The organism is Nocardia beijingensis NBRC 16342 (genome assembly GCF_001612785.1).
Taxonomy (GTDB): Bacteria; Actinomycetota; Actinomycetes; order Mycobacteriales; family Mycobacteriaceae; genus Nocardia; species Nocardia beijingensis.
Window position 1 is genome coordinate 115344 of record NZ_BDBC01000017.1, and the last position, 57292, is coordinate 172635.

Here is a 57292-nt window from a genome sequence, read left to right on the forward strand (position 1 = left end):
GGCGGCAATGGCGGACCTGGTCAGCACCTGGTCGCGGCCACAGCGGCGGCAATCGCGCACCTGATCAGCGCCTGGTCGCGGCCACAGCGGCGGCAATCGCGCACCTGATCAGCGCCTGGTCGCGACCACAGCGGCGGCAATCGCGCACCTGATCAGCGCCTGGTCGCGACCACAGCGGCGGCAATCGCGCACCTGATCAGCGCCTGGTCGCGACCACAGCGGCGGCAATCGCGCACCTGATCAGCGCCTGGTCGCGACCACAGCGGCGGCAATCGCGCACCTGATCAGCGCCTGGTCGCGACCACAGCGGCGGCAATCGCGCACCTGGTTGCGGCCACAGCGGCGGCGAGCAGGGTGGCGGTGAGCTGCACGGCCTCGCTAAGACGGACGGCGCGGCGCAGGTCGTGCACGGTCGGAGCCGGACCGTCACCGAGGATCGGGCGCAACTCCACGCCGTGCGGGTACTCGGTGCGGCCACCCAACCGGACGCCCAGGGCCCCGGCCATCGACGCTTCGGCCACACCCGCGTTGGGGCTGGGATGTCCGGCGGCGTCCCGGCGCCACGCGGCGACGGCGGCGGCGGGGCGTCCACCGACCGTGGGGGCGAGCAGGGCGGTGAGCACCCCCGTGACGCGCGCCGGGACCAGATTGGCCGCGTCGTCGACGCGCGCGGCGGCCCAGCCGAAACGCCGGTAACGCTCGTTGCGGTAGCCGATCATCGCGTCGAGCGTGTTGACCGCGCGATACCCGAGCAAACCCGGAATGCCCGCCACCGCTCCCCACAGCACCGGGGCGACGGCCGCGTCGGAGGTGTTCTCGGCGATGGACTCCAAGGCCGCGCGAGCCAGACCGTCGCCATCGAGCGCCTGCGGATCACGACCGCACAGCGAGGGCAGTAGCGCGCGGGCGCCGTCCAGATCGCGCTCCGCCAAGTGGTCGGCCATCCGGCGACCGGTCCGGGCCAGACTTCGGCCCCCCAGCACGGTCCAGGTCGCGGCGGCGGTCGCGGCCACACCGCCACGGCGAAAGGCCACGCCGAGCCCCACCACCGCGCCGACGGCCATGGCCTCGTGCACCAGCCCCGCGGCGCGCCGGTCGGCATAGGTCACCGACTCCAGCGCCGCGACCGCGGAACCGAATCCGGCCACCGGATGCCACCGCCGCGGATCGCCGAACGCTCGATCGAGCGCGAAACCGAGCAGCAACCCGAGCGCGGTGGAGGTCCCCTTCTGCACCCGGCGACACTATCGGGCGGTCCCCGACCGGCCCGCACGGCCCAGCCGTGTCACACTCCGCGTCCCCGCGTCGTCGACCCGGTGACGCATCCATAGACTCGCCCCGGCGGGGGCCCGAACGACGAACGGCGAACAGAAGTGACTTCCGAGCAGCCTTCCCCCGAGCATCTCGACCAGGCCGAGCTGGCTCGGCGGTTCGAGGAACACCGCCCGTATCTGCGCAGGCTCGCCTACAGCACCTTGGGCAGCCTGAGCGACGCCGACGACGTCGTGCAGGAGGCCTGGCTGCGGTTGCAGCGCCAGTACGAGACCGGCGCCGCCGATGCGATCGACAACCTGCGGGCCTGGCTGTCCACCGTCACCGGCCGGCTCGCCCTCGACCACCTCGGCTCCGCCCGCGTCCGCCGCGAACAGTACGTGGGCGAATGGCTGCCGGAGCCGGAGGTGACCACCTGGGAGGACCCCGCCGACCGGATCACCCAGGACGAGCGGGTCACCACCGCGCTGCTGGTCGTGCTCGAGTCGCTGTCGCCCGCCGAGCGCACCGCGTTCGTACTCCAGGACGTCTTCGGCATGAGCGGCCCCGAGGTGGCCGAAGTGGTCGGCCGCACCCCGGCGGCCGTCCGCCAACTCGCCTCCCGGGCACGCAAACACGTCGAGCAGGGCACTCCGCGCTTCCCCGCCTCTCCCGACGAGCAGAAGAAGGTGGTGTCGGCGTTCGCGCTGGCCTGGCGTTCCGGCGACCTCAGCGCCCTGCTCGGCGTGCTCGACACGAACGTGAGTCTCACCGCCGACGGCGGCGGCAAGGTGCCCGCGATCCGCCAGCCCGTTCGCGGCGCCGAACTCGTGGCCAAGCTGCTGCTCGGCTGGTACCAGGTGGCGGGCGGCTGGGGCCGCGCGGTGCTGGTCAACGGCCAGCCGGGGCTGGTGGTGTTCGACGGCACGCACACCGGCGTCTTCTCCTTCACCGTCGACGACGGCCGCATCGTCGCGATCGACGTGGTCCGCAACCCCGACAAGCTGCACGACCTGCCCACCACCGGTGAGCCCGACTGGTACATCGGCGGCAGCCGCGCCGCACGGGAGTAGTCAGCCCGCGACGCCGAGCGGCCGCGAATACCCGTGCGCGGCCGCGACTTCCGCCGACAGCAGCCGCCCGGCGTCCGCGGTCAGCCCGTGCGCGAGATCAGGCCGCCGAGCGCACGCCTCCTGCCAGCCGAGTTCGGCGATCGCCCGCACGTAGGGCAGAGTCGCGTTGGTGAGCGCGATCGTCGAGGTGTGCGGCACCGCGCCCGGCATGTTGGCGACGCAGTAGAACAACGAATCCGCCACCTTGAACGTCGGATTCGCGTGCGTCGTCGGACGCGCCGAGGCGAAACAGCCGCCCTGGTCGATGGAGATGTCCACCAGCACCGCGCCGGGGCGCATATCGCCGACGAGTTCGTCGGAGACCAGTTCCGGCGCGCGTGCGCCGGGAACCAGCACCGCGCCGATCACCAGATCGGCCGACAGCACCGCGCGCCGCACCTCGGCGGCGTTCGAGGCGACGGTGACGATCCGTCCGTCGAAACGGGCGTCGAGTTCGCGCAACCGGTTCAGGTTGGTGTCCAGCACGCTGACGCGCGCGCCCATGCCGACGGCGACCGCGGCCGCGTTCGACCCGGCGACGCCGCCGCCGAGCACCACCACCTCCGCCGGGCGCACGCCGGGGACGCCGCCCGGCAGCAGTCCGGCGCCGCCGAGCGGTGCCATCAGGTGATACGCGCCGACCTGCGCGCCGAGCTTGCCCGCGATCTCGCTCATCGGAGCGAGCAGCGGCAACGACCCGTCGGCGGCGCGCACCATCTCGTAGGCGATGGCCGTGATGCCCGAGCGCAGCACGGCGTCGGTGCAGTCGCGGGACGCGGCCAAGTGCAGGAAGGTGAACAGCACCTGCCCACGGCGCATCCGCGGATACTCCTGCGCGATCGGCTCTTTCACCTTCAACACCAGTTCGGCTTCCCGCCACACCTGGTCGGCGTCGGGAACCAGGCGGGCGCCCACCGCGGCGTAGGCGGCGTCGGGAAATCCCGATCCGACCCCGGCGCCCGCCTGCACCAGCACATCGTGTCCGTGCCCGGTCAGTTCCCCCGCGCCCGCAGGCGTCAGGGCTACCCGGAACTCTTGCTCCTTGACCTCCCGTGGAACTCCGATCCTCATACCGTCATCGTCGCCCCGGCCCGGGTTCCGCGCCACGACCGACGCGCCGGGCGCGCACGGCGACCATCCCGGCCCGGCGCGGCGGGCGAGTTTCTCGGCACGTTGCCCAGCTGAGCGCGGATGGGCCGGCTCACACGGTGGTGGTGCGACCCAACGGCGGGATGCGCAACTGCTCGGCGCGGCCGCCGTAGCGGAAGACGTGACCCAGATAGTCCAGCGTCTCGCTGAAGTGCGCCCAGCCTTCGGCGTGCACCGGCACGATCAGCGCGTCGCCGAGCGCTTCTGCCGCTTGCAACGCGGTGCGCGCGTTCAGGGTGACGTCGGTGTCGCCGAAACGGCCGATGTTCGCGGCGCCCACGTTGAGCACGGCGATGTCGATGCGGCCGATCCGCTCGGCGATCCGGCGCACCAGCTCGACCGAGGCGTTGTCACCCGAGACGTACACCGTCGGCTCGCCTTCGGCGCGCAGCACGAACCCGGTGACGAAGCCGCTGAACGGTTCGCAGCCTTCCGGACCGTGCAGGGCGGGCACGGCGGTCACCCGCACGCCGTGCACCGTCACCGTCTCCCATTCGGCCAGCCCGCGCACGCCGTCGATGCGGGTCGCCGCACCGGGTGTTGACAGCACGGTCGGCACCGTGGTCAGCAACTTCCGGCCGGAGTCGTCGAGGTTGTCGGCGTGTTCGTCGTGCGAGAGCAGCACCACGTCCACGGGGCCGATGTCCTCCTGCGATACCGCGGGCCCGGTGAGTTTGTGCAGTGTGACGGGGCCGGGGTAGTCGCCCGGTTCGTCGAAGGTGGGGTCGGTCAGCCAGGTGCGGCCCGCGTAGCGGAACCACACCGTGGGGCCGCCGACGTGCAGGAGTTCCAGGCCGGTGCGTTCGATCGTCTCGCTCATGCCGTTGATCTTGTCCCGCCCGCACGCCCGAAGACAGTGGCCCGTGAGCCGCTTACCGTTAAGATCGGGCCATGCGTACGGTCGCCGTCCTCGCTTTCGACGGGATAAGTCCCTTCCATCTATCCGTGCCCAGCCTCGTCTTCGGCCGGGTCGGCGTCGAAGGGCCCGCGCCTTACCGCGTCGACGTGTGCGCCGAGCGTCCGGGAAGACTGCGCACCCCGGCCGGATTCGACATCCACATCCAGCACGACCTCGAGACGCTGACCAGCGCCGGCACCGTCGTGATCCCGAGCTGGCGCCTCGGCGAACCGCTGCCCGCCGACGTGCGCGCCGCCGTGCGCACCGCCCACGCGCGCGGCGCCAGGATCGTGGGGCTGTGCCTCGGTTCCTGGGCGGTGGCCGCCACCGGACTGGCCGACGGCCGGGAAGTCACCACCCACTGGGCCTCCGCGGCGGAGCTGGCCCGCGCGTTCCCCTCGGTCCGGGTCCGCGCCGACACACTGTGGTCGGATCTGGGCGACGTCGTGACCTCGGCGGGGGTGGCCGCGGCGCTGGACTGCTGCCTGCATCTGGTCCGCGGCGATCTCGGCAGCAAAGCGGCCACCGAGCTGGCCAGATCGCTGGTCACCGCCCCGCACCGCAGCGGCTCCCAGGCGCAGTACATTCCCGTGGCTGTGCCCGACGCCGCCGACGACGACCCGATCGAGCGCGCCATGGTCTGGGCTCGCGCGCATCTCGGCGACCCGGTCGACCTGGACGGCTGGGCCCGCGTCGCGCTCATGTCGCGGCGTACCTTCACCCGCCGCTTCCGCGACCGCACCGGCACCAGCCCGCAGCAGTGGCTGCTGCTGCAGCGCACCGACCGCGCGCGACTGCTGCTCGAGTCCACCACCGACACCGTGGAACGCATCGCCGCCGACACCGGCTTCGGCACGGCGGTGAGCCTGCGCCATCACTTCCACCGCATTCTCGGCACCAGCCCCGCCGCCCACCGCGCCAGCTTCCAGGGGCAGCACCGACCGGCCGCCGCGCGGGCCATGGGCGACCCGGACAGCCGGGCCAGCTAAGTTCGTGGCCATGCGGATTCAGCTGGGCGAGCATGCGCCGGAGATCGATGAGAGCGCGTGGATCGCGCCGAACGCCACCGTGATCGGCCGCGTGCGGCTCGGCGCCGAAGTCAGCGTCTGGTACAGCGCGGTGCTGCGCGGCGACCTGGAGACCATCGAGGTCGGCGCGCGCAGCAATATCCAGGACGGCTGCGTGCTGCACGCCGACCCGGGCTTCCCGCTGACCGTCGGGACGGGTGTCTCGGTCGGACACAACGCGATCCTGCACGGGTGCACGATCGGCGACGACGTGCTGGTCGGCATGGGCGCCACCATCCTCAACGGCGCCGTGGTCGGACCGGGCAGCCTGATCGCGGCCAACGCGCTGATCCCGGAAGGCGCGCGGATTCCGTCCGGCTCGCTCGTGGCGGGCGTGCCAGGGAAGGTGCGGCGGGAGCTCGGCGCCGAGGAGCAAGATCGCATTCGCCTGAATGCGACTGTCTACCTAGCAAATACAGCTCAACATCGCACGGCGAATGAGGTGTGAAACAGGACACACTGATCAAGTGTCCATGAAAGATCGCTGATAGCATTCAGCCAGCGTGCCCGGCGACCCGGGCTCTCCTGTCGACACGGTTGTCGTGCGACTTGTAGCGCAGTGGGGAACCCACCCGGGTCGGTGGGTGGGTGAGCGTGCAGGCAGGAGGTATCACGGTGTCGTACGTGCAGTCGGGTGTGCACGGGCCGAAGGGCCGGATCAGCGTCGCCGACATCGCGGCCCAACCCGGCGGAGTCGAGGCGCTCCAGCGCCGGGTTCATGAATTACGTTCGCGCGGTGTGGATTTCGCCGCGAACGCGATCGAGAAGGAAATGGCCGAGCTGGATCTGCCGCGCCAATGACTTCGACGCCACGCTCACCGCGGATCACGATGCCGCGGTGAGCGTGGCGAGTCCGGCCGTGGTGTGCTGATCCAGCGCCATCAACGCGGCCCGTATTCGTACCGGTTGCCAGCCACCGTCCACCCGGCGCACACGCACCGTTCCCTCGGTGCGCCGCCGCGCCAGCTCCCGCGACATGGTCCTCGCGGTCGCCAGATCGTCCGGATGAATCTGCGGTCTCGGCTGTCCCGGCAGATCCGCCCATGCGACGTCCGGCATGGGCGGCCCGATCCACCGGATCAGCCGCAACGAGCGCAGATCGACGATCGCGCGGTACTCGCCGGGTTCGGTGGCGGCCTCCAGCACCGTGTACTCCAGGATGGTCGGCGGCGGCGCGGCGGAGACGGCGGTGGCCGCGCCGATGTCCTGGGTCACGCCGCGCAGCAGCACGTGGCGCTCGCCCGCCTCGTCCCGCTCGGCGACGATGCGGCAGGCGAAATGCCCGGCGCGCAGGGCGTCGTCGTCGCGCCGGATGGTCCAGACCGCCTGGTGCTCGGTGCCCGGCGCCGAGTTGACGATCTTGGCCAGCGCCTCGCCCTCGTCACGGTTGGTGACCAACCGGGTGAACGCGCCCGCGATGGCCAGTTCGGCGGCGCGGTTCTCCGGCGCGACGCCGTACAGGTCCAGCAGGTCGATGCTGCGCACCGACCGGTTGTTCGTGAGGTCGAAGTACCACGCCCCCATCGGGTCGGGCGCCGCGACGGGCTCCTGCCGGGGACCCACCCACAGTCGTACGGCATGCGCCCGCCCCGGCGCGATGAGCAACGGCTCGGCCCGCACCGTGCGCCGCCCGTCGCCGGAGACGTGCGCCACCGGCGCACCGGTGGCGCACACCCGCCGCAGCGCCGACTCCGCGTCGGCCCGCGACAGCGGATTGCGCACGATGTTGCTCAACGGCACGAACGACTTCGGCGTGGACCCCACGGCGATCACGCATCCCGGCTCACCCGAAAAACACTCCAGCAGAAGCCATTTCGTCACCACAGCCGCTCCCGAACGCCGTCATGGGAACTTCGCCATAACTTGAAATATGCTCGGCCGGTTGTCATTTCGCCCTCCCCGTCGCCGACCGCACACACCGCGTGCGGTCAGGAACGGAATACCATGTCCAGCACCTTCTCGTGGTACGACCCGGCGATTCGTGTGACCAGGTCCACAGCGACGGCATCGATTCCGACCAGCACCTTGGCCTCGCCGCGCGCGACGCCGCGCAGTATGGTCCGCGCCGCGGCGGCCGGGCTGGTCCGTGCCACGCGTCCCTCGAATCGGCGCACCACTTCGCCCGCGTCGACGCCCGGCGCGACGCTCGCCGACCGGGCGATGCCGGTGAGCACGCCGCCGGGATACACCCCGGTCACCCGCACCGAGCCACCCGCCGCCCGCATGTCCTGCCGCAGCGACTCCGTGAAGCCGCGCACGGCGAACTTCGCCGCGTTGTACGGCGCGTGCCGTGCGACCGCCACCAGCCCGAAGGCCGAGGACATATTGACGACGTGGGCGCGATCGGCGGCCAGCAGATGGGGCAGGAACGCCTTGGTCCCGTTGACCACACCCCAGAAGTCGACGGCCATCACCTGTTCGAAGTCACCGAACGGCGACTCCAGCACGCTGCCGACGTGCAGGATGCCCGCGTTGTTGAACAGCGCGTCGACCCGCCCGAATCGCGCGACGGTTCGTTCCGCGTAGGCGAGCACCGCCGCGCGATCGGTGACGTCCACCGTGCTCACCGACGGCTCGCGGCCGACCGCTGCGCACAACGCTCCCGTCTCGGCCACGGCCTGCGCCGACTTGTCCGACAGCGCCAGCGCGGCCCCCGCACCCGCCAGCGCCACCGCCAACGCCCGGCCGATTCCAGCGCCCGCGCCGGTGACCGCGACCACCCGATCCGCGAAATACCCCATGGCTCAACCCCTTTCCGCACCGGCCGTAGACGCGGCCGTACGCCGACCACAGGCTAGCCCCCGAATTCTGGACACGCGACCCACTCCGTATCACCGCGCCGTCGGCCGATGCCGGGTCACGCCGCGCCCGCCCAATGAAATAATGGACCTCCCGTCCGTTACCCGTCGCGATGCCGCGCCCACCGGCCACCGCCCGGCGACCGCGCCGAACCCACTGGAGATCCGATGCCAACCATCTCGCCCATGTTGCAGCGCATCCTCGAGAAGCCGGTCGCCGACGGCGAGAAGCTCCTGGAAAGCGCGCTGTCGGCCTTCCTGGACTTCGGCATCAAGCGGACCAGCATGGGCGAGATCGCCCGCCGCGCCGGCATCAGCCCCGCCACGCTGTACCGGCGCTACGAATCCAAGAACGACCTGGTCGAGGCGGTCAGCGTCCGGGAGGCGCAGCGCTTCGTCGCGGCGATCGAGAAGCAGGTGCACACCGTCTCGGGCAACGACGATCAACTGGTCGAGATCTTCGTCGCGTTCATCAGCGCCATCGCGGGCAACGAACTGCTGCGCAGGCTGCTGCGCACCGAGCCGGACCTGATCCTGCCCCGGCTGACCACCGAGGCGGGACCGATCCTCGCCGTCGGCCGCGACTACCTGGCCGAGAAGCTGCGCGAGCTACGGGATGCCGGTGGCACGCACGACTTCGACGCCGATCTGGTCGCCGAGATCATGGCCCGGCTCGCGCTGTCGCTGGCCCTCACCCCCGACGGCCTGATCCCGGTCAGCGATCGGGACGCGGCGCGCGAGTTCGCCCGCCGCACGCTGTTGCCTATGGTCGGCGTCCAGGTCAGCGCCTGATCCGACGCCGAACGCCGCGGCCACCCGCTCGTCCAGCTCGGCCCGCGCCACCGGGTCCGCCGTCCGGCCTTCCACGAACTCGCGTACCAGATCGATCACCCGCGCCGACGGGGCTGCCGCCGGATCGGGCACCGGCAGCCGGGACACGTACTGGGTGATCCACCGCCGCCTGCCCGAGTACAGCCGATTGCCGCAGACCACGTCGTAGAACCGCAATCCCAGCGCCGAATTCGCCACGCCCATCAGCAGATACGCCAAGCGCGTCGCCTCGGCGGGCGCACCGGCCAGATCGGGCAGCGAGATCCAGTAGCAGTCGCCGTTGACCACCGCGCCCGAACCGTCCAGCGCGAAACGCGGCCGATCGCTGATGTCCGGGAAGACCAGCTTCGGCTGCCGCCACAGGTGCGGGCGCTGCGGAACCCAGATCTCGTACCAGGCGCGGCCACTGTCGACGACATAGCGGCGCCCGGCCAGCGTCGCGCGATGCGACCGCAGATACGCGGCGGCGCCGGGGTATCGGCCGAGATCGATCGGCGTGCGGCGGGCGCGGGCCAGGTCGTAGGGATACAGCACGCGAACGTCGCGGACGCGGGTGGCTCGCCACGGCGCCAGATCGTGGTGGGTGATCAGGTCGAGCAGCAGTTCGGGCTCGGGGCACGGGTCGGCCTGTGCCCAGCGGTCGGAGATGAACACGTGGTCGGCGGTCGTCTTGATGCCGACCCGGATGCGCGCCAGGTCACCGAAACTGCGCCAGGTCGCCTCCGCTATCCGCGCCAGCCAGGCATCGATCGCGTCGTGCGACATCCGCCACGCGGCCTCCGGCTCCCGCGCCGCGCCCCGGCGCAGCCTTCGATCCACCGTGCGCTCCGGCGCGGCGTCACCGGCCGAGCTCTCCTGGCGACCGACGGTGGCCGCGGGCGGCCCGCACTCCGTCACCAACCTGCCGACCTCGACGGCGAAAGTACGGCCGTTGTACTCGACGATCGAACCGCCCGGGTCGAGCAGCGCCTCGAACAGCGTCTTCGCGCCGGGCGTCGCGCCGGTGACCTCGTAGGCGGAGGCATAGCGGCAGCCATCGCCGTGGCTCGCGCGGCGCGCGATGGTGATCGCGGGCAGCACAGCGGCGGTGAACAGTTTGGTGTCGCCCAGGTCGTACAACTCGACCGGAGCCAGATCGGTCAGCAACAGCCGCCGGATGTTCGCGCCCGCCTTGGTGGTCAGGAACCGGTTGGCGCACAGCAGGCCGAGCACACCTCCCGCGGTCAGCAGCCGGGGCAGCGTCGCGACGAACGGATGGGTCAGGTCGATCCGCCCGCGCAATCCGAACCGCTTGCTCAGCAACTGCGCGGTCGGCCCGCCCAACTGCTGGGTGCGCACGTACGGCGGATTGGTGATCACCGCGTCGAACGAGCTGTCGGCGAGCCGCGCCTCGACCGCGAGGAAGTCCGCCTCGCGCCAGTGCACCGCGATCCCCGCCGCGCGGGCGCGCGTGCGGGCGATCGCGAGCGCGCGGGCGTCGAGGTCGTAGCCGGTCAACACCAGACGGATGCCCGGAAACCGGGCCGCCGCCTCATGGTGCACGGCGAACAGCAATTCGCCGTCGCCGCAGGCCGGATCGAGCACACGCAGGACACCGGCGGCCGCCGGCTCGGCATGACGCAGCAGCCGTCGCGCGAGGAACCGGGCCAGCACGGGCGGCGTGTAATGCCTGCCGTGCCGTTTGCGGTCCCGCGCGGCGGGAGCTTCGGACGCCATATCGGGATTCTGCCTCGCCGAACCGCGCCCGTTGCCGCAACGCGGGCAACACCTTTGCGCCACCGCGCGCGTCGCGTTCGACTCGCCCTGCCCCGGTGACGGCTGGTCCGCCCCGCTTTCGCGCCGGAGCGTTCGATGCTAGCGTTCGGTCTCAAAATAAGACTGCCAAAGGAGGCGGGGGAATGACCGTGACGACCGACGACTTCACGACGCTGACCCGAGTGCTCGACGAACGCTGGACCTGTAGGCAATTCCGCTCGCAACCCGTCGAGCGCGACACCATTCGGGCCCTGTTGCGGCTGGCCCAGCGGACGCCGTCGTGGTGCAACACCCAGCCCTGGCAGGTCGTGGTGACGGAGGGCGCCGGAACCGATCGCTTCCGGAAGGAACTGCTCGAACACATCGCGACGGCAACCCCTGCGCCGGATTTCGAGTTTCCCGCGCAGTACACCGGCGTCTACCGGGACCGCAGGCGCGAATGCGGAAAGCAGCTGTACGACAGCGTCGGCATCGCGAAAGGCGATCACGAGAAGACCATGCGGCAGGCTGTCCGGAATTTCGAACTGTTCGACGCGCCGCATGTGGCGATCGTGACCAGCGAAGCCGACCTGGGCGTCTACGGGGCGGTGGACTGCGGCCTGTACATCGGCAGTTTCCTGCTGGGCGCGCAGAGCCTCGGCCTCGGCGCGGCGCCACAGGCGGCGCTGGCCTCCTACTCCCCCTTCCTCCGGGAGTACTTCGGCATCCCGGAGCAGCGCAAGGTCGTCGCCGGAATCTCGTTCGGATACCCCGACCTCGATCATCCGGTCAACGGCTTCCGCACCGCCAGGGCCGACGCCGACGAAGTCACCACCTGGCTCGCCGACTGACACCCGAGCGGCGCGCCCGTCGCTAGCGCGCGCTGCCCGCGGTCGCCTCGGCGCCGGTGACGCCCAGCAAGCCGGGGCCCGGCGCCGGGGTGACATCACGTGCGGTGAGTTCGCTTCCGCACGAATCGCATTCGAGCCGGACGTGGGCCTCGCCCGTGCAATCGTGATGGCCGTAACGCACCGGAGGGCCTTCCGGCGCCATGTAGGTGTCGCCCCAATCGCGGATGGCCAGCAGAATCGGGTAGATGTCGTGGCCTTTGGGGGTGAGGCGGTATTCCTCGTGCGCGCCGACCGCGGCCTTCTGCTTGACGAGGATGCCGTGCTCGATCAGCCGGTCCAGACGATCCTGCAATCGGCTGCGCGAGATGCCGAGCGCGCTCTGGAAAGCGTTGAACCGACGGATGCCGGAGAAGCACGACTTGAGAATCAGCAGCGTCCAGCGGTCACCGAAGATCACGAGCGGGCGCGTGATCGAGCACGGCACATCGGCCAGTTCTTCGTAGCGCACCTCCCGATGCTACCGACCATCGAGCCGCTCCCGCCCCGTGAAACCTCACGATTTCCCCGCTCCGACTGGGGTGCGACACCCCAAAACATCGAGTCCGCCGGGACGAAGAAACGCGACGCGGGCCCCGGCAGTGCCGGGGCCCGCGTCGGTGCGTAGTTCAGAGCGGAATGTTCTTGTGGTGGCTGGCGCGAGCCGGGGCCGCGGCCAGCGCGGCGGCGATGACGCTGCGGGTCTTCGCCGGGTCGATGACCTGGTCGACGACGCCGATGGCAATGGCGCGCTCCACACCGCCCGCGATGCGCTCGTGCTCGGCGGTGAGCCGCTCGTGCAGCGCTTCGCGCTCCTCCTCCGGCGCGGCCGCGAGTGCCTTCTTGTGCAGGATGCCGACCGCGGCCTTGGCGCCCATGACGGCCACCTCCGAACCCGGCCAGGCGTAGACCGCCGTCGCCCCGAGCGAGCGGGCGTTCATCGCGATGTAGGCGCCGCCGTAGATCTTCCTGGTGACCAGCGTGACCCGAGGAACACGCGCCTCGGCGAACGCGTGCAGCAGCTTCGCGCCGCGCCGCACGACGCCTTCCCACTCCTGGCCGACGCCGGGCAGGTAACCGGGAACGTCGGTGACCACGATCAGCGGAATGCCGAACGCGTCGCACAGCCGCACGAAACGCGCCGCCTTCTCCGCGCTCTCGGAATTCAGGCAGCCGCCGAGCCGGATCGGGTTGTTCGCCAGCACGCCGACGGTGCGGCCGCCGAGGCGACCCAGACCGGTGACGATGCTGCGGGCGTACCCGCCCTGCAATTCCTCGAACGACGACTCGCCGTCGACGTTGTCGAGCAGCTCGTTGATGATCGGCTTCACGTCGTAGGCGCGCTTGGCCGACTCCGGCAGCATGGCCTTCAGATCCACGTCGCCGTGCTCGGCCGCGACCAGATCGAATTCGCCCTGCTCGGCGAACATCGACACCAGCCTGCGCGCGCGGTGCAGCGCGTCGGACTCGTCGTCGGCGACGATGTGGGTGACGCCGGACTTCTTGCCGTGCGTCTCCGGCCCGCCGAGGGTGGCCATGTCGACCTGCTCGCCGGTCACGCTGCGCACCACGTCCGGGCCGGTCACGAAGACGCGGCCTTCCGGAGCCATGATCACGATGTCGGTCAGCGCCGGGCCGTAGGCGGCGCCGCCCGCCGCGAAGCCGAGCACCACGGAGATCTGCGGGACCAGGCCGGACGCGCGCACCATGGCCTCGAAGACCTGGCCGACCGCGTGCAGCGCCTCGACGCCCTCGGCCAGGCGAGCGCCGCCGGAGTGCCACAGGCCGACCACGGGAACACCGGAGTCGATCGCGGTGTCGATCGCGTCCACGATGTGCTTGCAGCCCTCAACGCCCATCGCGCCGCCCATGACGGTGGCGTCGGAGCAGTAGGCCACGGTGCGGACGCCGTCCACCTCGCCGATGGCGGCGAGCACGCCGGACTTGTCACGGGGGTGGAGCGGAAGAATGGTGCCCGGATCGAAGAAGCGCTGGAGCCGGCCGAGCGGATCGCGCGGGTCGGTCGCCGTCTCCTGGTGCAACGCGGGAGCGATGATTGTCATCGCGTTGTCTCCTCATTTCAAAGAGCGTGCCGCTGCCGCGGCTGCGTATGGCGAAACGCGGCGGGGCCGAGCCACTACAGATGGCCGGCCCCGCCGGAATCGTTGTGCAGTCGATCGCGCGGCTATGCCCGACCGAAGGCGAGCGCCACGTTGTGCCCACCGAACCCGAAGGAGTTGTTGATCGCGTACTCGATCTCCTGGCGGCGGGCTTCGCCCTTCACCACATCGAGATCGATCTCCGGATCCTGGTTCTCCAAGTTCAGCGTCGGCGGAACGATGCCGTCGCGGATGGAGAGCACGGTCAGCACGGACTCCAGGGCGCCGACGGCGCCGATCGAGTGGCCGAGCGCCGACTTGGGCGCGTATACCGACGCGTGATTGCCCACGGCCTTGTTGATCGCGTTCGCCTCGGCGGTGTCGCCGATCGGCGTCGCGGTCGCGTGCGCGTTGATGTGCGTGATGTCCTTCTTGGTCAGACCCGCGGACTGCATCGCCCTGGTCATCGCCCGCGCGGCGCCGTCACCCGTCGGATCGGGGGCGACGAGGTGGAAGCCGTCGGAGGTGATGCCGGCGCCGAGCAGACGCGCGTGGATGGTCGCGCCGCGAGCCTTCGCGTGCTCCTCGGTCTCGATGACCATCAGCGCGCCCGCCTCGCCGAAGACGAAGCCGTCGCGGTCCTTGTCGAACGGACGCGAGGCGCCCTTCGGGTCGTCGTTGCGGGTGCTCATGGCGCGCATCATGGTGAACGCCGCGATCGGCACCGCGTCGATGAAGCCCTCGACGCCACCGGTGACGACGATGTCCGCGTCACCCATGACGATCATCCGCCAGGCGTTGGCGATGGCCTCGGAGCCGGACGAGCATGCCGAGACCGGAGTGACCACTCCTGCCCTGGCCTTCAATTCGAGGCCGACAACGGCCGAAGGGCCGTTCGGCATGACCATCTGCACAGCCAACGGCGAGATCTTGCGATAGCCGCCGTTCTTCAGCTTGTCCACGGAATCGATGAGGGCGTCGCCGCCTCCCAATCCGGTGCCGATGGCCACACCCAGCCGCTCCGGGTCGACTTCCGGGCTGCCCGCGTTGCGCCAGACCTCACGACCGAGCACGGTCGCGAGCTGCTCGACGTAGGCCATGCGCCGACATTCGACACGAGAAAGCAGGGTGTCGGGCCGGACCTTCAGGTGACCGCCGATGCGGACCGGAAGATCGTATTCCTCGACGAAGGAATCCTCGAGAACGTCGATGCCGCTCTCGCCGTTGAGGAGTCCCTTCCACGTCGCATCGACGTCACCCGCGATCGACGTGGTCGCCGCAAGGCTGGTTACGACGACGTTGGGGAAGTTCCCGTTCAAGGTGGAAGGAGTGGTCACAGTTTCGGCCCTACTCGGCGTTGTCGAACTTGGCCTTGAGCTCGGCCGCCGCCTCAGCGTTCTCGGCCTCGAGCTTCTGGATGTAGTTGACGGCGTCGCCGACCGTCTTCAGGCTGGCCAGATCCTCGTCGGGGATCTTCACGCCGTACTTGTCCTCGGTCTGAACCGCGATCTCGACCATGGACAGCGAGTCGATGTCCAGGTCATCGACGAAGGACTTCTCGATCGTCACCTCGGAGGGCTCGATGCCGGTCACCTCTTCGATGATCTTGCCGAGTTCCTCGACGATTTGTTCCTGGGTCAGAGCGGCCACTTCGTGGCTCCCTTCTTGATACTTTGTAGGGCTCTACTGGTTTTTTTCGGATCGAGCGCGGTAATAGTTACCGCCTCTCGGTCACGACCTCGCATCGTGTGATGCATGGTCGCGGAGGAAAGCTAGCCGGACACGGTCAGCTCAGCCAACGCGGGGAGGTCTTGCGGGGTCTTCAGGGCCAGCGTCGGCGTGCCCTTCAGTTCCCGTTTGGCGATGCCGACGAGGGTGCCCGCCGGCGGAAGCTCCGCCACCGCCGAGACGCCGGCCTGCCGGACGGTCTCGGTGCACAGATCCCAGCGCACGGGCCGGGTGACCTGCGCGGCGAGCTTGTCGATCGCGTCCTGCCCGGACGCGACCGGCTTGCCGTCGAAGTTCGAGAGCAAGGTTCTGGTCGGCTCGTTCGGCGTGATCTTCGTTATGGCATCGGTCACAGCATCCTGCGCCGGAGCCATGAACGCCGTGTGGAAGGCTCCCGCGACGGGCAGCGCCCGAACCCTGGCCTTCTCCGGCGGGTTCGCGGCGAGCTCGGCGAGGGCGTCCAACCGGCCAGCGGCCACGATCTGACCCACCGCGTTGCGGTTGGCCGGAACGAGGTCGAGTTCGGTGAGCCGTTCGAGCACGGCGGCCTCGTCGCCGCCGAGCACCGCGGACATACCGGTCGGCTCCAGTGCGCACGCCTTGGCCATCTCCGCTCCGCGGATCGCGGCCAGCCGGACCGCGTCGTCGGCGGAGATGACTCCGGCGACCGCGGCTGCGGCGAGTTCACCGACCGAGTGCCCGGCGACGATGGTAGCGGCGGGAAGCTCCTCGGGCGAGATCTCCGCGAACGCGAGCAGCGCTGCGGCGACCACCAACGGCTGGGTCACGGCGGTGTCGGTGATCTCCTCGGCCGTCGCGGTGGTGCCGAGACGGACCAGGTCCAGGCCCGAAGCCTTGGACCACAGCGTGAGGCGCTCGTTCGCGCCGGGAAGGTCGAGCCAGGGCGCGAGCATGCCGGGTGTCTGAGAGCCCTGTCCAGGGGCGAACAACGCGATCACGCCTCTAAGAAAACACTGTGAGGCGGGCCGCAGGAGATGTCGACGCGGATGAAGGTTCGGAAGCGCTTTTGTGGGGGTTCCACAAAAGACCAAGTGGGCTGTCCGAATCGACCGATTCCCCCGGCGCGTTACAGACCCTCGGGACCCGAGGCGATCGAAGTGACCTCTGGGGCAGGAGTTGACGATTCGTTACGGGTTCGTGTCAAACGACCCACTGTGGCGGCGATCCGGAGCACATACGCGTCCCGCGGATTCATCGGATCACGGCCGGTGATCTCGGCGATTCGCTTGAGGCGATACCGGACCGTATTTGGATGGACGTACAGCTGACGCGCACACGTCTCGACCGCTCCACCGCAATCCAGATAGGCATCGAGGGTGTCCGCCAGCGACGACCCCGCCGCGGCCAACGGTAGGACAAGGTACTCGTTCAGCGCGTCGATCGCAGCCCGATCACCCAACAAAGCGCGTTCCGGCAGCAATTCCGCCGCGTGCACCGGTCGCGGCGCCCCGCGCCAGCCCACCACGGCCTCCATCCCGGCCAGCGCTTCCACCGCGCTGGCGTGGGCCGCGCCCAGCGTGCGGGTGGTCGGGCCGATCACCACCGGGCCGTCGGAGAACACCTCGGCGAGCAGGTCGGCCAGGAACGGGGAGATATGCGCGGTCTCGCCCAGATGCCCGGAGACCACCATCACCAGTCTGGTGCCCTGCACCACCGCGAGCGCGGCCCGCCCGTGCCGCGCCGCGATGGAATGCACCGCCCCCACCGAAGAGACGCCTTGTTCGCCGGGCGGAGTGCCCACCAGCACCGTCGCCGGCGCGGTGGCGTCCCAGTTCAGCGTCGCGGCCCTGGAGAGCATGTCCGGGCCGGTGTCGCCGCGCACCACGGCGTCGACGACCAGCGCCTCCAACCGGGTGTCCCACGCGCCGCGCGACTCGGCGGCGCTGGCGTACACCGAGGCGGCGGCGAAGCCGAGCTCACGCCCGTATCGCAGCACCGCCTCGGTCAGCGCGACCAGCTGCCGGTCGTTGCGCGCGAGCGCGGGCAGCCACTGTTCGAAGAACTCCATGGCGACGCGGACCATGTCCACGGTCTGGCGCAGCGTCAGCCGCCGCGCCAGATCCTGCGGGATCACCTGGAAGGCGTCCAGGCTGAACCGGATGTCGCTGTCCGGGTCCTGGAGCCATTCCAGGAAGTTCACCACCGCGGTCTGCACCAGCATCTGCACGCCTGCCCGCTGCGCGGCGTCCAGATCGGCGAAGAACGGCAACCGATCCTGCATCGACCCCACCGCCTCGGTGGAGAGGCGGCCGGAGAACTGCTTCACGCGTTTGAGCAGCGTGTCCGGAAGAGGGTCGCGAGTCTGCCGGTTCGGGGAGAGCGCGCCCGTCGGCAGATACACCTCATGCTCGGAAGAGCCCTCGGAGATCCGTCGCGGCCGCGGCGGTTTACGGTCCACCATCCAATATTCCGCTATGCGAGGTCTTCGTCCGAACTCACCGCCGCCTTCGGCGCGGCGTCCACGTCGGCGATGCCGTACTTCGCCGCCGCCTCCGCGGCCTTCGCCGGGTCGAGCTTGCCGGTGCGGCCGAGCCCGGCCAGCGCGGCCACCACGATGGACTGCGCGTCGACGTTGAACACCCGCCGCGCGGCCGGGCGGGTGTCGGAGAAGCCGAAACCGTCGGTGCCGAGCGTGGTGAAGTCACCGGGCACCCACTTGCGGACCTGGTCGGGCACCGCCCGCATCCAGTCGGTCGCGGCCACGTACGGGCCCTCGACCCGCGACAGCGCCTCCGTGACATACGGAACCCCCGGCTCGGCGCCCGGATCGCGCAGCGCGGCGATCTCCTTGTCGAGCGCCTCCTTGCGGAGCTCGCCCCACGAGGTCACCGACCACACGTCCGCCTGCACGCCCCACTCCTGCGCGAGCAGCGCCTGCGCGCGCAGGCCGTCCGGCACGGTGACGCCGGAGACCAGGATCTGGGCGCGCACGTCGCCCTCACCCCCGCGCTGGTACAGGTAGATGCCCTTGAGCAGACCGGCGACGTCGAGGCCCTCCGGCTCCGCCGGCTGCGGGTACGGCTCGTTGTACAGGGTGATGTAGTAGAAGACGTCCTCGCCGCCGAACTCGGTGGGGCTGCCGTGCGGATGGGTGCCAGGCAGCGGCGCGGAGCCCCGTGGCGGGGTGCCGCCGCCGTACATGCGGCGCAGGCCGTCGCGCACGATGTGGGCGATCTCGAACGCGAACGCCGGGTCGTAGGTCACCACAGCCGGGTTGGTCGAGGCCAGCAGCAGCGAGTGCCCGTCGTTGTGCTGGAGGCCCTCACCGGTCAGCGTGGTGCGTCCCGCGGTCGCGCCGAGCACGAAGCCGCGGGCGAGCTGATCGGCGGCCGCCCACAGTCCGTCGCCGGTGCGCTGGAAACCGAACATCGAGTAGAAGATGTACAGCGGGATCATCGGCTCGCCGTGCGTGGCGTACGAGGTGCCCGCCGCCGTGAACGACGCCGTCGAGCCTGCCTCGTTGATGCCCTCGTGCAGGATCTGCCCGACGGCGCTCTCTTTGTAGGCGAGCATCAATTCCGCGTCGACGGAGGTGTACAACTGCCCATTGCGGTTGTAGATCTTCAACGAAGGGAACCACGAGTCCATACCGAAGGTGCGGGCCTCGTCGGGGATGATCGGGACGATCCGCTTGCCGATCTCCTTGTCCCGCAGCAGCTCCTTCATCAGCCGCACCAGCGCCATCGTGGTGGCGACGTTCTGCTTGCCGGACCCCTTGCGCACCGAGCGGTAGGCCTCGTCGCCGGGGAGCTTCAGCGGCTTGGCCGCGGCGCGCCGCTCGGGCAGGAACCCGCCGAGCGCCTTGCGGCGGTCGAGCATGTACTGGATCTCGCGGGCCTCCATACCGGGGTGGTAGTACGGGGGCAGGTACGGGTCCTTCTCCAGCTCGGCGTCGCTGATCGGGATGCGCTGCAGGTCGCGGAAGTCCTTGAGGTCTTGCAGGGTCAGCTTCTTCATCTGGTGCGTGGCGTTGCGGCCCTCGAAGTGCTTGCCGAGGGTGTAGCCCTTGATGGTCTTGGCCAGGATCACCGTCGGCTGGCCCTTGTGCGCCATCGCCGCCGCATAGGCGGCGTACACCTTGCGGTAGTCGTGGCCGCCGCGCTTGAGGTTCCAGATCTCCTGGTCGGACAGGTCCTGCACCAGCGCCTTGGTGCGCGGGTCGCGGCCGAAGAAGTGATCGCGGACGTACGCGCCGTCGTTGGCCTTGTAGGTCTGGTAGTCACCATCCGGGGTGCTGTTCATCAGGTTCACCAGCGCGCCGTCGCGGTCGGCGCCCAGCAGCGCGTCCCACTCCCTGCCCCAGATCACCTTGATGACGTTCCAGCCCGCGCCGCGGAAGAACGACTCGAGCTCCTGAATGATCTTGCCGTTGCCGCGCACCGGGCCGTCCAGGCGCTGCAGGTTGCAGTTCACCACGAAGGTCAGGTTGTCCAGACCCTCCATGGCCGCGACGTGCGCGAGACCGCGCGACTCCGGCTCGTCCATCTCGCCGTCGCCGAGGAACGCCCAGACGTGCTGGTCGGAGGTGTCCTTGATGCCGCGATCGTGCAGGTAGTGATTGAACCGCGCCTGGTAGATGGCGTTCATCGGGCCGAGGCCCATGGACACCGTGGGGAACTCCCAGAAGTTGTTCAGCAACCGCGGATGCGGGTAGGACGGCAGGCCGTGGCCTGGGCCGCCGTTGCTGTACTCCTGGCGGAAACCGTCGAGCTGATCGGTCGACAGCCTGCCCTCCAGGAACGCGCGGGCGTAGATGCCCGGCGAGGCGTGGCCCTGGATGAAGATCGAGTCGCCGCCGCCGGAATGATCCTTGCCGCGGAAGAAGTGGTTGAAGCCGACCTCGTACAGCGCCGCCGAGGACGCGTAGGTCGAGATGTGGCCGCCGACGCCGATGCCGGGGCGCTGGGCGCGATGCACCATGATCGCGGCGTTCCAGCGGATCCAGGCGCGGAAGCGGCGCTCCACCTCCTCGTCGCCGGGGAACCACGGCTCGTTCTCGGTGGGAATGGTGTTGACGTAGTCGGTTGAGGTCAGCGACGGGATGGCGACCCGACGTTCACCGGCCCGCTCCAGCAGACGGAGCATGAGGTAACGCGCACGACCGGGGCCTTCCCGGTCGAGCATCTCGTCGAACGACTCGAGCCATTCGCTGGTTTCCTCCGGGTCGATGTCCGGTAGGTAGGACGCCACCCCTTCGCGGATCACCCGCACCCGTCCGGCCGGCTGCGGCGCCTGCGACCCATTCGGATCGTGGCTCGCGGCGGGCGCGGGAGCGGAGCTGGAACCGGCGGATTTCGCCGGTGCGGAAGAGTGGATCAGGTCGGTCAAATCTGCTCCTCGTACAGGGGTGGACATGCTGATGGCGTCGGTATCCCCGGGCGGGTGCGCTGGTTGGCGGCCCGCCCGTAAACGAAAGGTTCTGGCGCACCATCCATCCTTGCCGATGGCGCGTCCCAAATCATCATGTCAGCCGGAAATCCAGTACCGTTCGACAGGCAAGGTGAGCATGTCGAGCGTGGCAGCCCTGAGGAGCGGGAGGACGATGAAGCTGCTGAACCCACGCGGGTTCGGAATGGTGTGCGCCACCGGCGCGGTCGCCGTCGGATTGGTCGTCGCGGGGTGCGCCAACCGGGTGGAAGGCGTCGCGGGTCCGAACGCGAGCGATCTGGCGGCCTACAAGACCGAGGCGGCGTCATCGTCGGCGGCGGCGACCTCTTCCCGCCGCGCGGCGGCGCAGGCCAAGGCCATCTCCGACAATTGCGGTCAGTTCCCCACCATCACCGGAGCGGGCGTCGGCAAATACAACGAGTTCGTCGACGCGCACGATTCGAACGCGCCGGACTACGTCGCCAAACGCGACTCGGCGGTGCAGACCCTCGAGGACGCCGCCACCAAGGTGGAAAGCGGCGTGAACTCGGCGAAGGACGCGCTACCCCCGGATCTGGCGGCTCTGTTCACCGAATACGTCAACGCCGCCCGCGCGCTGGCCGCCGAGACGCGCAAGATGACCTACACCGCCCCGGTCGCGGCGCTCAACGACGCCAGCAAGCGGGTCAACGACGCGCGCAACGCCGTCCGCGACTCGTGCCCGAAGCGCTGATAAGGCCCTTGACACACCATCGCAACACGACATTCGGTACCTATTTCGCCGGATCGGCTTGCGCTGAAGCCCATAACCATGTTCGCTTGCAACTATCTACTGTCGGGAGTTGAGGAGGACACCACCGTGGTCGCCGCGGCGGACGCGCAGAACTACGCTCAGAAGCTTGGCATTTCACACGGCTTGGTTGTCCAGGAATTGGGCTGGGACGAGGACGTCGACGACGACCTGAGGGCCGATGTCGAGGACGCGATCGGCGGTGAACTCGTCGACGAGGACTCCGACGAGGTGATCGACGTCGTGCTGCTGTGGTGGCGCGACGGGGACGGGGACCTGGTCGACGCTCTGATGGACGCCATCGCCCCGCTCGCCGACGACGGTTTCGTCTGGGTGCTCACCCCCAAGACCGGACAACCAGGCCATGTCGAGCCCAGCGAAATCGCCGAATCCGCACCGACCGCCGGTCTCACGCAGACCTCGGCGATCAGCCTCGGCTCGTGGACCGGCAGCCGACTCGTGCAGCCCAAGGCGCCCTCGAAGCAGCGCTGAGCCACCGCGCTATGGTTTCCACCAGGGCGGTGCCGCACGCCCGCCCGGTGGAGACCCGACACGATGGAGGATTCGCTATGCCGCTCGAGGTTGGCACTGTCGCGCCGGACTTCACGCTGAAGGACCAGAACAACCAGGAAGTCAGCCTGTCGGACTACCGGGGCAAGAAGAACGTCCTGATCGTGTTCTACCCGCTCGCCTTCACCGGCATCTGCCAGGGCGAGCTGTGCAAAGTCCGCGACGAGCTGCCCAAGTTCCAGAACGACAACGCGGAGATCCTCGCGATCTCGGTCGGCCCGCCGCCCACCCACAAGATCTGGGCCGCCGAGCAGGGCTACACCTTCCCGCTGCTGTCGGACTTCTGGCCGCACGGCGCGGTGGCCCAAGCCTACGGCGTCTTCAACGAGAAGTCGGGCTACCCCAACCGCGGCACCTTCGTCGTCGACCGCGAGGGCTACATCCGCTTCGCCGAGATGAACGGCCCCGGAGAACCCCGTGACCAGGCGGCTTGGGAGAAAGCGCTCGCCGCGCTAGATTCATAAGCCGCCGGTAACGGCACGGGCGTATAGCTCAGCGGTAGAGCTCTGGTTTTACACACCAGCGGTCGGGGGTTCGATCCCCTCTGCGCCCACCACAGGAAGGCTCGTCTTCTGCCCTGATCGGGCCGGGCCGATCGGTATCGTCGCGATATGCCCGCGTTGATCGCTCCGACGACACGTCTGCATGCGGCCTGGCTGGAGGCGCATCGGGAGTGGGGACCTGGTCCGCATGAGGACGGTTTCGGATTGCGGTCGTACGACGAGGTGAATTTGCCGGCCGGTTTCGCGGCCTGGGTGGCTCGGTTGGCGGACGAATCGAGTGGGGCGTGGGCCGAGACCGGCCGGGCGCGGTGCACCTATCGGTGGATAGTCGAGGGCGATCAGGTGCTCGGCGGGATCGCGCTGCGGCACGGGTTCGACGACTTCGTGCGGTGGGCCGGCCACATCGGATACGGCATTCGACCGTCGGCGCGCAGGCGCGGGCTGGCGAGCTGGGCTCTGGGCCGGATGCTCGACGAGGCGGGGGAACTCGGCATGGATCGGGTGCTGATCGTCTGTGCTACCGACAACATCGCCTCGGCGAAGACCATCGAGCGCCAAGGCGGCGTGCTCGAGCGGATCGTGGACACCCAGCTCGGTCCGGCACGACGTTACTGGGTCGACACCGGCGTCCATGGCCGACGGTCCGGCCGCAGCGCCGAACAGGCCACGCCGCGACCATGAAGCCACTTGCGCAGGGGCTTGCTGTTGCGCCCACGGAGTCGCGCCTGTCCCTCTCTGCGGACGTAAAATATTCGGCACGAAACCACTCCTCGAGGAGGTCGGTGATGACCGACAGTCCACGATCGATCGCCGCGATAGACAAAACGCTCCCCCCGGGTGCGGATGAGGAGCGATTCTCCGGCTACGGAGTGATGGGAATGCCTTTCGCCAGTGGTCACTATTTGGCCCTGCGGCATTTCCCGGCCAGTTCGGTCGGCGCGGGATACGACGCGGTGTGGCATCGAGACGCCGGCGGCAAATGGGTGATCTACAGCAGTGTTTCCCCGGCGACCAGCTGCGCCCGCTATTTCGGATCGGCGCTCGAGGACGCGCGAGTCGAAGACATCTCGGTGGACTGGACGGGGCCCGCCGCGTTCACCGTGCGAGTGGGCGACCGGATCGTGTGGAATCTGGAGCTGGGACGATCGCTGGCGACGGCCGCGATGACCGGTCTCGGTCGCATGATGCCCGCCGCTTTGTGGCGGCGTCCCGCCGTCTTGTCGCTCATGTCGCGGATGGCGGGTCCGGCGCTCGGCCTCGGGCGGGTCCGGCTCAGCGGCACTTCGCCGAATGGTCAGTGGTTCCTTGCCAATCCCCGGATGCTGTGGACCGTGGAAAACAGTACGGCCCGGATCGACGGAATAGATATCGGCCCGCCGGGACCTCTGGCCGAACAGGCCAGATTGGGCGACTTCTGGCTACCGCAACGCGGCATGTTCGCCGTGGGCGAGTCGTATTTCGAGCAGTACGATCCGGCGCGCCACCGCCCCGCCCGCCCGGTTTCTTGAATCGCCGCGCTCGATGATCTCCGCAGGCTCTGCTTCTAGGCAGAGTCAGGTTCTCCCCCGCTGTGCCCGGTCGGCGAGTCGAAAAATTCCGGCCCAAGGGTTGATATCCGCCCGAGCCTCCCCTGAGCAAAGTAGGTGGTGTCCACGTGCGGGGAAGCCCCGAGGAAGGGAGGATGAAATGAAGTACGTGGTTTCGTGGACTTACCGTTGGACCGGCTCCGCACCGGAGAACGAGGCGAGTATCCGGCGCGCATTGGATGTCTTCGCGAATTGGAAACCGCTCACCACCACGACGTACCACCAACTCGTCGGCAGACTCGACGGCAGCGGCGGGTTCGCGGTGGTGGAGACCGACAATCCGGCGGACTTGGCGGACGCTCCGAACAAATTCGCCTTCTTCGCGGACTACCAGATCTACCCTGTCGTCGATATCGCCGAAGCCGCGCAGGGAGTTCAGGAAGGCGCGGAGTTCAGGGCGTCGATCGCCTGATCCCATATCGCCCGAGGCGTCCGCAGTAGAGCGGTCGGCAAGGACCGCTCAGGCCGAGCGACGTCCGGTGACCAGGAGGTATTCCCACTCCATCCGCCCGCTGCCCGCGTCGTGCCGGGCGGCGAGATCGAGGAGTGCCCGATCCAACTGCGCGACACGATCGGGCTCCGCACCGATGGCCTTGTACACCGCGACCGTCGGGCCGTAGTAGGACTTGAAGAAATCACGGAACTCGGCCGCATCGGCGAAGCGGTCGATGACGGCCTTCTCACGTCGCAGCTCCAGGTCGGTGACACGATCGCCCAACAGCGACCGCACGTGCGCCTCGTCGCCCCACAGCGGCGGTGGCTGTGCGCCGGGCGGAGGCGGCGGAGCGAACGGCTTCATGGTGGCGAACATCTGCCCGATGAATCCGTCGGGCGTCCAGTTGATCAACCCGATGGTGCCGCCGGGCTTGGTCACGCGCACCAGTTCGTCCGCCGCCGCCTGATGGAACGGCGCGAACATGATGCCGACGCACGAGACCACGGCGTCGAACTCCGCGTCGGCGTAGGGCAACGCCTCGGCATCGGCCTCCTGCCACCGCAGCTCGACGCCCCGCGCGGCGGCGATACGCCGCCCGGCCTCGAACAGCTCCGGCGTGAGGTCGCTCGCCACGACGTCCGCACCGGCCTCCGCCGCGGGGATGGCGGCATTCCCGGATCCGGCCGCGATGTCCAGCACCCGCTGCCCCGGACCGATCCCGCAGACCTCGACCAGACGCCGACCCAGTCCGGGGATGACTTCGGTGGCGATGGACGAATAATCGCCCAGCGCCCACATCGCGCGATGCCGCCGCTTGAGATCCGTGGGGCCGGATTCGGCCATCTGAAGCTCCCTAGGTGCTCTTGGTGGCCACACCCAGGATCAGCGGTCGAATGATCGGCGGCTCGCCCCGCCACTCCGCTTCCTGTACGTCGTCGAGCTTCAGACCGGACGCCCGGATGAGCTCGAGAGTGGCGCGGTTGCAGTGGCAGCCCTCCGCGAATCGGCGCCACGGGCCGGCGAGGCGGTCTTGCCAACGGGCCAGGCGCGGGGACTCCGAACGCACGTGCTCGATGAACAGCAGCTGACCGCCGGGACGCAACACCCGCGTGATCTCGCGCAGTACCGGATCGGGATCATCGACAGTGCACAGCACGAGCGTCGAGACGACCGTGTCCACGGTTTCGTTCTCGAACGGCAGTTGTTCCGCCGATGCGTCGAGCACGCGTGCACGACCTGGACTGCGATGCATCCTACGCGCCAACCGCGTACGCATCGCGGGCTCCGGTTCGGTCAAGATCAGCTCTTCGAGGCCGTCCGGGTAGTACCCCACGTTGAGACCGGTACCGCTGCCCAGCTCGACAGTCCGCCCCCTCGCACGGCCGAGCAGTTCCCGTCGGCGAGCGGCCATACCCGCCCGCTCGCCCATCCACAGCAGAGGGTCGTACAGCGCCGCGAAAACCCGGGCCCACGGATCCGAGCCCTTCACCGCTGCCCCTGGCACGGCGCCACTGCTCACAAACTAGACGGTACGCCGGGCGGGCAGCATCGCCAATGTCCAGCGGTGAACTCCGCCGAAGAGGCTCCACACCGACCCGCGAGCACCGGCTAGATCCACGACAGACGGCGATCAGCCCGGCGTCCGCCACCGCCATCGACCACGATGCAACGGCTACGCGCGCGAGACGCTGTACGCGCTGCTGAAACAACCACCATGGGAATGCGCGACGAGGTTCGAGCTCTGTGCGACCGAGTCGGCGTCACGGCGTACCGAACTGAGTGGAAGCGCCTCGGCGCAGCGGGACGCGGCGGCTACTGTCGGGGGGCATGACGACCGAACACGCGACGCCCGATCCCGCACCGTCGTTCCATACGAGCGCTATTCCCGCCGATCGCTCCGCACCGGCCCATGACGCCGCCGACGATCCGATGGCCGTGCTGATAGGCATCCTGGATCTGCAAGCGGCGCTGCCGGGGATCCGCCGGATGCGGCAATGGGGGCACGACGTTCTGGCGGTCACATCGGGTGAGCGGGCACTCGACATCGGCGCCGGGACAGGGTCCGAAGTGCTCGAACTCGCCCGGCGAGTCGGGCCGGACGGCGAGGCTGTCGGTGTCGATCCGAATCCCGCGATGCTCGCCGTCGCCGGCGCGCGAGCCGAGGCCGCCGGTGTGCCTGCGCGTCTTGTCGAAGGCACCGCCTACCACCTGCCTTTCCCGGACGCGTCGTTCGACGCGGTGCGTTGCGAGCGCGTCTACCAGCATCTCGACGACCCGGCCGCCGCCACCGCCGAAATCGCGCGGGTCCTGCGGCCGGGCGGGCGTGTGCTGCTCATCGACAGCGACTGGCACACCGCCATCGCCCATCCCGGGGACGACGATGTGATCGCCCGCCTGCGCGAGTCGATGCTCGCGACCACCCCGAACCCCAAGTCGGGCAGGAGCCTTCGCGGTCTGCTCACCGCGGCCGGATTCGCGATCGATGACGTGGGATCGCAGGCGGTGATCTGGGACCCGGAAACCATCCGCCCGCTCTTCGCCCAGATGACCGAACGCGCCCGCGCCGCGGGCTCGATCACCGAGCAAGAACGCACCGACCTGGCTGCCGCCATGGAGGCGGGAATCGCCAGGGGCGATTACCACCTGTCGGTGACCATGTTCGCTGTGCTCGCCCACCGAGCGGAGTGAACGACCCGGCTCGTTCATCGAGCTGCTGCGGCTGCCCGCCGAGGTGCGCGCGTTGTTGGACAGCATGATTCCGGACGGCTACTGGAATCCGTGGTCGCACGGCTAGGGGTGCGCCCCGGGCATGGCGCGGCAGCGGCGGCAGCCGGATTCCTTACCCCACGTCCCGGCGCAGCCAGGTGACCTCGGCTCCGGATTCCGTTCCGTAGCGGTAGATTTCGAGATCTTCGTCCCAGGCGGTACCGAGGGCGCGGTCGATTTCGGCGGCCAGGTCGTAGGCGGAGTACTTGCCGAGTTCGCGGGTGGCCTGGAGCATCGCGCGCAGGCGCATCTCGCCGATCATGACGTCGCCGTTGGCGCTCGTGGAGCCGTGCCACAGGCCGAGGCCGGGGACGAAGCTGTAGCGCTCACCGTCCACGCCGTCGCTGGGGTCCTCGGTCACCTCGAAGCGCAGCACCGGCCAGGAGCGCAACGATTGGGCGATCTTCGAGGCGGTGCCGACGGGGCCGATCCACTCACTGGTGGCGCGCAGTTGACCGTCGGCCGGTTGGGCGGTCCAGCGCAGTTTCGCCGGGGCGCCGAGGGCCGAGGTGAGCGCCCACTCGACATGCGGGCACAGCGCGGCAGGCGACGAGTGGATGTAGACCACACCCGCCGTCGCGTCCGCGAACTGACTCGATGCGCGCACCACCAACACCTCCAGCTTCGACGAGGAACGTCTTCCCCAACGATTCGTCTAACTGGCGTTGCCTGAGTGTACTGGAGTGTCCGAAGTTACACGTGTTACTTCGGGACCGTGTTGCGCGTGGCGGTCGCCTCCGCGATGACGGCATCGCTCAGCGGTGGCCACGCCGCGCGCGCCCAGTCGCCGAAATTCTCGTCGCTCAAGGCGAGACACGCCAACCCCGTGTTCGGGTCAACCCATAAAAATGTCCCGGATTGGCCGAAATGTCCATAGGTTTGTGGCGAATTCGTGCCACCGGTCCAGTGCGGCGTCTTGCCGTCGCGGATCTCGAAGCCCAGTCCCCAGTCGTTCGGGCGCTGCGAACCGTAGCCGGGCAGCACGCCGTTCACGCCGGAGAACTGGACCGAGGTGGCCTCGGCGTGCGTCTGCGCCGAGATCAGCTGGGGATGCAGCAATTCGGCGGCGAAGCGGGCCAGATCCGCCGCGGTGGACCGCGCCGCGTGCCCGGCCGGACCGGTCAGCACCGAATCGGCCATGCCGAGCGGGCGGAACACCGCGTCGCGCAGGTACTCGTCGAACGCGATTCCGGTCTGCGCGGTGACGAATTCGGCGAGCACCTCGAAACCCGAGCTGGAGTAGATCCGCCGGGTCCCCGGCGCGGCCTGGACGTCGGTGGTGTCGAACGCGAGTCCGGACGTGTGCGCCAGCAGATGACGCACGGTGGCGCCGGGCGGTCCTGCGGGCTGGTCGAGTTCGACCGCGCCCTCCTCCACCGCGACCAGCACCGCGTACGCCACCAGCGGCTTGGTCACCGACGCGAGCGGGAACACCCGCCGCACATCGCCTTCGCTCGCGACACCGCCGTCGGCGGTGACCGCCGCGGCCGCCGCGTGCCGCACCGGCCATTCCCGGATCTGCTCGAGTGAACGCACCCTGCGAGCCTACGAGAACCGGATACCTACCATCCATTCACCATGAGTGGACGCCCACTGTTCACGGGGATGTCGCACCGGGTTTCGAACCGGTCGCCGCGCCTTCGCCGCAGATCCGAGCGCCACGGCGAAATCGGCGCGGCCGTCGCCGTCTACGCGGGAGAGCACCCCCTGGCGGATCTATGGACCGGGTTCCGCGATCGCGGGCGCACCGTGGTGGCCACGGTTGACAAGCTGTTGGGTTTATACAACAGTATGTTGTATGAGCCCGGTGAGACGTGGGAAAAATCTTCCCATCTACAACCGTATCGGGGTGTTACGTGCCGAGCGGAGAATGAGCCGGGTCCAGCTCGCCGAGGCAATCGAGGTGAATCCGCAGACGGTGGGTGCGCTGGAACGGGGCGATCACTATCCGAGCCTCGATCTGGCGCTGCGGATCTGCGATGTGTTCGGGCTGCCGGTCGAGGCGGTGTTCTCGCGGGAGGAATTCGCGCCGCTGTCCACGGCGGTCTACCGGAACGACAAAGGGGATGTTCGATGACGCGCCCGAATCTGCTGGAGCGCTACCAGGCTCGCCGGACACGCCGGTTCGAGTCGTCCGCCGAGCGCTGGGCCCACATGTTGCCGCGGTGGCGGACGCGTCGCCGCCGTCGGTTGCTGGTGGCGGCTCTCGCGGCCACATTCCTGGTGCTGGCGGTCGTCGCGGTGCTGATCGCGTGCGGTCTGGAGCGAGGCCCTCTGCTGTGGGCGCCGGCCTGTCTGGTGTTCTTTCCGCTGTGGATCTCGCTCCAGATCGTCTCGGGCCGCCAGGCTGACGCGCCCGTCGGCACCCTGGACGAATGGGAGCTCGAGCAGCGTAACGCGGCTCGCTCGGTAGGGCTCACCCTCACCCAGACGCTGGCGATGATTCCCGCGATCTGGCTGATCGTCGTGGGCGGGTTCACCGACCTCGACAACATCCAGGCGGCCTACGCGGGCGGTGTGATGCTGCTGACCGCGCTGCTCGTCGGCGGCTGTACCCCGACGATGGTCCTGGCCTGGACCCGACCCGACCCGGAACCGGAGGACGAGTGATGAATCTGCTCGCCGAAGACCTGATGCTGCTGCTTCTCGACGAACGCACTGGGCACTCGATGGCCGACAGCACCCGTACCCCGAGGATTCTCGCCGGAGCAGTGCTTCTGGACCTGATCGAGGCCGGGGCGATCCGGCTGGCCGGGCCGGGCGACGAGGCGAAACCGGGCCGGATCGTGGTGAGCGCGAACAGGAGTGCCGATCCGATCCTCGGCGACGCGCTCGCCAGGATCGAGGCGGGACGTCCGATGCAAGCCCGAGCCGCGATCGAGAAATTGTCGAAGGGATTGCAGCCGAAGGTGTTGCACCGGCTGGCGGACGAAGGCCTGGTACGCGTCGAACACCACCGGGCACTGGGCGTCTTTCCCCGGACCGCTTGGGTTCCGAGCCGACACCGCGAGGAACTCCGGGACCGGCTCACACCGCCGTTCGCCCACCCCGACGCCCCCGTCGAGCCTCGCGCGGCCGCACTGATCTCGCTACTGTCGGCGGCCGACGCGGCGCCGAAGGTCTTCCACGACCGTGACCGCCGGATGGTGAAGCAGCGCGCCAAGGAGATCGCCGCCGGGGACTGGGCCGCGAAGGCCGCCAGGGACGCGGTACGAGCGGTCGAAGCGGCGCTCACCGCCGCCGTCGTGTTGAGTGCCGCGGCAACGGGCTCCGCATAGGTCGCGAAGCGACGGGACGCCGCATTCCCGCTCGGCAGCCGGTCCCGTACGACTTCATCGCACGGATCGATACCGAACTCCCGAGCGGGTTCACTGCGGCACCTCGCGCCGCGACGACGAGCACCGCATCCCAGCGGCTGTCCTCGATGGGGCCGGGATCACCAGTCGGCTTCGGTGTATTTGATGATCCCGCGGATGTTCTTGCCGTCCAGCATGTCCTGGTAGCCCTGGTTGATCTCCTCCAGGGAGTAGCTGCGGGTGACCATGTCGTCCAGGTTGAGCTGGCCGGACTTGTACAGCGACAGCAGGCGCGGCGCGTCCTGGCGGGCGTTGCCGCCGCCGAAGATGCAGCCCTTCACCGTCTTCTGCAGCATCGACAGCAGGAAGCTGTTCAGCTTGACGTCGTTCTCGTCCATCCGGCCCATCGAGGTGACCACCAGGGTGCCCGCCTTCGAGGTGAGGATCAGGCCCTCTTCGATGTATTCGCCGTGCATCTCACCCATGGTCAGGATGACCTTCTCGGCCATCCGGCCCTCGGTGGCCTCCATCAGCGGCATGATCGCGGCGGCCATGCTCTCGTAGGTGTGCGTGGCGCCGAACTTCTGCGCCTGCTCGCGCTTCCACGGATTCGGATCGATCGCCACCACCTTCGACGCGCCCGACAGCACCGCGCCCTGCAAGGCGCTCATGCCGACGCCGCCGATGCCCGCGATCACCACGGTCTCGCCGGGAGCGACCTGGGCGACGTGGGTGGAGGAGCCGAAACCGGTGGGGACGCCACAGCCGACCAGGCAGGCCACCTCGAACGGGATGCTCGGATCGATCTTCACCACGGAGGTGTGGTGCACCGTCATATACGGCGCGAAGGTGCCCAGCAGGCACATCGGGATGACGTTCTCGCCACGGGCCTGGATGCGGTAGGTGCCGTCGCTGATCGCCTGCCCCATCAGCAGACCGGCGCCGAGATCGCACAGCGCCATGTGTCCCGCCACGCACGCCGGACAGCGGCCGCAGGCGGGGATGAACGACAGGATCACGTGATCGCCGACCTGCAGATCGGCCGGGCAGTTCGGGCCGAGCTTGGTGATCACGCCCGCGCCTTCGTGCCCGCCCATGACGGGGAAGGACGGCATCGGGGTCGCTCCGGTCACGATGTGGTGGTCGGAGTGGCACATACCGGCGGTTTCCATCCGGATCTGCACCTCGCCGGCGACCGGGTCACCGACCTCGATCTCCTCCACCGACCACGGCTGGTCGATCCCCCACAGGATCGCGCCCTTCGTCTTCATTTCCTGTCGACCCTCTCGCATGCACGTGCTTATATGTGACTGCACCCACAGTACGAGAAAAATGTAACGCGTTCTAGTACCGCCCGGAAAATTCGTCGGTACCGCGTGACCTTGAAACCGAACGCGTTACAGTTCTGCGCTGTGTCAGCCTCGGACGTCGTGCAGGTGGTGGACCAGATCGTGCACGAAGTACCGGCTGAACGACTCGACCGTGAACTGCGCCCCGTCGCCGCGCGCGCCGCGCAGCCCGCGCCGCTCGGGCGGCACCGATTCGAAGGAGCGCGCCACCCGCTCGGCGGCCTCCGCCAGCTCCGCGTCCACCCGGGCCGGGTCCTGCTCGTTGTAGCGGTCGGCCACCGCCGTCGCGTCCTGGTCCCAGTTCGGGAAGCGCGGCGGCTCGCCCTCAGGGTCACCGGCCAGCATCAGGCCGAGGCGCGTGTCGAAGAGGCGGCACACATCGCGCACATGCGCGCCGTATTCCAGAGCGGACCAGGTCGATTCGTCCGGCCGCACGCGGACGCCGGGGCGGTTGAGCACCGCGGCGAAACGGACGGCGGCGTCCCTGGTGAGGACGGGGACGGCAGCATAGGTGGTCGCGGCGGCGTCGAAACCGCATTCCGGACAGGCGCGCTCGAGCACCCAAGTCCAGTCCTTGACATCGGGAACGATCGGCATGCGCTCAACCTAGGCGCGGCCGTATCGGGCCTTCCACCGATATCCGGTCAACTATCGGGCACATCCCGACAGTGTCACTCCATCAGCCGCTGCGCCCGTTCGAAGAGTTCCAGCGTGATCGCGTGCAGGAAGTCGCCGACCTGTTTGGGGGCCTTATCCGCGAACGCGCGGGCATGCGTGCCCTCGAGGACGATGCCGAGCTTGAAGCAGGCCAGCACGGTGTACCAGGGCATCGCGGTCAGGTCGCGATCGGAGAACCGCGCGTAGTGCTCGATCATCTCCTCGGCCGTCGGCAGCCCGCCGACCGCGCCGAGCTTGCCGACCAGCGCCGCACCGGTGGTGCCCGGCTCCGGACGGGTGGCGATCTGCCAGCCCAGATCGAGCAACGGGTCGCCGATGGTCGACATCTCCCAGTCGACCATCGCCGCCACCTGCGGACCGTCGAAGGAGAACATCATGTTCGCCAGGTGGCAGTCGCCGTGCAGGATGCCGGGGGTCCACTGGGCGGGGCGATTGCGGTCCAGCCACTCGCCCACCGCCGCCACGCCGGGGATCTCGGGGCCGGGGTAGCCCTCGTTGGCCGAGTAGGACTCGAGTTCACCCAGCCAGCGCGGCACCTGGCGTTCCAGGAAACCCTCCGGCTTGCCGTAATCGGCCAGCCCGAGCGCCCGGTAGTCCAGCGCGCCCAGACGCGCGATGGCCTCGACCGCCGACAGCCCCATCTGCCTGCGGATCTCCGGATCGCTCGCGTGCGGTTCGGGCAGTTCGTTCTGCGGGTTGAAACCGTGGATCGGCTCCATCAGGTAGAACACCGCGCCGAGCACGGACTCGTCGGTGCAGGCCGCGATCACCCGGGGCGCGCGCACCTCGGTGTCGCCCAGCGCGCCGAGCAACCTCGCCTCGCGCCGGATGACGTCGTTGCTCTTGGCCCGCAGATGTTTCGGCCCGCGGCGCAACACGTAGGTCCGGCCGCCGCGCGTGAAGCGGAGCATGATGTTCTGCGTCCCGCCGCCCAGCGCGGTCACGTCCTCGAACTCACCCCCGGACAGACCCTGCTCATCCATCCACTTTCCGACGACGGCGAAGTCGACGACGGCGGGATCGACATCGACCGGTTGCGCAACAGACATGCCCCACATTGTGCACCACCCGCCGACCCGAACTGAAGGCAGACGACAACAGTTTGCTCCGACCGGCGCGGCGTAGGGTTTCCAGCACCATGCGCACGCTGTTGATCGACAACTACGACTCGTTCACCTACAACCTGTACCAGCTGATCAGCGAGGTGAACGGCGTCGAGCCCACGGTCGTGCGCAACGACGAGGCGCGCACGGTCGCCGAACTCGGCCTGCGACGCTACGACAACGTCGTCGTCTCGCCGGGGCCGGGACGGCCGGACGTGGCTCGCGACGTAGGGATCTCCGCGGCGGTGATTCGCGAAAGCGATCTGCCGCTGCTGGGGGTGTGCCTGGGTCATCAGGGGATCGTGGTCGCGGCGGGCGGCGTGGTCGCCGAAGCGCCCGCCGCCAGGCACGGCTACCTCGATCGCATCGAGCACGACGACGAGGACCTGTTCGCGGGCGTTCCGCAGGGTTTCACTGCCGTGCGCTATCACTCACTGTGCGCGCTGCGGCCGCTGCCCGACGACCTGGAGGTCACCGCGCTGTCGGGCGACGGCGTCGTGATGGGCGTGCGGCACCGCACGCGACCGCAATGGGGTGTGCAGTTCCATCCGGAATCGATCGCCAGCGAGTTCGGCGCGGCCCTGCTGCGCAACTTCGCCCGACTCACCGCGGCGCACCGGAGCGGGCGCGCCTCGCTCGCGCCGAGCCCGTCGATCGACGCCGAGCGGGCGTTCGCCTCGGCACCGGTCGCCGTGGGCCACTCGCTCACCGCCACTCGCACCGGGGACCGCCCCGCGCCGCTGGCCGCCGAGCAGTTCCCCGCCGCGGCGGCCGAACTCGAGCGTCCCGCCGATCGCGTGGTTCGCGCCGATGCCCCGGTGCCGCGGACCTTCCGGCTGCAACGGGCCGTGCTCGAGCGGCCGATCGATACCGAGAGCGCGTTCGTGCAGCTGTACGCCAACTCCCCGACGGCGTTCTGGCTGGACAGCGAGCACGTCGAACCGGGGGCCGACCGGTTCTCCTTCCTCGGCGACGCGAGCGGCCCGCTGGCCGAGGTGCTGCGCTACCGCGTCGGCGACGGCGAGGTGACCGTGGAGTCGTCGGACGGACATCGGCGCACCGCACCCGGCGGCATTCTCGAGTTCCTGGCCGCCGAGCTGCGCGCGCGCAAGCTCGAACTGCCCGAACTGCCCTTCGATTTCGCCGGAGGCTACGTCGGCTATCTCGGCTACGAGGTCAAAGCCGACTGCGGCGGGAACATGGCGCATCGCGCGCCGACCCCGGACGCGCAGTGGATCTTCGCCGACCGAATGGTGGTGGTCGACCACGTCGGCGGGCGGACCCATCTGCTGGCGCTGAGCGACGACGGAGAGACCGCCCGCGCCGCCGCTGACTGGCTGCGCGACACCCGCGAAACCCTCGACACCCTTCCGACCTGGACGAATCCGCCGCCGCTCGAGCTGCCACCGGACGGTGACGCCGTCGCGCCACTGCTGACCCGCGGCCGGGAACGCTATCTCGCCGACATCGCGGTCTGCCAGCAGCGACTGCACGCCGGTGAGTCCTACGAGATCAACCTGACCGACAGCGCCACCATCCCCGCCGCCGCGGCCGACGGCCTCGACTTCTACCGCACGCTGCGCCGGTGCAACCCCGCCCCGTATGCCGCCTACCTGCGTTTCGACGATCTCGACATCGCCTGCTCGTCACCGGAGCGCTTCCTCAAGATCGACCGCCGCCGCGTCGTGGAGAGCAAGCCGATCAAGGGCACCGCGCCGCGTGGCGCGACGCCGGAGCAGGACGAGCGCTTGCGCCGCGAGCTGTCCGACAGCGCGAAGACCAGGGCGGAGAACCTCATGATCGTCGATCTGCTGCGCAACGATCTGGGCCGGGTCTGCGAGATCGGCAGTGTGTACGTGCCGAAACTGATGGTCACCGAGCAGTACGCGACCGTGCACCAACTGGTGTCAACGGTGCGTGGCAAACTGCGGCCCGAGGTCGGCGTTGTCGATTGCCTGCGGGCCTGTTTCCCCGGTGGCTCGATGACCGGCGCGCCGAAACTGCGCACCATGGAGATCATCGACGAACTGGAAACCGAAGCGCGCGGGGTCTATTCGGGCACCATCGGCTTCCTCGGGCTCGGGGGCACCGCCGACCTGAACATCGTGATCCGCACCGCCGTCCGCTACGGCGGACGCTGGCGGATCGGGGCGGGCGGGGCCATCGTGCTCGACTCCGACCCGGCCGACGAATACCACGAGGTCCTGCTCAAGGCTGCCGCCACGTTGCGCGCGGCCGCCGACCACGCGCACCGCTGAGCGCGGTATTCGGCTATTTGCGCCGCCTGGTCGACTTCCGCCGGGGCGGCTCATCGGCGGGTGGCTCCGGCGCGCTCAGGCCGGTCAGCTTGCCCAGCAGGGCCACGCCGGGCAGCTTCGCCAACCGCCCGAGCACGTCCTCCCCGAGCGAGATCATCGCCTCCAGCCGGGGCAGCAGCCGGTCGTAGGCGGCGAAGGCCGGATCGGCCAGTGCCAGGGTGCGGTCGAGCCGGTCGATGGTGGAGTTGAGCCGCTCGATCGCGGTGGAGAGGTTCTCGATCAGGCCGGGCAGTTGCGCGACCAGCTGCGCGGACGCGGGCGGCAGCCGCACCGCCGTGTCGAACGCCGACGTCGCGGTCAGCTGAGCGGCTTCCAGCGCCTGGCCCGCGGCCGTCTGCGCCGCTTCGACCGCCGCCTGCGCGGCGGCGAGGACGTCGGCGGGGCCTGGCACACGCCCACCGGGGAGCTTCGGGGTCTGCGGCTTACGACCCGGGCGCTTCGGGTTCGTCATGGGGAACACTGTGCCGTACGCCCCGCCGAAGGACGGGCCCTCGCGCGTTCGGCGTGTCGGAGGGTCGTGGCATAGTTCGAACACCATGAAACTCAGCAAGGGCGCGAACGCAGCGGTACCGACATCCCTTCTAGCCGTGGTTGTTTCATGGCGATCGGAGCACGCGGTGGACGCGCACGCCTTGCTGCTGGACGCCTCAGGTTCGGTGCGCTCCGACCGCGACCTGGTGTTCTACAACGCGCCGCGGCACGTGTCGCAGGCGGTCACGCTCGATCAGGAACCCGCGCCGGGCACCGCGCGGCTGAGCGTCTCGCTGCCGCGCACCGAAGCCGACGTCGACCGCATCGTGGTCTCCGGCTCGGTGGAGGACGCCACTTTCGGCGACATCGACGGGCTCACCGTCGCGGTGCACTCGGCCGATGGGGCGATCGCGACGTTCGAGATCGATGACGCGGACGCGGTGCAGGCGCTGATGTTCGGCGAGTTCTACCGCCGCGACGGGCAATGGCGTTTCCGCGCGATCGGCCAGGGCTGGTCCAGCGGGCTGGCCGGGTTGGTCACCGAGTTCGGCGTCCAGGTGAACGACCCCGAGGCGCCGGTCCGCACCACCCATCCCACCAATCCGTTCCGGGTGCGCCGCCCGGCTGCGAATTCCTCCGCGCGGGAGCGACTCTCCCCGGACCGAGAAGCCGCCGAGCGGCCCCTTCGGCACGACCCGGCCCGACGTTTCGCCCACGGATCGCTGCCCTCGGGTCAGCCGCCGCGGAACGGAGACTCTCCCTCCGAGGCCGGAACAACCGCCGCCGCCGAAAACGCGCCGGTCCCCCGTGACCCTCTCCGCGCCGACGACTCGTCGGGGCGGCTCGAAGCAACCGAGCTATGCCCGGGTATCGACACGCCTGCCCGGCCGCACACCGAGGTGCTCGACCGCGTGGACACCTCTCCCCTGCCGCGGCCCACCCACCGCCCGGTCGACCTCCACCGGCACAACCACGATGCCGCACCGCCCGCTCCGCCGCCCCCGCAGCCCGAACTCGCGGACTGGCACCCCGACCCCGGCAACCCGCAGGTCATGCGCTGGTGGGACGGCACAGCATGGACCGAGGACAGGTATCTACCGCCCCCGCCCGGCGATCGCCACTGCGCCCGCTGTGGAAACGCGCTGCGCCGCAGATTCTTCGGCGGATATGCGCCGTGCCAGAGGTGTGCCCAGGAGATCGAGGACTATCTCGTCCACTGGCACAACCGAGCGTGGCGGGTGCTCACCGGCCACGGGCCGCGCGGCCCCGAGTGGGCGGAACTGTGGGCGTCGTTGCGTTACCAGCGCATCGACGCCGGAGCGGGCCGCGCGGCCTTGCGCGACGCGGCGCTCACTTACGTGGAGCGGCTGGTCACCTTCGCCTTCGCCGACGGAGAGGTCAGGCACGCGGAACTGGAACTGTTCGAGCACGCGGTCACCGAACTCGCGCTCGGCGGGCCGCTCATCGAAGACCTGCGCAGGCGGATGCATCGCGGGAACACCCTCTACCGGCTGCGCACGGGCGATCTGCCGATCGTCCGCACACCCGGTCTGCACCTGGACCCCGAGGAGACGGTGCACCTCGACCTGCCCGCGACGCACGTGCGTCAGCTCGCCCGCGGCCCGAAGCTGACCGAGGGCAGGCTGATCGGAAGCAACAAGAAGCTACGTTTCGTCGGCGCCGACACCGGCATCGAGATGCCGTGGTCGCGAGTGGTTTCCGTGCACGCGGAACAGGGGACGGTGGTGATCGCGGCCACGTCGGCGCGCGGCGGCGCGACCTTCGCCGTCGACGATCCGGATTACGTCTCGGCCGCGCTGGAAGGCGCGCTGCGCGTGGCCAAACGCCTCGTCCTCACCCCCGGCCAGCGCGACACTCGCAGCATCCCGCAAGAGGTGAAGGCGCAGGTGTGGCAACGCGACGGCGGCCGCTGCGTCGAATGCGGCGACGGGCACTACTTGGAGTTCGACCACATCATCCCGCTCAGCCGCGGCGGCGCGACCAGCGCCGCCAACCTCCAGATCCTGTGCCGCGCGTGCAACCGGGCCAAAGGCGCCCGCATCTAGCCCGGTCTCACCCGCCGAGCAGGCCGGCGGTGCGGCCCAGATCGGCGAGCATCGCGTCGAACAGGATCTCCGGATTGTCCAGCGGAATCGGGTAGTTCCCGAACACCTCGAGCGTGACGTGGCCGTAGAGCCGCGCCCAGATCTGGATCATCAGGTACGTCACCCCGAGGTCCAGTTTCTCGGCGGGGAACTTCTGGCCCGACTCCGACAGCGCCGCCAGCAGTTCGGTCTGGAAGTGCACCAGATCTTCGCGCAACTCCGGCGGGATGACGTCGGTGGGCGGCGTGACGATGTCGTAGTTCGCCAGCAGCCTGCCCGCCGCGGCCAGGAAGACCCGGCCGAACGGCTCGTCGAAGCGGCGTAGCGCGCGGGCCTGGCCCGCGCCGGGCGAGGCGAACACCAGGGTGAACTCCCTGGTGTGCGTCAGCGCCCAGCGCCGGAATCCACGGCAGATGGCGAAGAACTGCGCGGCGCCGTCATCGGGCAGGGTGGCGAGCTCGGCGGTCAGTTCCTCGGCCAGATCGGCGCAGAAGTCCAGCCGCAGCCGCTCCAGCAGGTCTTCCAGCGAGTCGTAGTACCGGTACAGCGCGGGCGCGGTGACACCGAGCTCCCGCGCGATGGCGCGCAAGGTGACCGCATCGGGACCGCGCTGCACCAGCAGCGCGCTGGCCACCCGTCGGATATCGGTGTCGTTCACCACCGGCGAGCGACCCCGTGGTTTGGACTGTCGCACCGATCGATTCAAGCGTATTCGACTTCCCAGCGCTTGATTCCGTTCAACCAGCCCGACCGCAGCCGCACCGGCTCGGACACCTGGCGCAGATTGGGCATGACGTCGGCGATGGCGTTGAACATCAGGTCGATCTGCAACCGGGCCAGGTTCGCGCCCACGCAGTAGTGCGTGCCGGTGCCGCCGAAGCCCACGTGGGGGTTCGGATCGCGCAGCACGTCGAAGGTGAACGGATCGGCGAACGCTTCCTCGTCGAAATTGGCCGAGCTGTAGAACAGTCCGAGCCGCTGGCCCTTCTTGATCTCCTGGCCGCCGAGCACGGTGTCCTGCGTCGCGGTGCGCTGGAAGGCGGTGACCGGAGTCGCCCATCGGACGATCTCGTCGGGCGCGGTGCGCGGACGCTGCTGCCGGTAGATCTCCCACTGCTCGGGGTGGTCCACGAAGGCCTTCATACCGTGGGTGATCGAGTTGCGCGTGGTCTCGTTGCCCGCCACCGACAGCAGGATGACGAAGAACGCGAACTCGTCCGAACCGAGATGCTCGCCGTCGATGTCGGCGTTGACCAGCTGGGTGACGATGTCCTCGGCCGGGCACGCGCGGCGCTGCTCGGCCATGTTCCAGGCATACCCCATCACCTCGGCGGTGGCGGCGTGATGGTCGCCCTCGAACTCGGGATCGTCGTAGGAGATCATCTGATTGGACCAGTCGAAGATCTTCTTGCGGTCCTCCTGCGGGATGCCGATCAGCTCGGCGATGGCCTGCAACGGCAGCTCGCAGGCGACCTGTTCGACGAAATCACCGCTGCCGGACTTCTTGGCCTCGTGCACGATGCGCGCGGCGCGTTCGGTCAGCGCCGCCCGCAGGCTCTCCACCGCGCGCGGGGTGAAACCCTTGGAGATGATGCGGCGGGTCTTGGTGTGCTTGGGCGGATCCTGATTGAGCAGCAGCATGTCGCCGAGCATGTCGATCTGCTCGCGAGTGGTCTCCTCGTTGAACCGGATGATCGCGGTGTTCTCGTGCGAGGAAAACACCTCCGGGTTCTTCGAGATCTCCTTGATGTGCGCGAGCTTGGAGACGACCCAGTACCCGCCGTCGTCGAAACCGCTGGCCCGACCGGACTGAGCGCACCACCACACCGGGGCGGTGCGGCGCAGTTCGGCGAACTCCTCGATGGGCAGGCGGGTGGCGAGCAGGTCGGGGTCGGTGAAGTCGAAGCCCGTCGGGATCGACGGCGTGGTCACGGTCACGGCTAACTCCTACGGCGGTCTGGGCGCAGACCTGACGAACACGGTCAAGGGAGATGCAACCACAGAACAGCCGTTCGTGAACATCGTTTAGTAAAACCCGTTTACTTTTACTTTCTCAGTGCGACGCGATCAGCGGCGGTGGCTGCCAACGCCGCTGCAAGACCGCGGGCTTCGGCTCGAACAGAGCCAGGTTCACCGAGAACGGATCCGCTTCCGGAACGGGCAACCAGTTGCCCTTCGGGACGCCGGGACCGGGATCGGCCTGCTGCAACGTGAGGTCGAGGGAACCGTCCGGATTGAGCACGACGGGCACGTGGTGGCCGATCGAGTAGATCGCGGCCTCGTTCGGGACCAGATAGTCTTCGGCGTCGTAGACGGCCAGCGCCCAGAACGCGTCGACCGGCGGCAGCTCGCCCGGCGCGAAGTGCAGCCGGAACGGGCCCGCCCCCGCGGGCACCGCCGTGAAGAGGAAATGCGCGTCCTGCGGCAACGGCATGCCGAGTGCGCCGAACGCGGTGACCGCCCGCAGCAGATAGTCGGTGCCGTACCGGCCCGCACCCAGGTCGGACACCCAGCCGTTCTGGTTCACCGTGTTCGGGCCGAGCGTCACCGGGAGCTGCTGCTGAGCGGTCCGCACCGCGGCGGTCAGGTCGGCATCGGAAATGCCTTCGACCGCGCCACCCGGCCGGATCCCGATCTTCTCGAAGCGCCGCATCGCGGGCTCGTCCGCGGGCGCGGGCGGGTCGGTCGACATCAGCCCGCACATCCGGTCGAAGAACATCCGCGGGTCCATCTTCAGCACTTGGTCGACCGGGCGTTCCCCACTCGCTTGCGCGGGCGACGCGACGGGCGGTTCGGCGCGCGCCGTCCAGGCGCTCAACGGAACCAGCCGCAACTGCTGCTGGATCGAGCGCACCGCGGGCAGATCGTTCTCGCCGTCGACCTGGATCCGGACGATCAACCACACCGTCGGCGTCGGCATCGGCAACGGCGTGAGATCCTCCGGCAGCGCACCCGACCAGCCCGGCCCGGTCACCACATAGGTGTACGGCGGCGTCGCCGACCGCGCCTGCGGCCGGGCGCCGCTGGGATCGTGCACGTTGTTCGTCCAGGCATCCATCACCTGGGCCAGCCAGAACCGGCCGCCGTCCATCGCGGGCACGCTGAGCACCATCGGCTCGTTCGCCACATCGAGCCACGCGGTGGAGTGCAGCGTGTCGGGGTCCGGCCGCGCCACGGACCGTTGCGCGGAGGTCGGCAACGAAGTGGCGTGCTCGAACTGGTTGACCGGCGTGGCCGCTTCCGACGTCCTGCGGGCGACGTCCGTCAGCACCAGCGGAAAGCCGAACACGTAGGCGTCCTTGGCGATCGCCGCGGGGTCGCCGGTCACGGTCTGGTCGGCCGACTCGTTCTCGTGCGATCCGCCGCACGCCGCCACGCCGAGCGCGGCCGCCGACGCCATGCCGAGCACGGCGCGCCGCGACAGCGCCGGATCGCGGTGGGTCCAGTCGTCCATGGTCCGGTTCCGCCTCCGATGCCATCGGTCGCCGCGTCAGCTCCGTCCCGGAGTATATCCGCCCATTTGCTGAAAAGTAGCTGACTGATCGTCCCCGGTCACTTGGACGGCGTCGCGTGCACCGGATCAGCGCACCGGCGACAGTGGCGGAGGACGCCAGCGCCCCTGGATGGCCTCCGCCTTCGGCGCGTACAGGCGAAGGGTCAGCGAGAATTGCCCGGTTTCCGGGATGGGCAGCCAGTTCCCGGCGGCGACGTCCGATCCCGGGTCGGTGTACTGCAACGCGATGTCGGCGGACCCGTCGGGGTTCACCGCCACCGGATCCGGATGGCCGACCGCGTATATCCCAGCCGGATTGGGCACCAGGTAGCTCTCGGCGTCATAGGCGGTCAGCGACCAGAAGTCGTCGACTGGCGGCAATTGGCCCGGCGCGAAGTGCAGCCGGAACCGGCCCGTACCCGCGTCGGTTTCCGTCGAGGCGAACAGCGTCGGATAGAAGGCGGTCTCGGCCAGGCCCGCGCCGAGCGCGATCTGGGCGACGGCGGCGCGCAGGAGGTAGTTGGTGCCGAACCTGCCGACGTCGGGATCGACGAGCCAGCCGTTCTCGTTGACCGTCCTGGCGCCCAGGTACACCGGAATCTGCTGCTTGGCGGTGTTCACCGCCGCGGTGAGTTCGGTCTCCGAGATGCCGCGGACCGTACCGCCCGGCCGGATGCCGATCTTCTCGAAGCGCCGCATCGCGGGCTCGTCACCGGGCGAGGGCGGGTCGGTCGACAGCAATGCGCACATCCGGTCGAAGAACATCCGCGGGTCCATCCCGGCGACCCATTCGGGTGGCGGCTGCGCACTGGCTTGCCCGTTCTCGGCGGGCGCGGGCGGCTCGGCGCCCGCCAGCCAGGCGCTCAACGGAACCAGCCGCAACTGCCGCTGGATCGAGCGCACCGCGGGCAGATCGTTCTCGCCGTCGACCTGAATCCGGACGATCAACCACACCGTCGGCGTCGGCATCGGCAACGGCGTGAGATCCTCCGGCAACGCACCCGACCAGCCCGGCCCGGTCACCACATAGGTGTACGGCGGCCGGTCCGATTTCGATTGCGGCCGACGGTTGTTCGGGTTGTGCGCGTTGTTCGACCAGGCGTCCAGCACTTGGGCCACCCAGAACCGTTCGCTGTCCATCGCGGGGACGCTCAGTACCATCGGCTCGTTCGCGACATCGAGCCACGCGGTCGAACGCAGCGTGTCCCGGTCCAGCCGGACCATGTCGCGCTGCGCGGGGGTGGGCAACGCGGACGCGTGCTGGAAACGGTTGATCGGCGTGACCGTCTCCGCCGCCATCCGGGTGACGTCCAGCAACACCAGAGGGTAGCCGAATACATAGGCGTCTTTGGCGATCGTGGCGGCGTCACCGGGGGCGGAATCGGTCGCGTGATCCTGCGCGGATCCGCAGGCCGCCAATCCGAACGCGGCCACCGACGACGCCGCGATGCCCAGCGCCCTGCGCCGCGACACCGTGAGCTTGTCCTCGGTGCTCTCGTCCATGATTCGCTCCGCCTCCGATCCTATCGGCAGGGCGAGATCCGCACCGGAGCACGACCGCACTCACGGCGGAAACCGCGTGGGAAGGCGTTCGCGGATCGCGGATCGATCGTGCTCCGACCAGCCCCGATGGCGATCACGGCGCAGGTGCGGCCTGTTCACCGCGTGTTCGCCGCCCCGGCGGGAACGCGGGAAGCAGCGCCGCACCGGCCGCGCTCAGAACTCCAGGACGGTGTTCATGATGGTTCCCGCGCTGGTGGCCACCACCCCGCCGATCATCGCACCCGCGATCATCTTCGGTGACTGCAATCCGCCGCCGCTCCACTTCTCCCAGGCGAATCTGCCGCCCGCGTAGATGATGCTGACGATGCCGGAGGCGAGAGCGAACCAGGTCAGATACCGGACGAACTTCAAGAGCTTGTCCGCCAGGGGCGGCGCCTCCGGGGTCGGATTGCCGATCTGCGCCAATGTCGTGAACGAATCGCCGACCGACGCCAGAATGATGCTCACCGTTTACTCCCTCTACGCTCGAATACAACCCTGCCGCCGACCAGCCGCTTTGCGAAAGCCGTTCGACCACCGATGAATTCGGCCACGAACCAGGATACGGGCACGGACGCCACCGCGGTGTGCGCACTGCGTGCGACGTTCGCGCCCAGCGGTGGAACGGGCAGCACGCTCAGCGGTTCGGCTACCCGGCCGATGGCGCGGGAAACACGAACTTCCCTGCGCTGCTTGGAGGTGACTGCATCGGGGCGACCGAACGGATACGATCTCCTCAGCGAATCACTTGCCCCTGTCCCGAATCCAGAATGAGCGAACGACGATGATCCTGGCCGCCGCTTACGACACCTTGGCGCAGATCGGCAACCCCACTCCAGAAGCACCGCCGATCTCCGACAAGTTCCTCCAACTGGTCCGCTACCTGACGTGGTTCGTGCTCCTGTCGGGCATCTGCGGCATCATCTACGCCGGTGGCCGCTTCGCCTGGGAGAAGTGGACCGGCGGCGGGCTCGAGTCACCGAAGATGGTGGCCGGGGCCATGATCGGCGGGGTGATCGCCACCAGCGCCGGCACCATCATGAACGCCGTCATCGGCTGATCGCCGCGCACCGGAGACACACGTCGTCATAGCTTTTCGCTATGACAATCTTGCAGTGTTCGGCGGGCAGGGCGGCTTCGCGCTCGCCCGCCGCGATGAGCGACGCGCGCCGTCAGCGCAGGACGCCCGCGTGTCGAGCGGCGCGCAGCCAGTCCGGGAACTCCCCGAGCAATCGGGCGTAGAGCTGCGCGTCGTCGACCTGATCGATGTCGTCGAGGGCGAAGAAGCCCGCGTTGTCGACCACCCGATCGGACATTTCGTCCAGCGCGCGCAGCAGACCGTAGTTGGCGCGACCGAGGCCGACGAACTGCCAGAAGGCGGGCAGCAGCGAGGCACGGCGCATGAGCGCGGCGATCTCGCGCTTCTTGGCGAACCCGCCGTCGGTGAAGAACAACACCAGCGTCGGACGGCCACCAGGGCGCAACGAGTCGATGATGTCGCGCATGACCGGTAGTTCGTCGTTGCGGCCGCCGAGCCGGTCGTAATCGATGTCGCCGTGCGTTCCGCCGAGATGCAGATAGGTGCGGGCCCATTCGTCGCCGTGCTCGACGGTGATGTCGGGCAACTTGGCGAAGGAGAGGGCGTACAGGTACGCCTCCAGCGTGCCGTCGTCGTCGAGCTGGGTGGCCACCGGGATCATCCGCTGCACGACGCGATGCACCACTCCGTCGCGGTACTGCCGTTGCATGCTGCCGGTCTTGTCGATGACCAGGATCACCCGGGCCCTGACTCCGAAAGCGGCTTTGTCGACGAGGACTTTCGCCACCTCGCGCTTGCGCAGGTCCAGCGTCGCGCGTTTCTCGAAGGAGAGTTTCGCCTCGCCGGGAACGGTGAAGACCTCCGCCGTCGGGGCAACCCCTGGCCCGGCCCGATCCGGGGAAGGAACGTCCGCATCGGCGGGTTCCTCGTCCACGGTCACGCCGTGATCGGTGACCAGCGCGGCGAACCCGCCCGCATAGCCCTGCCCCACCGCGCGCACCTTCCACGCGCCTTGACGGCGATACAGTTCGAGCGCGATCACTACGGATTCGCTGCCCAATCCTTCGATGCGGTACTCGTACAGGCTGTTTCCCGCCGGGTCGGCCACCGTGGCGACCGGAGGCGCGAACCGGCCGAAGGTCTGCGCCGGATCGTCGAGTGTGAGCACCGCGCGCACCTGCGCGATGTCGGCGGGCAGATCGCCGAGTGCGACCGAGAGCACGCCAGGGGTTCCCGCGCCCAGCGACACGCCCGGCGCGTTCGGCTGATTGAAGAACACGAAATCCGCGTCCGATCGCACCCGCCCCGCTTCGGTCACCAGCAGCGCCGACACGTCGACCGCGGCCTCGGTGCGCACCGACACCAGCAGGTGAGCCGCGTCGAGTACACCGTTCTGTCCCTTGACCAATGCCGTGCCCACCGAGACTCCCAGCCGTCGTCACCCGAGAAACGCCAACCGGATCAGGGTAAGGCCGCCCTCGGGTACGTGCGGAGTGTTCGCCGCGCCGCTATCGGTTCGGCCTCCGGCGAATTCGGCGTAGTGCGCGCCCCACCGTCATCGGACGCCGGTGCCGGTCAGCGTGGCCATCGGCGGCCGATCGGGCGCGGGGGCCGCTCCCCGCACCGCACGCCAGCTCGAGCCGTCCGGGAGATACTGGGTCAGCGCGGCGCCCGAATCGGGGATGCCGAGCCGGTCGAGCAGCGTCGCGATCACCTGCCTGCTCATCTCGGCCAGCTCGTGCAGCGGCCGATTGCGGTGCGCCCGGGCGCCGAGATCGACCTGCCCGATGGCTCGGGCCCCATGCCTGCGCCAGGTGTCGATCAGAATGCCGATCTCGACGCCGTAGGCGGGTGCGAAGGGCAGCGACCGCAGCAGCTCCCTGGTGGCCGCGTACTCCCCGCCCAGCGGCTGGCGCAACTCGGCCAGTTCCGGCGCGAGCGCGGTGAGCAGCGGCCGGGCCACGAGCTGGGTGACGCGCCCGCCGCCGTCCGCGGCGGCGCCGAACGGGCGGCGGTAGAACCCTTTCACCAACCGCAGCCGGTCGTCCGACAGCAACGGCGCGAGCAGCGACGGCACGAAACCCGGGTCGGGAGCGACCAGATCGGCGTCGACGAACACGATGAAATCGCCGGAGGCCACCGCCAGCGACCGCCACAGCACCTCGCCCTTGCCAGGACACGGCGGCACGGCGGGCAGCGCCTGTTCCCGGGAATAGACGGTCGCGCCCGCCGCTCTGGCGCGGGCGGCGGTCCGGTCGGTGGAGCCGGAGTCGAGCACGATCAGCTCGTCGACCAGGGTGCCGACGAGGTCGCGGATCGAGGCCACCACATCCGCCACGGTGTCCTCCTCGTTCAGCGCCGGAACGACCACCGAGACGGTGCGGTGCCGCTTGCGTTCGAGCAGCTCGTCGTGCGACCACGCGTGGTCGTAGTGGACGATGCCGGGCGCGGGCGAGGTCACCGTTGCTCCCCACGCGGCAGCGCGAGACTGAGCGCCACGAGCACCAGCGCGGTTCCCGCCACCACCCACAGCACGGTGACGCAGGCGGCGAGGAAGGTGTGCGCGGCGGCGATCCGGCCGGCCAATTCCGCCCCCTCGCCGGGACAGGTGTGCGCGTCCAGGTGCGGGGTCGGCGAACGCAGCGCCGATTCCGCGCAGTCGGCGAACGACGTGACGACGCCGTCGCGCTCCGCGGTCGTGGCCGATGAGGTCGAAAGAGTTTCCGCGAGGACGGCTTTCGCGTGCCCGACACCGAGGTCGGTGTCGGCGTCGACCCGGCGGAAGAACAGCGCCCCGAGCACAGCGACGCCCAGCGAACTGCCGATCTGCTGCACGGTCGGCACCGTTCCGGACGCCGAACCGGTCGCCCGTTCCGCGACGCCCGCCATCATGGCCGCGGGCAGCGGCGCGGCGAACAGCCCCATCCCGGCTCCGGCGGCGAACACCGGAACGGCGAGCCGCCGCAGATCGATCGCCGCGGCATCGGGATCGACGGTCATGGCGACGACGACGATGGCGACCGCGAACACCAGCACACCGAGGGTGAGCCCACGGTTGCCCAGCCGCGCCACCAGGATCGGCGAGGTGAGCGCGCCGCACGCGCCGCCGATGGCGAAGGGCAGCACGAGGATCCCGGTCCGCAGCGCGGTGAATCCCAGCCCGGATTGCGCTGTCACCGACACGGTGAACAAGAACGCGGCGAAGATCCCGAAGAACGACAGGGTGAGCACGGAGCCGACCGCGAAACCACGGTCGGCGAAGAGATCGATCCGCAACAGCGGGCTCTCCCCGGCCCGCGACCGCCTGCGCTGATGCCAGACGAACACGACGAGCAGCCCGAGCCCGGCGCCGAGCAGCACGAACAACTGGGGCGGCCAGCGCTGTTCGCGCCCGGCCGCGAGCGGGTACAGCACCGCGACCAGCCCGGCGGTCGCCAGCAGCGCGCCCGCGACGTCCAGCGGTTCCCGGTCCGGTGGCCTGCCGACGTGCAGATGCCGGTGCGCGAGCAGCAAGCCAAGCACGCACAGCGGAACGTTCAGCAGGAAGATCGCGCGCCAGCCGAGACCCAACGGGTCGGAGGCGATGATCGCGCCGCCGAGCAACGGCCCCACGATGGCCGCGAGGCCGGCGGCGGCGCCGTAGAGCCCGAAGGCCAATGGCTGCCGAGCCTTCGGAAAGACCGCGCTGATGATGGCGATGACCTGCGCGGACATCGCGGCGGCCGACAGACCCTGGACAGCGCGCGCCGCGATCAGCTCACCGGGCAGGTGCGCCAGGCCGCACCACACCGAGGCCATGGTGAACGCCGCCATGGCGCCGAGGAAGACCCGCCGCCGCCCGGCCGACTCCCCGACCCGCGCGGCGGTCATCAGCGTGCCTGCGAAGGCCAGGCTGTAGCCGGCCACGACGAACACCTGTGCCGAACCTGGTGCAGCCAGATCCGTGGCGATGCTCGGCAGCGCGGTGTTGACGATCGTCATGTCCAGCATCTGCATGAACACCGCGAGCAGGCACGCGCCGAGCGCCGCCCACGCCCCCGAGCCGGCGACCGCAGGGGGCGTCGCGGTGGTCGGGCTCGCCGATGTGCTCATGGCAGGGCGCCGACCCGCACCGCGCGGTCGCCTGTCGCGGCGACCTCGGCCACGATCGCCGTCATGGCGGTGACGTAGCGCCCGATCGCCTCGTGCGCCCGCGGGGTGTCCGGGAACAGCAGGCTGAGCGTGGTCACATCGTTGAATCGGTTGACCCAGATGTAGACCTCGCGGGAACTGCCGCGGTTGGCGAACATGCCGCCGTCGATCTTGTCGAACATCTCGACGCCGGCCATCTTGCGAATGTCCAGGTAGGACAGCATCCGCGCGGACCAGCCCGGCCGGGTGCGGATGCCGAGCCCTGGCGGCGCCAGTTGCAGTGCCCGGTGCAGGGACACGTCGGTCAGGTCCTTGCCCTGGTCGTATGCCCGCTGAGCCGCGGCCACCACGTCCGTGAACGACTGGTCGGCGCCCACTGGGAAGGCCACCGGGATGAGGTTCGTGTACCACCCGACCGATGCCGCCTCACCATCGGTACGGCGGGTGTTCACCGGCGTGAGGCCGAAATACCAGTCGCCACCGGCCAATTCGATTTCCGCGAGCGCGGCCGCGGCGAACAACCCTCCGGTGAACCGTCCGTCGTGCGCGCGGCAGACCTGCTCGAAGCGCAGCGCACCCGGTTCATCGATGAGAACGGTGGTCACCTGCGCGCCCCGGATGTGCTCGTCGCCGTCGACCCACAGATCCACCGGGAAGCCGGGAACGTCGCCGCCGTTGCGCCGCAGCAGATCCAGCCAGACGGCGATCTGCGGCGAGTCGGCGGTCAGCTCGGCGCTGTAGCGGCGCTCGCGCTCGCAGTACGCGATGTGACCGGTCACCGGCGCGGGCGCCAGGTTGCCGCCGGACAGTTCACTGCCGTAGAGGGTCAGCAGATCCACACACGACAGCGCCTGGGCCACACCGTCGGTGTGCAGATGATCCACCGCCGCGTACACCGTGAACGACTCCGCGTGCTCGATGACGCCGAAACTGAAGCAGTCCCAGTCCAGCGGGCCCGGCGTCTCGGTGAGGACGTGCGCTCGGATGGCGTCGCTGTCGGTGTAGACGCCGTGTTCGGTCGCCACCACCCGGATGTCGGCGGGGTCGAGCACCCGGCGTTCCACCCGGTCCTCCCCGGTCAGGACGAACCAGCTCCAGAATGTGTCGTGCCTACGCAGGAAGGCCTCGACCGTCCGGGTGAACGCGGCATGATCCGGGACGCCGGGAATCGTGAACGCGATCATGCACACCCGCGAAGTGCGCACGCCCGCACCGGCATTGCGGTGGGTGGTGCGCAGATATTCCTCCTGCTGATGCGACGGCGGCGAAGGATGAACCGGGGCGCGACGCGCCGCGGCGAGCGATTCCGGCGCCGCACGCCAACTGGTGAGCTTTCCCGCCGCTGGCTGCCATTCGTCGATGAAGCCGAAATTGACCACAGGTGTTCTCGATTCGTGCTGGCGAGGATAAATCCTCGGCTGAACCCCCATGAAAGTTAACGACTCCGGTCGTCCGACGACCATATGCTGCACGGAATCTTGTGACCGCCACCAGCCGACCGCGCCGACGGCTCGTCGAGTATCCCAAGAATGCGCGCGAGTGCTTGCCGGACGTCGCGACCGCGCCCTACGTTCGCCACCACGAAATGCACGAACCAAGTTCGGAGGTCTTGCGTGCGGGCTCCAACGACATGCAGGCCCGGCGCGATCATCACCTCGATCGCCGTCGCCATCACGCTCGCCGCGACACCGCTGGCACCACACTGGCCTGCGGCGACAGCCGAACCGACGGCACGCGAACCGGATTCGCGTGCCGCCACGGATGGCGCCCGAGTGGTCGGCGTCGGGCCGGGCACGGGTCGTCTGATCGAAGTGCAGGTCCATTCCGCCGCGATGGGCGCCACCGTCCCGGTGAAAGTGATCCGCGCACCGGACAAATCCTCGCCCGCGCCGACGCTGTATCTGCTCAACGGCGCCAGCGGAGGCTCGGAGGGAAGCAACTGGCCCAACCGAACCGATATCGAGGATTTCTTCGGCGACAAACAAGTCAATGTCGTCGTGCCGATGGGAGGCGAAGGGAGTTATTTCGCGGATTGGCGGACCGACGACCCGGTTCTCGGCAGGCAACGCTGGACGACATTTCTCACCGCGGAACTGCCGCCGCTGATCGACGCCGCTTTCGGCGGCAACGGCGCCAACGCCGTAGCGGGCATCTCCATGGCGGCCACGTCGGTATTCCAGCTCGCCCTCAACGCGCCGGGGCTGTATCGGGCCATCGGCTCCTACAGCGGGTGCGTCCGCACCAGCGACCCGCAGGGCCAAGCCATGGTCGCCGCCGTCGTCACCCACTGGCACGGCAACGTCATGAACATGTGGGGCCCGCCCACTGATCCGCAGTGGGCCGCCAACGACCCGTACCTGCATGCCGAACAATTCCGCGGCACCGCCATCTACGTCGCCACTGGCACCGGCATACCGGGCCCGTTCGACCGGCCCGACGGGCCCGGCATAGACGGGAATCGCGGCAAACTGGTCGACCAGCTCGTCACCGGCGGCTTCCTGGAGGCGATCATCAACCAGTGCGCGCACGACTTGAGCAATCGGTTGCGCGCACTGAACATTCCCGCGACGTTCGACTTCCGTCCCTCCGGCACGCACTCCTGGGGCTACTGGCAGGAGGACCTGCACAACTCGTGGCCACTCATCGCCGCCGCGCTGGCGGCCTCTCCGACCGCCGGATAACCGAGGCCGGTGTCATCGCGGCCGGGACGACTCCGCCGCGCCGGTGATATTCCGCGCCATCCCGCCGAAGATGACCGCATGGAACGGCGCGATGGATTTCCAGTACAGGTGCCCGGCGAGCCCGTGCGGTTCGAACACCGCGCACTGGCGGTAGGTGGCGCCGGGGCCGTCCGGCTCCACGGCGAGCTCGAGCCATGCCCGTCCCGGTACCCGCATCTCGGCGCGCAGGCGCAGCATCCGCGGCCGATCGATCCGCTCCACCCGCCACCAATCCAGCGCCTCTCCTTCGTGCAACCGGTGCGGATCGCGGCGTCCGCGGCCGAGCCCGGCGCCGCCCGCGAGCCGGTCGATCCATCCGCGCAGCGACCAGGCCAGCGGGAAGGAATACCAGCCGTGCTCGCCGCCGATCGCCTCGATCACCCGCCACAGCGTCGCCGGGTCGGCGTCGGTGTGCCGTTCGCGCACGTCCCGGTACAGCGATCCGCCCGACCACTCCGGATCGGTGGGCAGCGGATCCGACGGCGCGCCCGGCGGGTGAGCGTCCGACCACCTGGTCGGCACGTCCAGATCACGAATCCTGCGCAGCGCCAACAGCACCGCCCGCCGGTAACCGGTCCGTCCGTCCGGCGGGTCGGGAATGAGATCCGCGATCGCGTGGTCGCGGCAGACCACGTCGTTGATCAGCGACTCCATCAGCGGGACGGCGATCGCGCGCGGCACCGGGGTCACCAGGTTCACCCACTGCGCCGACAACCACGGCGTCATCACCGGCACCGGCACGATCAGCCGTCGCGGCAGCTGGGCCACCTCGGCGTACTCGCGCATCATCTCCAGGTAGGTCAGCACGTCGGGGCCGCCGATGTCGAACGCGCCGCCTGCGCCTTCCGGCAGCGTCGCCGCCCTGGTCAGGTAGTACAGCACGTCACGAACCGCGATCGGCTGGATCCGGTTGCGCACCCAGCGCGGGGTGACCATCAGCGGCAGACGCTCGGTCAGGTAGCGCAGCATCTCGAAACTGGCCGAGCCGGAACCGATGATCACCGCGGCCCGCAGCACCAGGACCGGCACCGGACCCGCGCGCAGGATCTCGCCGACCTCGGTGCGTGAGGCCAGGTGCCGCGACAGCCGCTGCGCACCGGGGACGATGCCGCCCAGGTAGACGATCCTGGTCAGCCCGGCGCCCGCCGCCTCTGCCGCGACCAGCGTGGCGGCCTCCCGGTCGACCGTGTCGAAATCGGCCCTGGTCAGCGAGTGGACCAGGTAATACAGCACGTCCTGCCCCGCGAGCGCGGCGCGCACGTCGGCGGCCGAGGTCACATCGCCCGCCACCACCTCGACGCGATCGCGCCACGGCGCCTCCGCGAGCTTGCCGGGTGTGCGTGCCAGCACGCGAACCGTGTGACCGGCGCGCAGCAACTCGGGCACCAGTCGTCCGCCGATGTAGCCGGTCGCACCGAACACCACACACCGCACGGCAACCACCCTTCCGATGACCTGCTCAGGTGATGACCGGGGACGCGGGGGTCAAACAGCCCCCCCCCCCCCGGGTCACGCCCATCGGACCCGGATCGGCCGGTTGGGGCGAGCGTGAGCCCTGCTCGATCGCGCGTCGGCGTGCCAGACTGGGCCGGTGAGCGAAACCAGCAAAAGCGACAGACCGGACGCGCCCACACCGCCTGATCGCGGTGATGTCATCGGTATGGGCCTGCTGTGGCTGGCCAAATGGGCGGTGTGCATCGTCGCGATCGCGGCGGGCGCGTGGGTGCTCGGCTTCCTGGTCGCCCGGCTGTGGGTGGTGATCCTGCCGGTCGCGCTGGCGATCGTGATCGCCACCGTGCTGTGGCCGCCGGTGCGCTGGCTCACCGCCCGTGGCTTGCCGCCCGCCGCGGCGGCCTCGATCGCGGTGCTCGGTTTCCTCGGTGTGCTGTCCGGCGTGATCGCCCTGATCGTGCCGTCGGTGGTCGACCAGGCCCCGGAACTGGCCGACAAGGCGAGCGCGGGCGTCAACCAGGTGCGCGACTGGTTGCAGGGGCCGCCGTTGCGCGTTCGCGAAGAGCAATTGAATTCGGCGGTGGACGCGATCGTGTCCCGGTTGCAGTCGAGTTCCGCGCAGATCGCCAGCGGCGTGTTCACCGGCGTGACCACCGCGACGTCGGCGCTGATCACCCTGTTCCTCGTGCTCGTGCTGACCTTCTTCTTCGTCAAGGACGGGCCGCGTTTCCTGCCGTGGCTGCACAGCGTCTCCGGCAGCCGCAGCGGCAGGCACCTGGAGGAGGTGCTCAGCCGGATCTGGGTCGTGCTCGGCGGGTTCATCCGCACCCAGGCCCTGGTCAGCCTGGTCGACGCGGTGCTCATCGGCGCCGGTCTGGTCATCCTCGGCGTGCCGCTGGCGCTGGTTCTCGCGGTGATCACCTTCCTGGGCGGATTCGTCCCCATGGTCGGCGCGTTCGTCGCGGGCGCCCTCGCGGTGTTGGTCGCCTTGGTCGGCAACGGCTTCGTCACCGCGCTGATCGTGCTCGGCATCGTCGTCGCCGTGCAGCAGCTGGAGGGCAATGTGCTGCAACCCGTCCTGCAGAGCAGGAGTATGCAACTGCACGCGGTCATCGTGCTGCTGGCGGTCACCGCGGGCGGCTCGCTGTACGGGATCGTCGGCGCGTTCCTGGCCGTGCCCGTCGTCGCGATCGCCGCGGTCATCTTGCGCTACGTCGGAGAGCAGATCGACGCGGCCACCGGTACGCGACCGGAGCCGGACAGCGAGCCCGCGGACTGACGCGGCAACCACACGGCCACGCACCATCGTTGCACTCAGTCCGAATGTAACTATCGCCGTCGCCCGCCGCGGTTCCTAGCGTCAGTGGACATGACAACTGATGTGGGCGCCCCGCTCAACGACATCGCCGACGCGACGGCCAGGGCGGTCGCCGACGACCCGGCGAACGCGCTGGTGGTGTTCCGTGCCTCCGGGACTCCGGAGGGGACGGTGGGCAGCGCGATCTCCCTCGGCAAATACACCGTGCGCGTGGACGAACCGCCCGCGCTCGGCGGCGCGGACACCGCGCCCAATCCGGTCGAGGTGTATCTGGCGTCGCTCATCGCGTGTCAAGTGGTGACCTATCGGTTCTGGGCCCAGCGCCTCGGCATCACGATCGATGAACTCGCGGTGAGCGCCGAAGGCGATCTCGACGTGCGTGGGTTCTTCGGCTTGGATGAGAACGTTCGCCCCGGCTTCCAGGCGGTGCGGGTGACGGTTCGCATCGGCGGCCCCGAGACCGCGCAGCGCTACGCCGAACTCCAGCAGGCCGTCGACGCGCACTGCCCCGTGCTGGATCTCACGACCGGGCGCACTCCGGTCGACACCACGCTGATCACCGATTAGCCGCCATCCCCACCAGCTCGACAACGCACAAGAAGGAGGACCTTCCCGATGACCGAACCCGACCCGTCCCAGAACTGGAGCTTCGAGACGAAGCAGATCCACGTCGGACAGATTCCGGACGGCACGACCAACGCCCGGGCCCTGCCGATCTACCAGACCACCTCCTACACCTTCCGCGACACCGCGCACGCGGCGGCGCTGTTCGGTCTGGCCGAGCCCGGCAACATCTACACCCGGATCATGAACCCGACCCAGGACGCGGTGGAGCAGCGCATCGCCGCACTGGAAGGCGGCGTGGCCGCCCTGCTGCTTGCCTCCGGCCAGGCCGCGGAGACCTTCGCGATCCTCAACATCGCCGGGGCGGGCGACCACATCGTCTCCAGCCCCCGGCTCTACGGCGGCACCTACAACCTCTTCCACTACTCGCTGCCCAAGCTCGGCATCGAGGTCTCCTTCGTCGACGACCCCGACGACCTCGAGCAGTGGAAGGCCGCCATCCGCCCGAACACCAAGGCGCTCTACGGCGAGACGATCTCCAACCCGCAGAACCACATCCTCGACATCCCGGGGATCGCGGGCGTCGCGCACGACAACGGTGTCCCGCTGATCGTGGACAACACCGTCGCCACGCCGTACCTGATCCAGCCGCTGGCCCACGGCGCCGACATCGTGGTGCACTCGGCCACCAAGTACCTCGGCGGGCACGGCGCCGCCATCGCGGGCGTGATCGTGGACGGCGGCAAGTTCGACTGGACCGGCGGCCGGTTCCCCGGCTTCACCGAACCCGACCCGAGCTACCACGGCGTCGTGTACGCCGAATTGGGCGCACCCGCCTACGCGCTCAAGGCGCGCGTGCAACTGCTGCGCGACCTCGGCTCCGCGGTCTCGCCGTTCAACGCGTTCCTGATCAGCCAGGGCCTGGAGACGCTGAGTCTGCGGATCGAGCGGCACGTGCAGAACGCGCAGGCCGTGGCCGAATTCCTCACCACCCGTTCCGAAGTCACCTCGGTGTCCTACGCCGGCCTGCCGTCCTCGCCGTGGTACGAGCGCGGCCGCGCCCTCGCGCCGAAGGGCGCCGGCGCGGTGATCGGCTTCGAGCTCGCCGGCGGCGTCGACGCGGGCAAGCGATTCGTCGAGGCGCTGCGGCTGCACAGTCACGTCGCCAACATCGGCGACGTGCGCTCGCTGGTGATCCACCCGGCCTCGACCACCCACTCGCAGCTGACGCCGGAAGAGCAGCTGGCCGCGGGCGTCACGCCGGGCCTGGTCCGGCTCGCGGTCGGCATCGAGGGAATCGACGACATCCTCGCCGATCTGCGTACCGGATTCGACGCCGCCTCCTGACTCGCGTTGTGCCCCGGGGTTGCCGGACCCCGGGGCACTTCGCCTGCCCCCGATGCGGATTCGACGCCGCGCAGCGGGGCGGAAACCCGTTTCGCGCGTGATTTTCCTGATTTCCGTCGACCTGCTTTCGCAGCCACCGCTATTCGGCGCGGTCCGGCGGATTCGATTGATAGCAGCGCGGTTACTCGCCCGCGCGAAAGAAATCGAACTGCCGCGCATCCGTAAGGCTTTCTGAACCGAACTAGAAGGGTAGGTATATGTCCTCTTCAGAATGAGGTGGGTAAGTCCATGGGCATAGCAGTACCCGAAATCGAAACTGCGGCACACCCCTTCTTACGCCGCGCCGCCACTCTGGTCGTCGCGAGCGCCATCCCGTTGTCCTTGGTCGGCGCCGCCGCGACCGCCACCGCCGACCCATCGCTGCCGGAGATCTCCGTGCAGCTCCCGTTCGCCCCCGCGCCCGGCCTCGGCCTCGTCCCGGTGGCCGATCCGGCGGACCCGGGAGCCCTTCCGCCCGAGGTCCTTCCGCCCGCGCCCCCGGTTTCCGCCGGCCGCAACGACCTGAGCGTCAACCGGCCGATGCCTGATCCGAACGTGCTCGCGCCGATCGACCCGCAGCGGCTGCACCTGCCCAACCCCGCCGCCCCGGCTCCCGCGGTCGCGCCGATCGAGGCGCCGCCCGGCACGCTGCGCGTGGGTTCGGTGGTGATCGGCCGCCCTGATTTCATGACTCCCGAGCAGGGCAAGATGTTCAACGACGCGATCGCGGGCCC

The 57292-nt window shown here is 69.3% G+C and carries 54 protein-coding genes, 1 tRNA gene and 1 pseudogene (1 of these 56 running past the window's edge); 25 read left to right on the forward strand and 31 right to left on the reverse strand.

Annotation, left to right across the window (positions count from 1 at the left end; translation table 11 throughout):
- Positions 1 to 284: 284 nt before the first annotated feature.
- Positions 285 to 1235 (reverse strand): cobalamin biosynthesis protein, encoded by a 951-nt coding sequence (locus NB3_RS11635; RefSeq protein WP_067800895.1) that lies wholly within the window; start codon positions 1233 to 1235, stop codon positions 285 to 287.
- A 138-nt stretch (positions 1236 to 1373) separates the two neighbouring features.
- Here NB3_RS11635 and sigJ point away from each other — a divergent pair, with 138 nt between their 5' ends.
- Positions 1374 to 2324 (forward strand): RNA polymerase sigma factor SigJ, encoded by a 951-nt coding sequence (gene sigJ, locus NB3_RS11640; RefSeq protein ID WP_067800898.1) that lies wholly within the window; start codon positions 1374 to 1376, stop codon positions 2322 to 2324.
- Here the strand turns inward: sigJ and ald are convergent, their stop codons facing one another.
- Together ald and NB3_RS11650 are read right to left on the reverse strand one after the other, a co-directional pair.
- A complete protein-coding gene (ald, locus tag NB3_RS11645; protein WP_067801339.1) occupies positions 2325 to 3434 on the reverse strand; it encodes an alanine dehydrogenase in 1110 nt (369 codons plus the stop codon).
- A 130-nt stretch (positions 3435 to 3564) separates the two neighbouring features.
- Positions 3565 to 4332, reverse strand: a complete 768-nt coding sequence (locus tag NB3_RS11650) for an MBL fold metallo-hydrolase (protein WP_084486150.1) — start codon at positions 4330 to 4332, stop codon at positions 3565 to 3567.
- Between the two features lie 71 nt (positions 4333 to 4403).
- On the opposite strand from NB3_RS11650, the gene NB3_RS11655 reads away from it, so the two are divergent.
- The 3 genes from NB3_RS11655 (at position 4404) to NB3_RS11665 (ending at position 6278) form a co-directional block, all read left to right on the forward strand.
- Entirely contained in the window at positions 4404 to 5399 is a 996-nt protein-coding gene (locus NB3_RS11655) for a GlxA family transcriptional regulator (protein ID WP_067800901.1), read from the forward strand.
- A gap of 10 nt (positions 5400 to 5409) precedes the next feature.
- Entirely contained in the window at positions 5410 to 5925 is a 516-nt protein-coding gene (locus NB3_RS11660; protein WP_067800905.1) for a gamma carbonic anhydrase family protein, read from the forward strand.
- A gap of 140 nt (positions 5926 to 6065) precedes the next feature.
- The gene (locus NB3_RS11665) at positions 6066 to 6278 is read left to right on the forward strand and encodes a hypothetical protein (RefSeq protein ID WP_244891863.1); all 213 of its coding nucleotides are present in this window, start codon (positions 6066 to 6068) and stop codon (positions 6276 to 6278) included.
- 24 nt (positions 6279 to 6302) lie between these two features.
- Here NB3_RS11665 and NB3_RS11670 read toward each other — a convergent pair whose 3' ends face one another.
- The gene (locus NB3_RS11670; RefSeq protein WP_307694263.1) at positions 6303 to 7298 is read right to left on the reverse strand and encodes a GAF domain-containing protein; all 996 of its coding nucleotides are present in this window, start codon (positions 7296 to 7298) and stop codon (positions 6303 to 6305) included.
- Between the two features lie 107 nt (positions 7299 to 7405).
- Entirely contained in the window at positions 7406 to 8218 is an 813-nt protein-coding gene (locus tag NB3_RS11675; RefSeq protein ID WP_067800912.1) for an SDR family NAD(P)-dependent oxidoreductase, read from the reverse strand.
- Positions 8219 to 8560: 342 nt separating this feature from the next.
- Between NB3_RS11675 and NB3_RS36785 the strand changes: the two are divergent.
- Positions 8561 to 8962, forward strand: a pseudogene (locus NB3_RS36785) (TetR/AcrR family transcriptional regulator); the annotation flags it as partial.
- Here NB3_RS36785 and NB3_RS36790 read toward each other — a convergent pair.
- Positions 8885 to 10822 carry an Eco57I restriction-modification methylase domain-containing protein gene (locus NB3_RS36790; RefSeq protein WP_084486151.1) on the reverse strand — a complete coding sequence of 646 codons (1938 nt, stop codon included), beginning with the start codon at positions 10820 to 10822 and terminating at the stop codon, positions 8885 to 8887. The pseudogene NB3_RS36785 and the gene NB3_RS36790 overlap by 78 nt on opposite strands.
- Positions 10823 to 11004: 182 nt before the next feature.
- Here NB3_RS36790 and NB3_RS11690 point away from each other — a divergent pair, with 182 nt between their 5' ends.
- Complete coding sequence (locus NB3_RS11690) at positions 11005 to 11691, forward strand: nitroreductase (protein ID WP_067800920.1); 687 nt, start codon at positions 11005 to 11007, stop codon at positions 11689 to 11691.
- A 22-nt stretch (positions 11692 to 11713) separates the two neighbouring features.
- Here NB3_RS11690 and NB3_RS11695 read toward each other — a convergent pair whose 3' ends face one another.
- The 7 genes from NB3_RS11695 to aceE form a co-directional block, all read right to left on the reverse strand.
- Entirely contained in the window at positions 11714 to 12199 is a 486-nt protein-coding gene (locus NB3_RS11695; protein WP_067800923.1) for a winged helix-turn-helix transcriptional regulator, read from the reverse strand.
- Positions 12200 to 12356: 157 nt separating this feature from the next.
- A complete protein-coding gene (locus NB3_RS11700; protein ID WP_067800928.1) occupies positions 12357 to 13790 on the reverse strand; it encodes an acyl-CoA carboxylase subunit beta in 1434 nt (477 codons plus the stop codon).
- Positions 13791 to 13912: 122 nt separating this feature from the next.
- On the reverse strand, positions 13913 to 15163 hold the full coding sequence (locus tag NB3_RS11705; protein WP_067800931.1) for a KasA/KasB family beta-ketoacyl-ACP synthase: 1251 nt from the start codon (positions 15161 to 15163) through the stop codon (positions 13913 to 13915).
- Between the two features lie 10 nt (positions 15164 to 15173).
- Positions 15174 to 15476: a meromycolate extension acyl carrier protein AcpM gene (gene acpM / locus NB3_RS11710; protein ID WP_039796877.1), complete on the reverse strand. Its 303-nt coding sequence runs from the start codon at positions 15474 to 15476 to the stop codon at positions 15174 to 15176.
- Between the two features lie 122 nt (positions 15477 to 15598).
- A complete protein-coding gene (locus NB3_RS11715; RefSeq protein ID WP_067800934.1) occupies positions 15599 to 16513 on the reverse strand; it encodes an ACP S-malonyltransferase in 915 nt (304 codons plus the stop codon).
- A gap of 128 nt (positions 16514 to 16641) precedes the next feature.
- Positions 16642 to 17976, reverse strand: coding sequence for a PucR family transcriptional regulator (locus NB3_RS11720; protein WP_067800937.1), 1335 nt, complete (start codon positions 17974 to 17976; stop codon positions 16642 to 16644).
- An 11-nt stretch (positions 17977 to 17987) separates the two neighbouring features.
- The gene (aceE, locus tag NB3_RS11725; protein WP_067800939.1) at positions 17988 to 20903 is read right to left on the reverse strand and encodes a pyruvate dehydrogenase (acetyl-transferring), homodimeric type; all 2916 of its coding nucleotides are present in this window, start codon (positions 20901 to 20903) and stop codon (positions 17988 to 17990) included.
- Positions 20904 to 21117: 214 nt separating this feature from the next.
- On the opposite strand from aceE, the gene NB3_RS11730 reads away from it, so the two are divergent.
- The 7 genes from NB3_RS11730 to NB3_RS11760 all read left to right on the forward strand — a co-directional run bounded on the left by NB3_RS11730 (position 21118) and on the right by NB3_RS11760 (position 24803).
- Entirely contained in the window at positions 21118 to 21675 is a 558-nt protein-coding gene (locus NB3_RS11730) for an Rv2240c family protein (RefSeq protein WP_067800941.1), read from the forward strand.
- Positions 21676 to 21801: 126 nt separating this feature from the next.
- Positions 21802 to 22224 carry a DUF3052 domain-containing protein gene (locus NB3_RS11735; RefSeq protein ID WP_039796889.1) on the forward strand — a complete coding sequence of 141 codons (423 nt, stop codon included), beginning with the start codon at positions 21802 to 21804 and terminating at the stop codon, positions 22222 to 22224.
- Positions 22225 to 22301: 77 nt separating this feature from the next.
- On the forward strand, positions 22302 to 22766 hold the full coding sequence (locus NB3_RS11740) for a peroxiredoxin (RefSeq protein WP_067800944.1): 465 nt from the start codon (positions 22302 to 22304) through the stop codon (positions 22764 to 22766).
- Positions 22767 to 22783: 17 nt separating this feature from the next.
- Positions 22784 to 22858: transfer RNA gene (locus tag NB3_RS11745), tRNA-Val, on the forward strand.
- Between the two features lie 55 nt (positions 22859 to 22913).
- Positions 22914 to 23486, forward strand: a complete 573-nt coding sequence (locus tag NB3_RS11750; RefSeq protein WP_067800948.1) for a GNAT family N-acetyltransferase — start codon at positions 22914 to 22916, stop codon at positions 23484 to 23486.
- Positions 23483 to 24313 carry a hypothetical protein gene (locus NB3_RS11755; protein WP_244891864.1) on the forward strand — a complete coding sequence of 277 codons (831 nt, stop codon included), beginning with the start codon at positions 23483 to 23485 and terminating at the stop codon, positions 24311 to 24313. The genes NB3_RS11750 and NB3_RS11755 overlap by 4 nt, the downstream gene beginning before the upstream one ends.
- A gap of 178 nt (positions 24314 to 24491) precedes the next feature.
- Positions 24492 to 24803 carry a DUF3303 domain-containing protein gene (locus NB3_RS11760; protein ID WP_067800953.1) on the forward strand — a complete coding sequence of 104 codons (312 nt, stop codon included), beginning with the start codon at positions 24492 to 24494 and terminating at the stop codon, positions 24801 to 24803.
- A 48-nt stretch (positions 24804 to 24851) separates the two neighbouring features.
- Here NB3_RS11760 and NB3_RS11765 read toward each other — a convergent pair whose 3' ends face one another.
- On the reverse strand, positions 24852 to 25670 hold the full coding sequence (locus NB3_RS11765) for a class I SAM-dependent methyltransferase (protein ID WP_067800955.1): 819 nt from the start codon (positions 25668 to 25670) through the stop codon (positions 24852 to 24854).
- A 10-nt stretch (positions 25671 to 25680) separates the two neighbouring features.
- A complete protein-coding gene (locus NB3_RS11770) occupies positions 25681 to 26346 on the reverse strand; it encodes a class I SAM-dependent methyltransferase (RefSeq protein ID WP_244891865.1) in 666 nt (221 codons plus the stop codon).
- Between the two features lie 308 nt (positions 26347 to 26654).
- Here NB3_RS11770 and NB3_RS11775 point away from each other — a divergent pair, with 308 nt between their 5' ends.
- Positions 26655 to 27515 (forward strand): methyltransferase domain-containing protein, encoded by an 861-nt coding sequence (locus NB3_RS11775; RefSeq protein WP_067800962.1) that lies wholly within the window; start codon positions 26655 to 26657, stop codon positions 27513 to 27515.
- A gap of 151 nt (positions 27516 to 27666) precedes the next feature.
- On the opposite strand, the gene NB3_RS11780 is transcribed toward NB3_RS11775, so the two are convergent.
- Both NB3_RS11780 and NB3_RS11785 read right to left on the reverse strand, forming a co-directional pair.
- Positions 27667 to 28200 (reverse strand): DUF3145 domain-containing protein, encoded by a 534-nt coding sequence (locus NB3_RS11780; RefSeq protein ID WP_039796858.1) that lies wholly within the window; start codon positions 28198 to 28200, stop codon positions 27667 to 27669.
- A gap of 95 nt (positions 28201 to 28295) precedes the next feature.
- Entirely contained in the window at positions 28296 to 29129 is an 834-nt protein-coding gene (locus tag NB3_RS11785) for a serine hydrolase domain-containing protein (RefSeq protein ID WP_067800965.1), read from the reverse strand.
- A gap of 262 nt (positions 29130 to 29391) precedes the next feature.
- Between NB3_RS11785 and NB3_RS11790 the strand changes: the two genes are divergently transcribed.
- Genes NB3_RS11790 through NB3_RS11800 form a run of 3 tightly spaced genes read left to right on the forward strand, consistent with a single transcriptional unit; the run spans position 29392 to position 30871 of the window.
- The gene (locus NB3_RS11790) at positions 29392 to 29670 is read left to right on the forward strand and encodes a helix-turn-helix transcriptional regulator (RefSeq protein ID WP_067800968.1); all 279 of its coding nucleotides are present in this window, start codon (positions 29392 to 29394) and stop codon (positions 29668 to 29670) included.
- Complete coding sequence (locus NB3_RS11795; protein WP_067800971.1) at positions 29667 to 30203, forward strand: hypothetical protein; 537 nt, start codon at positions 29667 to 29669, stop codon at positions 30201 to 30203. Before NB3_RS11790 ends, NB3_RS11795 begins: the two co-directional genes overlap by 4 nt.
- Complete coding sequence (locus tag NB3_RS11800) at positions 30203 to 30871, forward strand: GOLPH3/VPS74 family protein (protein WP_067800976.1); 669 nt, start codon at positions 30203 to 30205, stop codon at positions 30869 to 30871. The genes NB3_RS11795 and NB3_RS11800 overlap by 1 nt, the downstream gene beginning before the upstream one ends.
- A 158-nt stretch (positions 30872 to 31029) precedes the next feature.
- Here NB3_RS11800 and NB3_RS11805 read toward each other — a convergent pair whose 3' ends face one another.
- The 3 genes from NB3_RS11805 to NB3_RS11815 all read right to left on the reverse strand — a co-directional run bounded on the left by NB3_RS11805 (position 31030) and on the right by NB3_RS11815 (position 33965).
- Entirely contained in the window at positions 31030 to 32160 is a 1131-nt protein-coding gene (locus NB3_RS11805; protein ID WP_067800980.1) for an NDMA-dependent alcohol dehydrogenase, read from the reverse strand.
- Between the two features lie 144 nt (positions 32161 to 32304).
- The gene (locus NB3_RS11810) at positions 32305 to 32835 is read right to left on the reverse strand and encodes a DinB family protein (protein ID WP_067800982.1); all 531 of its coding nucleotides are present in this window, start codon (positions 32833 to 32835) and stop codon (positions 32305 to 32307) included.
- Positions 32836 to 32909: 74 nt separating this feature from the next.
- Complete coding sequence (locus NB3_RS11815) at positions 32910 to 33965, reverse strand: phosphotransferase family protein (protein WP_067801345.1); 1056 nt, start codon at positions 33963 to 33965, stop codon at positions 32910 to 32912.
- An 89-nt stretch (positions 33966 to 34054) separates the two neighbouring features.
- Here NB3_RS11815 and pabB point away from each other — a divergent pair, with 89 nt between their 5' ends.
- Entirely contained in the window at positions 34055 to 36277 is a 2223-nt protein-coding gene (pabB, locus tag NB3_RS11820) for an aminodeoxychorismate synthase component I (RefSeq protein ID WP_067800984.1), read from the forward strand.
- A 13-nt stretch (positions 36278 to 36290) separates the two neighbouring features.
- Here pabB and NB3_RS11825 read toward each other — a convergent pair whose 3' ends face one another.
- The gene (locus NB3_RS11825; RefSeq protein ID WP_084486153.1) at positions 36291 to 36788 is read right to left on the reverse strand and encodes a hypothetical protein; all 498 of its coding nucleotides are present in this window, start codon (positions 36786 to 36788) and stop codon (positions 36291 to 36293) included.
- A gap of 85 nt (positions 36789 to 36873) precedes the next feature.
- Here NB3_RS11825 and NB3_RS11830 point away from each other — a divergent pair, with 85 nt between their 5' ends.
- Positions 36874 to 38874 carry a TerD family protein gene (locus NB3_RS11830; protein ID WP_084486154.1) on the forward strand — a complete coding sequence of 667 codons (2001 nt, stop codon included), beginning with the start codon at positions 36874 to 36876 and terminating at the stop codon, positions 38872 to 38874.
- Positions 38875 to 38881: 7 nt separating this feature from the next.
- Here NB3_RS11830 and NB3_RS11835 read toward each other — a convergent pair whose 3' ends face one another.
- From NB3_RS11835 to NB3_RS11855, 5 genes are all read right to left on the reverse strand, one after another.
- Positions 38882 to 39607, reverse strand: a complete 726-nt coding sequence (locus NB3_RS11835; protein WP_067800993.1) for a TetR/AcrR family transcriptional regulator — start codon at positions 39605 to 39607, stop codon at positions 38882 to 38884.
- An 8-nt stretch (positions 39608 to 39615) separates the two neighbouring features.
- The gene (locus NB3_RS11840; RefSeq protein WP_067801348.1) at positions 39616 to 40845 is read right to left on the reverse strand and encodes a cytochrome P450; all 1230 of its coding nucleotides are present in this window, start codon (positions 40843 to 40845) and stop codon (positions 39616 to 39618) included.
- A gap of 121 nt (positions 40846 to 40966) precedes the next feature.
- Positions 40967 to 42367: a DUF1254 domain-containing protein gene (locus NB3_RS11845; protein WP_067800996.1), complete on the reverse strand. Its 1401-nt coding sequence runs from the start codon at positions 42365 to 42367 to the stop codon at positions 40967 to 40969.
- A 126-nt stretch (positions 42368 to 42493) separates the two neighbouring features.
- The gene (locus tag NB3_RS11850) at positions 42494 to 43909 is read right to left on the reverse strand and encodes a DUF1254 domain-containing protein (RefSeq protein WP_067801000.1); all 1416 of its coding nucleotides are present in this window, start codon (positions 43907 to 43909) and stop codon (positions 42494 to 42496) included.
- Positions 43910 to 44122: 213 nt separating this feature from the next.
- Positions 44123 to 44416 (reverse strand): hypothetical protein, encoded by a 294-nt coding sequence (locus NB3_RS11855; protein ID WP_067801003.1) that lies wholly within the window; start codon positions 44414 to 44416, stop codon positions 44123 to 44125.
- 316 nt (positions 44417 to 44732) lie between these two features.
- Here NB3_RS11855 and NB3_RS11860 point away from each other — a divergent pair, with 316 nt between their 5' ends.
- Positions 44733 to 45008, forward strand: coding sequence for a hypothetical protein (locus NB3_RS11860; protein ID WP_039796837.1), 276 nt, complete (start codon positions 44733 to 44735; stop codon positions 45006 to 45008).
- Between the two features lie 112 nt (positions 45009 to 45120).
- On the opposite strand, the gene NB3_RS11865 is transcribed toward NB3_RS11860, so the two are convergent.
- The 4 genes from NB3_RS11865 to NB3_RS11880 form a co-directional block, all read right to left on the reverse strand.
- A complete protein-coding gene (locus tag NB3_RS11865) occupies positions 45121 to 46407 on the reverse strand; it encodes a vWA domain-containing protein (RefSeq protein ID WP_067801006.1) in 1287 nt (428 codons plus the stop codon).
- Between the two features lie 135 nt (positions 46408 to 46542).
- The gene (locus NB3_RS11870; RefSeq protein ID WP_067801009.1) at positions 46543 to 47448 is read right to left on the reverse strand and encodes a glucosyl-3-phosphoglycerate synthase; all 906 of its coding nucleotides are present in this window, start codon (positions 47446 to 47448) and stop codon (positions 46543 to 46545) included.
- Entirely contained in the window at positions 47445 to 49079 is a 1635-nt protein-coding gene (locus tag NB3_RS11875; protein ID WP_067801012.1) for an MFS transporter, read from the reverse strand. The genes NB3_RS11870 and NB3_RS11875 overlap by 4 nt, the downstream gene beginning before the upstream one ends.
- Complete coding sequence (locus NB3_RS11880; RefSeq protein ID WP_244891866.1) at positions 49076 to 50581, reverse strand: condensation domain-containing protein; 1506 nt, start codon at positions 50579 to 50581, stop codon at positions 49076 to 49078. The genes NB3_RS11875 and NB3_RS11880 overlap by 4 nt, the downstream gene beginning before the upstream one ends.
- 150 nt (positions 50582 to 50731) lie before the next feature.
- Here NB3_RS11880 and NB3_RS11885 point away from each other — a divergent pair, with 150 nt between their 5' ends.
- Entirely contained in the window at positions 50732 to 51799 is a 1068-nt protein-coding gene (locus tag NB3_RS11885; protein WP_244891867.1) for an alpha/beta hydrolase, read from the forward strand.
- Between the two features lie 12 nt (positions 51800 to 51811).
- Here the strand turns inward: NB3_RS11885 and NB3_RS11890 are convergent, their stop codons facing one another.
- On the reverse strand, positions 51812 to 53272 hold the full coding sequence (locus tag NB3_RS11890) for an SDR family oxidoreductase (protein WP_067801019.1): 1461 nt from the start codon (positions 53270 to 53272) through the stop codon (positions 51812 to 51814).
- A gap of 226 nt (positions 53273 to 53498) precedes the next feature.
- Here NB3_RS11890 and NB3_RS11895 point away from each other — a divergent pair, with 226 nt between their 5' ends.
- From NB3_RS11895 to NB3_RS11910, 4 genes are all read left to right on the forward strand, one after another.
- Positions 53499 to 54569, forward strand: a complete 1071-nt coding sequence (locus NB3_RS11895; RefSeq protein ID WP_084486156.1) for an AI-2E family transporter — start codon at positions 53499 to 53501, stop codon at positions 54567 to 54569.
- 90 nt (positions 54570 to 54659) lie between these two features.
- Positions 54660 to 55175 (forward strand): OsmC family protein, encoded by a 516-nt coding sequence (locus tag NB3_RS11900; protein WP_067801025.1) that lies wholly within the window; start codon positions 54660 to 54662, stop codon positions 55173 to 55175.
- 48 nt (positions 55176 to 55223) lie between these two features.
- Positions 55224 to 56519, forward strand: coding sequence for a bifunctional o-acetylhomoserine/o-acetylserine sulfhydrylase (locus NB3_RS11905; RefSeq protein ID WP_067801027.1), 1296 nt, complete (start codon positions 55224 to 55226; stop codon positions 56517 to 56519).
- Between the two features lie 288 nt (positions 56520 to 56807).
- A protein-coding gene (locus tag NB3_RS11910) for a hypothetical protein (RefSeq protein WP_157111734.1) crosses the window boundary here: on the forward strand, positions 56808 to 57292 show its 5' portion. Its footprint extends 340 nt past the window's final position; 485 of the gene's 825 nt are visible here — the first part of the coding sequence; the start codon lies at positions 56808 to 56810; the stop codon falls past the right edge of the window.

Coding starts and splice junctions, on each gene's coding strand:
- NB3_RS11850 (WP_067801000.1), bottom strand. CDS start 43,909: ATGGACGAGAGCACCGAGGACAAGCTCACGGTGTCGCGGCGCAGGGCG.
- NB3_RS11755 (WP_244891864.1), top strand. CDS start 23,483: ATGAAGCCACTTGCGCAGGGGCTTGCTGTTGCGCCCACGGAGTCGCGC.
- NB3_RS36790 (WP_084486151.1), bottom strand. CDS start 10,822: ATGGCGTCCGAAGCTCCCGCCGCGCGGGACCGCAAACGGCACGGCAGG.
- NB3_RS11740 (WP_067800944.1), top strand. CDS start 22,302: ATGCCGCTCGAGGTTGGCACTGTCGCGCCGGACTTCACGCTGAAGGAC.
- NB3_RS11795 (WP_067800971.1), top strand. CDS start 29,667: ATGACGCGCCCGAATCTGCTGGAGCGCTACCAGGCTCGCCGGACACGC.
- NB3_RS11750 (WP_067800948.1), top strand. CDS start 22,914: ATGCCCGCGTTGATCGCTCCGACGACACGTCTGCATGCGGCCTGGCTG.
- NB3_RS11875 (WP_067801012.1), bottom strand. CDS start 49,079: ATGAGCACATCGGCGAGCCCGACCACCGCGACGCCCCCTGCGGTCGCC.
- NB3_RS11730 (WP_067800941.1), top strand. CDS start 21,118: ATGAAGCTGCTGAACCCACGCGGGTTCGGAATGGTGTGCGCCACCGGC.
- NB3_RS11900 (WP_067801025.1), top strand. CDS start 54,660: ATGACAACTGATGTGGGCGCCCCGCTCAACGACATCGCCGACGCGACG.
- NB3_RS11675 (WP_067800912.1), bottom strand. CDS start 8,218: ATGGGGTATTTCGCGGATCGGGTGGTCGCGGTCACCGGCGCGGGCGCT.
- NB3_RS11760 (WP_067800953.1), top strand. CDS start 24,492: ATGAAGTACGTGGTTTCGTGGACTTACCGTTGGACCGGCTCCGCACCG.
- NB3_RS11810 (WP_067800982.1), bottom strand. CDS start 32,835: ATGCCGATCGTTCCCGATGTCAAGGACTGGACTTGGGTGCTCGAGCGC.
- NB3_RS11895 (WP_084486156.1), top strand. CDS start 53,499: ATGGGCCTGCTGTGGCTGGCCAAATGGGCGGTGTGCATCGTCGCGATC.
- NB3_RS11830 (WP_084486154.1), top strand. CDS start 36,874: ATGAAACTCAGCAAGGGCGCGAACGCAGCGGTACCGACATCCCTTCTA.
- NB3_RS11825 (WP_084486153.1), bottom strand. CDS start 36,788: ATGACGAACCCGAAGCGCCCGGGTCGTAAGCCGCAGACCCCGAAGCTC.
- NB3_RS11815 (WP_067801345.1), bottom strand. CDS start 33,965: ATGTCTGTTGCGCAACCGGTCGATGTCGATCCCGCCGTCGTCGACTTC.
- NB3_RS11790 (WP_067800968.1), top strand. CDS start 29,392: ATGAGCCCGGTGAGACGTGGGAAAAATCTTCCCATCTACAACCGTATC.
- NB3_RS11660 (WP_067800905.1), top strand. CDS start 5,410: ATGCGGATTCAGCTGGGCGAGCATGCGCCGGAGATCGATGAGAGCGCG.
- ald (WP_067801339.1), bottom strand. CDS start 3,434: ATGAGGATCGGAGTTCCACGGGAGGTCAAGGAGCAAGAGTTCCGGGTA.
- NB3_RS11765 (WP_067800955.1), bottom strand. CDS start 25,670: ATGGCCGAATCCGGCCCCACGGATCTCAAGCGGCGGCATCGCGCGATG.
- NB3_RS11845 (WP_067800996.1), bottom strand. CDS start 42,367: ATGGACGACTGGACCCACCGCGATCCGGCGCTGTCGCGGCGCGCCGTG.
- NB3_RS11805 (WP_067800980.1), bottom strand. CDS start 32,160: ATGAAGACGAAGGGCGCGATCCTGTGGGGGATCGACCAGCCGTGGTCG.
- NB3_RS11650 (WP_084486150.1), bottom strand. CDS start 4,332: ATGAGCGAGACGATCGAACGCACCGGCCTGGAACTCCTGCACGTCGGC.
- NB3_RS11700 (WP_067800928.1), bottom strand. CDS start 13,790: ATGACAATCATCGCTCCCGCGTTGCACCAGGAGACGGCGACCGACCCG.
- NB3_RS11655 (WP_067800901.1), top strand. CDS start 4,404: ATGCGTACGGTCGCCGTCCTCGCTTTCGACGGGATAAGTCCCTTCCAT.
- NB3_RS11880 (WP_244891866.1), bottom strand. CDS start 50,581: ATGGTCGTCGGACGACCGGAGTCGTTAACTTTCATGGGGGTTCAGCCG.
- NB3_RS11860 (WP_039796837.1), top strand. CDS start 44,733: ATGATCCTGGCCGCCGCTTACGACACCTTGGCGCAGATCGGCAACCCC.
- pabB (WP_067800984.1), top strand. CDS start 34,055: ATGCGCACGCTGTTGATCGACAACTACGACTCGTTCACCTACAACCTG.
- NB3_RS11775 (WP_067800962.1), top strand. CDS start 26,655: ATGACGACCGAACACGCGACGCCCGATCCCGCACCGTCGTTCCATACG.
- NB3_RS11800 (WP_067800976.1), top strand. CDS start 30,203: ATGAATCTGCTCGCCGAAGACCTGATGCTGCTGCTTCTCGACGAACGC.
- NB3_RS11720 (WP_067800937.1), bottom strand. CDS start 17,976: ATGGTGGACCGTAAACCGCCGCGGCCGCGACGGATCTCCGAGGGCTCT.
- NB3_RS11690 (WP_067800920.1), top strand. CDS start 11,005: ATGACCGTGACGACCGACGACTTCACGACGCTGACCCGAGTGCTCGAC.
- NB3_RS11905 (WP_067801027.1), top strand. CDS start 55,224: ATGACCGAACCCGACCCGTCCCAGAACTGGAGCTTCGAGACGAAGCAG.